We start from the raw sequence: 57,671 nt of genomic DNA on the forward strand, positions 1-57,671 counted from the left end.
TAAGCGCTGAAAGCATCTAAGCGTGAAGCCCCCCTCAAGATGAGATTTCCCAGTATGTAAGACCCCTTGAAGACGACGAGGTTGATAGGTTCGAGGTGGAAGCGCGGCAACGTGTGGAGCTGACGAATACTAATCGGTCGAGGGCTTATCCTAAAAGTACCCCACAAAGTGAAGCGTAGGCTTCGAGGAGTATTCCGAAACCTTTGCGGGGGCCCCGAAACCATTCGGGAAATTAGCTAGAGCAAGCAGCATTACTTTCGTATCCAGTTTTCAAGGCGCAAAGCTTTGTTATCCATGATGGACAAGCTTCATCTGGAGACGGATTTGCACATGACATATGGCTATGTCATTACTTGACCTTGCGAGTGACCCCGAGCGCCGCAAGAGACAAAATCGGGGACATGTGGCGGTGTAGCTCAGCTGGCTAGAGCGTACGGTTCATACCCGTGAGGTCGGGGGTTCGATCCCCTTCGCCGCTACCATATGGAGGATTAGCTCAGCTGGGAGAGCATCTGCCTTACAAGCAGAGGGTCGGCGGTTCGATCCCGTCATCCTCCACCATCAATACAACTCGGAGCTGTGGTGTAGAGGCCTAACATGCCTGCCTGTCACGCAGGAGACCGCGGGTTCGAATCCCGTCAGCTCCGCCATATTTTCCCCATAAGTGAAGAAGTCCTTAAAAAGCATTTCCGAATCATTTCGGTTAACCCGCTTGCAGGACAACACAGCTAGGCTCGGTAGCTCAGTCGGTAGAGCAGAGGACTGAAAATCCTCGTGTCGGCGGTTCGATTCCGTCCCGAGCCACCATTGATTTCTTCATTCAGGACAATGAAGAAACGATTATGGAGGATTAGCGAAGTGGCCAAACGCGGGAGACTGTAAATCTCTTCCTTCGGGTTCGGTGGTTCAAATCCATCATCCTCCACCACTTATTTCTTTAAGAGCCATTAGCTCAGTTGGTAGAGCACCTGACTTTTAATCAGGGTGTCGAAGGTTCGAGTCCTTCATGGCTCACCAGTTTTTTATCTGAATCGACCAAGAGAGGCAAAGCCTCTCTTTTTTGTTATAGTATTTATAAAATTTCGATGGGAATGCTTGCGACTGTAACAGAGATTTTCGAGGCCCTCTAGCTGGTTTTAAAGGACATCCGCGACCGTTACGCGACGATATCCACGATTTTCAGAATGTAAGGGTCGCATTTGACCGTTAGCGTTAGAAATTAGGGTTGAAACCCCTCAATTACTCTTTTTAACGGTCATCCGCGATCGTTAAAATACCCGTTAGGCGTGATTATGGCTTCTTACGGTCAATTGTGACCGTTACGCTACACGCCTTGGTCAAATGGCCACGCGCTCATGGATCCACAATGAATCGGCAGCCTCCAAAAATTCCATTAGTATAGGTTGCTGCATTCAAGGACGCGTAAGGCGTCTTTCTCCATTGTTATTTCATTTTGTTGTTCATTCAATAATTTCGTAGAATTAGCGGAATCAACCCCTGATTCTTAACTCATCTTCAAGCTCCTCGATTGCGGAAAGCATACGGTTCTGGAGCTCTTCCTGAATTTCGAATTGCGTTTCGCTTGAACCGTCTTGCATGCGAATAACTTGATCATCTGTTGCATAAATGCTCCGCACATAGTGTCTTGCGCCCATGGAGGATAAGACGGGTTTGAGCGAGTAATCGATGGATAACAGATGGGCAAGGGTGCCGCCGATAAAGAGGGGCATTATGAATTTGCCCTCGAATCCTTTTTGAGGAAGCAAGTCGATGTATGCTTTCAGTACTCCCGTGAAAGAGGCTTTATAAACCGGACTTGCGATAATGACGCCTACTGCTTCCTCTACTAGCTTATTAGCAGCGACGATCGACGCGCTTCCGAAACGAGAATGAATCAAATCCTCTGCCGGCAAACTAACGATTGTTATCGTTTTTGTGGAAAGTCCCCGTTTCTCCAAATCCTTGCGTACAAAATCAATCATGCCATTCAAGCGGGATGTCGCATTAGGACTTCCTGATATAATTACAATTTTAGACATGAACATTACCCCCTTAAAAATGCAAATGAATTTACAAGCCCTGTGAATTATGGATTTAGCAATCTTTGGAGTAGCGTACCATGTACAGCATACCAGGTCAAATTGCTGAATTAAGCCGGATTGTATGGTACAATGTCCACAAAAATGCTTTTTCATGGAGAGTGGAGACGACAGATGAGCAAGACAGATTGGTTAAAGCCGCTTGAGCAAATTTTGAATTATCCGACGCGAATTAGCATTATTCATGAAGAGGAATGGATACAAAGTATTAGCGAAGCTGAAATGAGATCCGTCGCTAACGTCGGAGGCGATAAGCCTAAGCCAGGTGAAAGAGTTGAGGGCAGCGAAGGAACATGGTTTGTTGCAGAAACGAACGAAGAGGAACTGACTATATTATATGTGGAACAGAAGCAGCTAAGCGAATTGGAAAAAGAGCTCATCAGTTGGACTCTGAAAAATTTCGATCATAATAAGGAAGAAAAACGAGAAGAAAACCAAACGGAATCGGAGAAATTCGCTCAAAAGCTAAGTGTATGGATTCAAAAACAGCTGGAGGCGGACGAGCCGAATTATTCATTGCCGGATTCCTTGGCTGTGGGCAGCCGATTATATCACGAGATGATTCCATTCTTGCTCGTAACCGAGCAATCCGGATCGAAGAAAGCGGCATATACAGAACTGGAGAAGCTGCTTCGATCCTTCCTTTCGGATGATATTCTGCTCATTCCGCTTAAGAGCCAGGAATGGCTAATATGGGGGCCATTGTCCCTGCTTAAGGATGAAGAATTGGATGGATATGATTACTCCGAGGAAGAATCGTTGGAGGAGAGCCTGGCCTCGATTGCTTCCGGTCTTCACGAGATGTTGACAAGCGAATGGATTGGAGAATGCCATCTTGCTGTCACCCACCCGGTATCTCCTTCTCAAAGTATGATAGAGACGCTCATTACGCTTCGCGAAACGGTTAGTTTGGGACGGAAGTTCCATATCGGCACGAATATTCATTTGCCTTGGCTTATGCAACTGGAGCGTCTGCTGAATGCAATACCGGAGACGCAGAGAGCGAAATATTTGGAGCAATCCTTAAAAAGGACGGATCTTTTTGTCGAGCCGGAAATGCTGGCGACACTCGAAACATTCTTTTCATTGGACTGCAATGTAAGCGAAACCGCGAAAAAACTTTATATCCACCGAAATACGCTGCTGTATCGACTCGATAAACTGAAGCAGGAAACGGGACTTGACGTAAGACTGTTCCGGGATGCCGTGCTTATGAAGATCATATTGCTATTGTACAAAGTTACGAAAAGAAATTAGTTTTTTTGTAAAGTATGTGCATAGTCATACATCTCGAGGTGGGATAAGATAGATGCATAACGAAATTTCTTTTCTAGGGGGAAAATATTATGGCAGGCGTACGCTTGGAAGGCATTTACAAGAAGTATCCAGGATCTGAAAAAGCATCGGTAACAGACGTTAACTTAGATATTAAGGATAAAGAGTTTCTGGTGTTGGTTGGTCCTTCCGGTTGCGGAAAATCAACGACTCTTCGTATGATCGCAGGTCTTGAAGAAATTACCGACGGTAAATTGTTCATTGGCGATCGTCTTGTTAATGATGTTGCTCCTAAAGATCGCGATATCGCGATGGTATTCCAATCCTACGCTTTGTATCCGCATATGAACGTGTATCAGAACATGGCGTTTGGACTTAAACTTCGTAAATTCAAAAAAGCAGACATCGACAAGCGTGTTCGCGAGGCTGCTAAAATTCTAGATATCGAGCATTTGCTTGACCGTAAGCCAAAAGCACTTTCCGGCGGTCAACGTCAGCGTGTTGCCTTGGGCCGCGCGATTGTACGTGAACCGCAAGTATTCTTGATGGATGAGCCGCTTTCCAACCTTGATGCCAAGCTTCGCGGTCAGATGCGTGCGGAAATCAGCAAACTGACCAAGCGTCTTGAAACAACAACGATCTATGTAACGCATGACCAAATCGAGGCTATGACAATGGGCGATCGCATCGTTGTTATGAAGGATGGTTTCATTCAGCAAACAGCTTCGCCAGAAGAACTGTATAATCACCCGGTTAATATCTTCGTTGCAGGATTTATCGGCGCCCCATCGATGAACTTTATTTCCGGTTCGTTGTCTGAGCAAAACGGTGTTGTTCGTTTCAAAGCTTCCGGCGTAGACGTTCTAGTTCCTGACGGCAAAGCATCCACACTGCGCGCACAAGGCTATATCGGCAAAGAGGTTATCCTCGGCGTGCGTCCAGAGGACATTCATGAAGAGCCAGTATTCCTGGAAGCTTCTCCGCAAACAGCAGTTAACGCAAACGTTGACGTAGCTGAGAACCTGGGTCATGAAATGTACCTCTACCTGAACGGTATCGGTTCCGACACAGTCATCGCTCGCGTAGACGGACGTTCGACAATCCGTGACGGTTCGAGCGTGAAGCTTGCCCTTGACATGAACAAGGTTCACCTGTTCGACAAGGAAACTGAGCTTAACATCTTCGAAGCTTAATACTTTTAATATGATCAAGGGCTTCCGGATTTTCCGGGGGCTCTTTTTTCGTTTTTCAATTTTGAACTATACCGGGTTTTGAGAAAAGTCGAAAATGAGTAAAACCGTTTAAAGACTTGGGGCGTCTAATCCTTGATAAAGTACATGCAACAAGTTGGAGTGAGTGTTCGGGCTAGGAGGGAAGGGATGGATCAGGATGAAAGGAATAAACTGGAGAAGGACAAAGAGGAATGGACCAGAGCAGCGCTGAAAGGCGATGACGATGCGTTATTGAAGCGAATCGAATGCGATAAGAGCAAGATGTTCGGCATTGCGTTCTCTTACATGCGAAATGAAGAAGATGCTCTTGAAGCGATACAAGAGACGGTAAGCCGAGTTTGGCTGAAAAGAAAGTCGCTGCGGGATGCAAGGTTGTTTACAACCTGGATGATTCGTATTTTAATTCATATTTGTATGGATGAGCGAAAGAAGAGAAAAAAAGAGCTTCCTATGGCCGAAGTAGTGTGGAATAGCAATACAAGTGAACCGGATGTCGTCGCCTCCCTTCATATGAAAGATCAGGTTGCGAAGCTCGAGCCGAAATACCGAATGGTTATCGTGCTTAAATATTATCGGGATATGACCATCACGGAAATAGCGGAATTGCTTGAAAAGCCAAACGGGACGATTAGAACCTGGCTGCATCAAGGATTGAAAAGATTAAGAAAAGGGTTGGGTGCTGGAGAGGAGGCTGGAGGAAATGGACGAAAGGTTGAAGAGGGATGGCGAGAGCAATTGGACTGAGTGTAATGACGACGATAATAGGATAGCTGTTGACGAAGCGCTTAATGAGGTGATGCAAGCCCTGCAGTTCGATCGAAATGTTATGGAAAATGAAATGGCAGAACATGAAGAGTGGAAGACTGATCAAGCTTTGATAAACGGGGTGAGATCAGGACGCAAGCAAGCCGTCCGATACAGAAGGAAAAAGGCAGGTCTATGGACCGTTCTAGCAGCGGCAAGCGTGTTCGTTCTTCTTTCGGCATTTGTGCGAGTTTCTCCTTCCTTTGCCAGCTTTCTTGAAGATATTCCCGGTTTCAGCGGTTATGTGAAGCTGCTTGGTTATGATCAATCTCTCATGGCAGCCATCGACAACGAATATTTGATGCCATTAAATCTTTCAGACGAGAGAAATGGTTATAAATTGACGGTGAATGGCCTAATGGCGGATGCGCAAAGAGCGATTATTTTGTATAGTGCGGAAGGGCCGGGTATTCAACCAGGTGATAGCTTGACATATAAATTGACGGATGAAAATGGCGAGCGTCTTCAAGCGATGATTGGATCTAATCATAATTTTAGAGAAGTAAGTGTCGGGAAAGCAGAGAGTTATCAAGATTATATGGATATTATGATGGGGCAGGATGTGCCAATGCCGAATCAAATTCATTTCCAGTTAGAGCTTGGTGGAGAAACATTAGCTGTTGATGTGCCAATTGATCAAGAGCAATTTGCGGACAAGACGGAATATGTTTTGCTAAATAAGCAGATTGAGATTGGAGAACAGCACATTTTGATGAAAGATGTAACCATTACTCCTCTGCAAGTCAGTGTTACCTTCGAAGGTGATGAGGCTAATTCAAGAAGATTGAATGACTTTATAAATATGAAGATCGTGGATGACAAGGGTCGCGAGTATACGACTCCTAATGGAATGGGTGGACTCGATTCGGTCATCACAAGAAATTTCCAAAGCAGCTACTTTCAGAAACCAAGGCATCTTACCTTTGTGGCAGACGGCGCGCTCATATCGGATCGTGACAATAAGCTTGTGATAAACTCCGATACAGGAGATATCTTATCGGCGCCAGATTCGAAGATCAAGCTGAATCATGCCGAGAAGAAGTCGGATTATATTGAATTGGAGCTGACATTAGACCAAAGCGACGACCCGGGAATTGGGAAAAAAATATATACTCTCTTTCAGACTGATAGCACTTTTCATGACGCATCAGGCGAACAATTTGCATTTCTACGATTTGGCGGGACGCAGGCAGGATTTAGGGCAGGGAGCAGTGAAATCAATTATTTCTATCGGATTCCGAACAAGCCTTATCAACAACCTCTCACGTTTGAGATTGAGGAGTATCCTGGCTATGTTATGAAAGAGATTAAGGTGGAGATCAAGTAAAAGTTCAAGTAAGTAGATAGTTAATAATAATGTCGGAATAGACGTCGAGCGGCGGGAAACGTTGCGTTCGGCGTCTTTTTGCATTACGATGAAGACATTGGAGTTTTTGCTTACAATAACGAAATTAGCGATATCGCGATATAAGGAGGCCAACCCTTTGCCAAAGAAAGTTAAAGTATCAGAGCTCGTGCGGCATTTCCAATTGGAAATTCTGGCGGGAGAGGATGGACTGAAGCGCAATATTACGGTCGATGATCTTTATCGTCCTGGCCTCGAAATGGCAGGATACTTTCATTATCATCCTACAGAACGTGTACAGCTGCTTGGGAAGACGGAAATTTCATTCATAAGCATGCTCGACAGCGAAGAGCGCAGGAACAGAATGATAAGGCTGTGCAATGAGGAAACGCCGTGCATCATTCTGACGAGAGGCATGGATGCGCCCAAGGAGCTCTTGGAAGTAGCGAACGAGAATGAGGTTCCGGTATTGCGCAGCAATGTGGCGACGACGATTCTCTCCAGTCGAATCACGGATTTCCTCGAGCATAAGCTTGCGCCAACTGCCACGATTCACGGGGTGTTGGTGGATGTCTACGGCGTGGGCATTCTCATTACAGGCGGAAGCGGAATTGGCAAGAGCGAGACGGCGTTGGAGCTTGTGAAGCGATCGCATCGCCTGGTTGCGGATGACGCAGTGGAGATCCGCCAAACCTCCGATGGTCAACTGCATGGCACTGCTCCCGAGTTGATCCGACATCTCCTGGAGATTAGAGGCCTCGGCATTATTAATGTAATGACTTTGTTCGGTGCTGGAGCGGTTCGTACACAGAAGCGTATTGGTCTGGTTATCAAGCTGGAAATATGGCAGCAGGACAAGCAATACGACCGTCTGGGACTTGATGACGAGACGACGCGCATCATCGATACGGATGTGACACAGGTGACGATCCCGGTAAGACCGGGCCGCAACCTTGCAGTCATTATTGAAGTGGCCGCGATGAATTTCAGGCTGAAAAACATGGGCTACAACGCTGCGCTTCAGTTCACGAACAAGCTGACAGAAACGATTTCGGATGATGCGGATGACTATGATTGATTGCATAGATTATGACCAGAAGTTCAAATAAAGAGTTAAGGGGTAGGTCCATTTGATTCAATCGTTAGCGTTAAATCCAGTCGTATTCGAGCTTGGAAATCTGACGGTGCGCTGGTACGGTATCATACTTGGTTTAGGAGCTTTGATCGGATTGATGCTTGCTATTCAAGAAGGAAAGAGGTTTGGCATCAAGCCGGATTTCTTCATGGATTTGCTGCTGTTTGGAGCTCCAACGGCGATTATTTGCGCGCGGATTTATTATGTCGCGTTCAAGTGGGACGAGTATAAGGATCATCCCATCGACATGATCAAAATTTGGGAGGGCGGCATTGCGATCTATGGCGCGATTATCGGCGCGCTCCTATGCGGCTTCTTCTATGCAAGATACAAGGGCTACAGCTTCCTGCGCATCGTAGATATTTGCGTACCGGGCCTCTTGGCCGGTCAGATGATCGGGCGATGGGGCAATTTCATGAATCAGGAGGCATTCGGCGGCACGGTGAGCGAGAGCTTCCTGAGGCATACGCTGCATCTGCCATCTTTTATAGTGGATCAGATGTTTATTGATGACGCCTTCCGTCAGCCAACGTTCCTGTATGAATCGATATGGAGCTTGGCAGGCATCCTGATCTTGTTAATCATTAGGCGGCAGAAATTTCTGCGCGCCGGCGAGTTAACGGCCTGTTATTTCATCTGGTATTCGATTGGCCGGTTCTACATAGAAGCGCTTCGCACGGACAGTCTGGCCTTCATCGGACCGAAATGGCTGGCAAGCTTCATCAACGCGCTGTGGGCTCCGATGGACACGGTATTCGATCGAGGCTATTTGGATCCATCCTACGGCAATATCCGCATTTCGCAGGCATTGGCCGTGCTGCTCATTATTGGAGCCATTCTATTCATCGTGCTTCGCCGCGTCAACGGAAAAGCCAATGTCTACTATGCCGATCCGATCGTGACGACGAGGCCTGAGCGCAATGGCGAAGCAATCGCTGCTTCGCAAGAGGGACAAACCGCTCAGATAGCGGGCGCAGAAGCCTCTGTGGAGAAAACGCCAAGCGGAGAAGCGGCGGACTTGAATGAGGGAAAACGATAAGGGAATTCGGATTATAAGAAGAAAAAAGATAGCTCAGGGCAGCGGAAGGAAGGCGCGGCATGAACACGATTCGCACCATGTTATTCGATCTGGACGGCACAATACTCGACACGAATGAATTGATTATTCGTTCCTTTATGGAATCGCTCGAAGGCATTGTACCGGAGTCGTTCGAGCGGGAGCATATCATTCCGAGCATGGGACAGCCGTTGGAAAATCAACTGCGATTATTCTCTGGCCGGGAGGATGTAGCAGAGCTGGTAGCTGCCTATCGCGAGGTGAATTTAAGGCTCCATGACGAGTATGTGAAGCCGTTCGCTTATGTCGTTGAAGTGCTGGGACGATTGCGGGGAGAAGGCGTTCGTCTGGGGGTTGTTACAACGAAAATGAGGCTGACGACCGAGAAGGGGCTGCGGCTTGTCGGCATTTACGACTGCATGGATGCGCTTGTAACGATCGACGATGTTACACATGCGAAACCCGACCCGGAGCCTGTCGCGAAAGCGATGGAGCTGCTTCAGGCAGATCCGGCAACCACGATAATGGTCGGCGACAGCGTCGTAGATATGCAATCGGCGGTTGCGGCGGGCGTAATTCCCGTGGGCGTGGCATGGTCGCTCAAGGGCGGACGAATTTTGAAGGAGGCGGGGGCCGCCTATGTAATCGACGATATGCGTGAATTGTACGCTTTCGCCGGATTGGAGCGGGAGCCTCTTGCGAAGAGTTGATCGATTTCCCGTAGAAGGCCCCAATGCGCTATGGCAGGTCTATTCGACAGTCAGCAGGTGGAAGGCGGTCAAAAATTTCGTCTTCATACAAATAGCAAGATACTGTCCGTTCCTTTCCGTGAAAAATAGCATCTATCGCCGCCTGCTCGGCATGAAGGTCGGGGAGCATACGTCGTTCGCGCTGATGGTCATGGTGGATGTGTTCTTCCCTGAAAAAATCTCGGTTGGAAGAAATTCCATTATTGGCTATAACACCACGATTCTTACGCATGAATATCTGATCAAGGAATATCGTTTGGGGCAGGTCGTCATAGGAGACAGCGTTATGATCGGAGCGAATACGACGATTCTGCCAGGCGTCACGATTGGCGATCATGCGGTTGTCGCCGCAGGCTCTCTCGTTCACAAGGATGTGCCTGCGCATGCCTTCGTCGGAGGCAACCCGATGCGAATCATTGAGAGGAAAGGCGCTGACGGGCAAGAAGATGGGTAGGATTGCGGGGGAAACAGCAATTGCAATATGGAGCACAGCAAGCCGCAGTCATGACAGGATGTCTCTGGAAAGGGTCTTAGAATGCGCGGGCAAAGCGCTTAATCATGACCTGGCGCAGAGGGATCCTTTTTTCATGGCAATGGGGAGAAAAGATTGACGAAGCGTAAGGGATCATGCTAAGATAGCGACTAACTACTTTATTTTGTTAGTATGGTAATATGGTAGCACTTTAACGCATTAAATAGAATAAGGGGATTATAAAATGTCCAAACCAAAAATGTTCGAAAAACCGATTGGCGTGAAGGATTACTTGCCGGAAGCGGTTAAACGGCTGCGCCATATTGAACGCTCCACCTTGGCTTGCATGGAGAGCTGGGGCTATGAGCAGATTATTACGCCTACGATGGAATATTACGATACGGTCGGTGCGGCAAGCTCGACCTCGGATCAGAAATTATATAAGCTGCTCAATAATCGCGGGACGACGCTGGTGCTGCGCTCCGATATGACCGCTCCGATCGCGCGGGTAGTGTCTTCGCTGCTGAAGGAAGTGAAGTTCCCGCTGCGGCTGTCCTATCATTCGAATGTGTTTCGATCGATTGAAGAGGAGGCCGGGAGAGAGGCGGAATTTTTCCAAACCGGCGTGGAGCTCGTTGGCGATTCTTCCCCCGAAGCGGATGCGGAGGTAGTGGCTCTGGCGATTGCGTCGCTTAAGGCGGCCGGCGTGGAGCGGTTCAAAATCGCGATCGGGCATGTCGGCTTTCTGAACGGATTGTTCGAGGAAACGCTTAAGGGCAAGTCCGAGGAGCAGGAGTTGCTTAAAAGCTGCTTGCTTGGCCGGGATTATGTCGGCTATCGCGAACAACTGCGCGGACTCAGGCTTGAAGAACCCGTTCAACGAGAGCTGGAGGGCATTCTGCGCTTGCGCGGGGGGCAAGAGATCTGTGATCAAGCGATGCTTGTAAGCAAGGATGAACAGGCGAGGCAATCGATCTCGCATCTTTGCGAAATATGGGATGTGTTGAAAGCGTACGGGGTATGCGAGCATGTGCTGATCGATCTGACGATGATTGGGGATTTCTCTTATTATACGGGCATGACCTTTGAAGGTTATGCGGCGGATCTCGGCTTCCCGGTCGTTAGCGGAGGGCGTTATGACAATCTGTTGGCGCAGTTCGGCAGGCCGGCTCCGGCTACGGGCTTCGCTTTGAAGACGACACGAATTCTGGAACTGCTCGGAGCGGAGAAGAATACTTCAGCGGAGCGAACGCTCGTGGTCTATGATTCACAGAGCCGCATGGAGGCGATCGGGCTTGCGCAGCAGCTTCGCGGCGAAGGAAGGAATGTCGTAACGGAGCGGGTGGAATCGGCTGAGGCTGAGCAATTGGCGGAGCTGTCGAGCACGGCGGTCAACGGCGGTATAATACCGCATAATGGCTTGCCGTTCACCTCGGTGCATGTATTTGTGAATGGCGAGAAGAAGGGCGGTTCGGTATGATGGCGGAAGCGCAGAAGGATATTTTGAAGGTGGCAATGCCGAAGGGGCGAATCTATAAGCAGGCATCGAAGCTGTTCCGCGAGGCGGGACTCCCGATCCCGGTCGATTTCGACGATACGCGGAAGCTGATTATTGAACTTCCTGAAGCGAATATGGAATTTATTATGGCAAAGCCCGTAGATGTGCCGACTTACGTGGAATACGGCGTTGCGGATATCGGCATCGTCGGCAAGGATGTGCTGATGGAAGAGGATAAGGATGTGTACGAGTTGCTCGATCTTGGCATTGCGAAATGCCGGATGTCGGTCATCGCGCTGCCGGATTGGCAGCCGACGATTCAACCGCGAGTAGCGACAAAATATCCGAACGTAGCTTCCGCGTATTTCCGCGAGCGCGGCCAGCAGGTAGAGGTGATCAAGCTGAACGGCTCGATCGAGCTTGCGCCCTTGATCGGACTCGCGGATCGGATCGTGGATATGGTGGAGACGGGACAGACGCTCAAGGAGAACGGACTGGTGGAGATGGAATCGATCTTCGGCATTACGAGCAGGCTGATCGCGAACCGTGTCAGCTACCGGATGAAGAATGACAGCATTCAGAGCTTATGCGACAGACTGCAGGAGACGATTGCGGCGAAGGCTTAAGCTGCGAAGCGCATAGCAGCGACTCGGCTGAGAGAAGCATGCGGATCTCAGGGACCGTGCAGGAGATGGGCAAGAGATAGGTAGAAAACATGCGGCGCCGGATAATAAATGGAAAGAGGTGGGGAGCATGCGGATTATGCAGGCCGAGCAGTTTGGATTGAAACGCGAGGTGGAGTACGGAACGCCTGAGCAGAATGAGGCCGCCATGCGGATCGTCGGAGACGTGAAGGCGGAGGGCGATGCGGCATTGCTGCGATATACGGCGCAGCATGACGGGGTGAAGCTTGCGGCGGCGGAGCTGCGCGTGACGCCGCAGGAGATTGAAGCGGCGTACGGGCGCGTGGACGCCGCTTTCCTGACGGCGATCCGCGAGGCTGCCGTCAATATCAGGGCCTTCCACGAGAAGCAGAAGCGCGCTTCGTGGATGGATCTGCAGCCGGACGGGACGATGCTCGGGCAGATTATGCGCCCGCTGAAGCGCGTGGGCGTCTATGTGCCCGGCGGGAAAGCGGCGTATCCCTCGTCCGTGTTGATGAATGTGATTCCGGCCCAGGTGGCCGGCGTGCCGGAGATTGTAATGGTGACGCCGCCCGCGACCGGCGGCAAGGAGGGCATCGACCCGTATATTCTCGTTGCGGCCGCTGAGGCGGGCGTCAAGGAATTGTACCGGGTCGGCGGGGCTCAAGCGATTGCCGCGCTGGCGTACGGCACGGAGACGATTGCGCCGGTCGACAAGATCTGCGGACCGGGCAATATCTATGTCGCGCTGGCGAAGCGCGCGGTGTTCGGGGCGGTAGACATTGACAGCATCGCCGGGCCGAGCGAGATTGTGGTGTTGGCGGATGGGGACGCCGATGCTTCTTATATCGCGGCCGATCTGCTCTCCCAGGCGGAGCATGACGAGATGGCGTCTTCTATTCTCGTGACGCCGTCCAGAGAGCTGGCCGAGGCTGTCGCAGCCGAGGTGGAACGCCAGCTCTCGCAGCTGCCGCGGGAAGCGATTGCCCGCAGCTCCATCGACAACTATGGAGCGGTGCTGCTTGTGGATTCGATCGAAGCCGGTATTGCGGTCGTGAACCAGCTTGCTCCGGAGCATTTGGAGATTCTGACGAGCGATCCGATGAAGCTTCTTGGTTTTATCGAGAATGCCGGAGCGATCTTCCTCGGACCGTACAGCTCGGAGCCGGTTGGCGATTATTTCGCTGGCCCGAATCACATTATTCCGACGAACGGCACGGCAAGATTCTCGTCGCCGGTCAACGTGGATGATTTTATGAAGAAATCAAGCTTGATCTATTATAGCAAGGAAGCTCTGATGGCAAACGGCGAGAACATTATGACGCTGGCGAGACATGAGGGATTGGAAGGCCATGCGAGGGCGATTGAGATCCGCTTGGAGAAGGAACGGGACTAAAGACGGGAAGAATCTACTCCCGACAATAAGCATGAAGAAGGCAGGGGTTGGATATGGCAGAACAGACGGCGCGCACAGCTTCAGTGGCAAGAAAGACGAATGAAACGGATATCACATTAACCTTCGGGGTGGATGGAACGGGGCAGGCTAAGCTGGAGACCGACGTTCCATTCCTGAATCATATGCTTGATTTGTTCGCGAAGCACGGGCAATTCGATTTGTCGGTGGAAGCGACGGGCGATATCGACATTGATGATCATCACACGGTGGAAGACATCGGGATTTGCCTCGGTCAAACGCTGCGGGAAGCTCTGGGAGATAAACGCGGCATCAAGCGTTATGCAAGTGTATTTGTGCCGATGGACGAGGCGCTTGCCCAGGTTGTCATTGATGTAAGCAACCGACCGCATTTCGAATATCGGGCGGAATATCCTTCCGCTCAGGTGGGGAGCTTCTCTACGGAGCTCGTGCATGAGTTTCTATGGAAGCTGGCGTTGGAGGCGCGCATTACGCTGCATGTGATTGTCCATTACGGACAGAACACGCATCATATGATTGAAGCGGTATTCAAGGCGCTTGGACGCGCATTGGATGAGGCGACTGCAATCGATCCCCGCGTGACAGGAGTGCCTTCGACGAAGGGAGTGCTGTAGATGATTGCGATTATCGACTACGGGATGGGCAATCTTCACAGCGTCAGCAAGGCGGTCGAGCGACTCGGCTATGAAGCAGAAGTGACAGCGGATCCTCAGAGGATTATTGAGGCGGACGGCGCGATCCTGCCCGGCGTCGGCGCATTCGGCGACGCGATGCAAAATTTGCGCAACACGATGCTCGATGATGTGGCGAAATATTACGCAGGCTCCGGCAAGCCTATGCTCGGAATCTGTTTGGGCATGCAGCTGTTGTTCAGCGAAAGCTCGGAGTATGGAAGCAATAAGGGGCTCGATCTGCTGCCCGGTCAAGTGGTGCGCTTCAGCGGCGATTTCAAAATCCCGCATATGGGGTGGAACAAGCTGCAGTTCTCGCAGCCTCAGTCGCCTCTCTTCAAAGGTCTGTCCCAAGGGCATGTGTATTTCGTTCACTCCTTCCACGCGCTGCCTGAGCTGAAGTCGGATTTGCTTGCGACCACAGATTATTACGGGGATGTCACTGCGATCGTGGGACGCGACAACCTGTACGGCATGCAGTTCCATCCGGAGAAGAGCGGGGAGCTCGGCATGGCGCTGCTCGGCAATTTCCTGGCGTTAACGGGCGGAAGAGGTTAGTACAAGTACAGTCGCCAGGCTGAGGCTGGAAGCATGCTGTTCGGAAGCGGCGCAAGCGGCAGCGGAAAGAGGCTTGTTCGGCGGAAAGAGGCTTGGCAAGTTTGAATACGAAAAGGAGTGATGACCACGATGCTGGCGAAACGCATTATTCCCTGTCTGGACGTGAAGGATGGAAGGGTTGTTAAGGGCGTTAACTTCGTGAATCTCAGAGATGCAGGCGATCCCGTCGAGCTGGCCGCGATCTATGATCGGGAAGGCGCCGACGAGCTCGTCTTCCTGGATATATCGGCTTCGGTGGAAGGCAGGGCGACCATGATCGAGGTTGTGAAGCAGACGGCTGGCGAGATTACGATTCCTTTCACCGTGGGCGGGGGTATCTCTCATGTAGATGATATGAAACGGCTGCTGCGCGCGGGTGCGGACAAAATCGGAATCAATACGGCTGCGGTGAAAAATCCATCGCTCGTATCGGACGGAGCGCGCAAATTCGGCTCGCAGTGCATCGTTGTCGCGATAGACGCCAGGTTCAACGCCGAGTGGGGCGAGTGGGAGGTCTATACGCATGGCGGCAGACAATCGACGGGCATTCGCGCGCTGGAGTGGGTGCGCGAGGTGGAACGGCTGGGAGCAGGAGAGCTGCTGCTCACGTCGATGGACGCGGACGGCACGAAGGACGGCTTCGACATTAAGCTCACCAAGGCCGTATCCGAGTCGGTGGGCATTCCCGTTATCGCTTCCGGCGGAGCGGGTCGCATCGAGCATTTCTCGGAGGTGTTCGAGGCAGCGAACGCGGACGCAGCGCTGGCCGCAACGATATTTCATTATAAGGAAATGACGATTGAGCAAGTGAAGGCGGATTTGAGAGAGAAAGGAGTTGAGGTAAGGTGACGACTATGAAGGCTGCGGACAATTCGGAGCTTCGTTCCGTCTTGAAATGGGACGCGAACGGCCTTATTCCCGCTGTTGTGCAGGATGCGCAGAGCAAGGAGGTATTGATGCTCGCTTATATGAACGAGGAGTCGCTGAAGCTGTCGATCGAATCCGGCTCTACGTGGTTTTGGAGCCGTTCCAGAAATGAGCTATGGAATAAAGGCGCGACGAGCGGGCATACGCAGCGAATTGTGTCATTGTCGTATGATTGCGATGGAGACACGCTGCTCGTGCGGGTGCAGCAGCAAGGCCCGGCTTGCCATACAGGCAGCTACAGCTGCTTCTATAACGCGATCGAGCTTGAGGGGGATCATAAGGCGGGGGGAGCCGCGGAGCAGCATGCCGCTGAAGCGGACCGCTTCGAAATTTTGGGTCGCCTGGAGACGATCATCGCGCAGCGAGACGCGGAGCGTCCTGAGGGCACCTATACCAGCTATCTCTTCGATAAAGGCGTAGACAAAATTCTGAAGAAGGTCGGGGAAGAGTCGGCCGAGGTCATCATTGCGGCGAAGAATGAAGATAATGATGAGCTCAGGAGCGAAGCGAGCGATCTTGTGTTCCATTTGATGGTGCTGCTGCGCGAACGAGGCTTGCCTTTGGATGCTGTAATGACAGAACTTGCCGGCAGGCATGGCAAACCGACAACGAATAAGATGAGATAATGGCGGAAATTCATAACTTTGTCGAAAATTATATGCGTTCCATTTTTGAATTCTTGTAAATAAGCTGTATAATAGGACAAGTAAGAACGAAAATCGGAAAATGGAATAAATTTTTGGCTGGAAATGCTCAGGAGGGTATCATGTTAAGCGACAAGGTGCGAATTTTTTCGGGTTCATCTAATCCGGTATTGGCTCAGAAGATCAGCAATGAGTTAGGTTTGAATTTGGGCGCGATCAAGCTGTCACGATTCAAGAGTGGAGAAATCTATGTTCATTATGAAGAAACGATCAGGAACTGCGATGTTTTTCTTGTTCAATCCTTCTCGCATCCGATTAATGAATTTCTCGTTGAGCTGCTTGTCATGATCGATGCGGCGAAGCGAGCCTCCGCAAGAACGGTTAACATTATTATGCCGTATTACGGATACGCGAGACAGGAGCGCAAGGCGGCGCCAAGGGAACCGATCTCGGCCAAAATGCTGGCGGATGTCCTGACGACTGTTGGCGCAACTCGCGTGGTTACGATTGATCTTCACGCTCCGGCGATTCAAGGCTTCTTCAATATTCCGGTGGATCATATGACGGCGCTGGACTTGATCAGCGATTATTTGAAGTCGAAGAACATTAAGAACCCGGTTGTCGTCTCGCCAGATGCAGGGCGTGCGTCGACAGCTGAGAAGCTTGCTAACTACTTGGACACTTCCTTCGCCATTATGATTAAGAAACGTCATGCGCATAATGAATCATCGATCACTCATGTTATCGGCGACGTAGAAGGCCAGACGCCTATTATTATCGAGGATTTGATTGATACCGGAACAACGATCGTCAATGTCGTGGAAAGCTTGAAGGAACGCGGCGCGGAGGATGTCTATGTCTGCGCGACCCATCCTTTGTTCTCGGGCGACGCGATTAACAGACTGGATCATTCATCGATCAAGGAAGTCATCGTGACGGACACCATTCTGCTGCCGGAATCAACGCCTCCGAGATTCAAGGTGCTGTCGGTTGCTCCGCTGCTTGCGGAAGCGACGCGCATCATTTTGGACGGCGGCTCCATCAGCACCTTGTTCAAGAACAAGGGCGTATAACACATAGCGATTCGCGAAAAATCGCGGGCGGCACTCAGGCTGCTCGCGATTTTTCTTGCCACATTTTCTTGCGTGTTCGATTCGGCAGGCTATGGTATAATCTAAAAACAGAATGGGATTACATCTTAAGGAGGTGCCTTGCGAATGAAAGAGAACAAACGTATAGCGGTCAATGGAAGGGAGAAAGTGATACCCATTCAATGGGATGCTACGTTTTTCTTCGAGCGGGCCGTGCGTTCGCTGGATCGTTACCATTATGACAAGGCACTCAAATACTTTCGCAGAGCGGTAGAATACGAACCGGACAATCCGGTTAATCATTGCAATATGGCAGGGATTATGTCCGAGATGGGCAACTACGAAAGCTCGAATGATGTGCTGAAATGGATTGTGAACGAGCTCGATCCGACCATGACGGAGTGTTATTTCTACATGGCGAATAATTACGCCAACATGGATCAATTCGAAGATGCGGAATCCTCGCTTGTTCATTATCTGCAGGAAGACCATGACGGACAATACCTGGACGAGGCGGAGGAAATGCTCGATTTGCTTCATTACGAGCTCGAGCGTCCAACAAAGCTGAAGACTATAAAATCAAGAGAAGGCATGATCGAGCATGATCAGGCAAGGACTCTTCTGGAGGAAGGCAAGTTCACCGAGGCCGTGCGCATTCTTGAGGATATTGTAGAGAAGCAACCCGAATTTCTGGCTGCCCGCAATAATCTGGCGCTGGCTTATTATTATATGGGATTGTTCGACAAGGCGATGGAATCTATCGGAAATGTGTTGGCGATCGAGCAAGGGAATCTCCATGCGTTATGCAATTTGGCGATCTTCTATCAGCATGAGGGAGACACTTCAAACCTGATTGAGCTGACCGCGCAATTGAAGCGTATGGTTCCGTTCCATCAGGAACACGTGTTCAAGCTGGCGACGACAATGGGCATACTAAGCGAGCATGGAGAGGCATATCGGCATTTCACCCGGCTCTTGAAGGATGCGGAGGTTCCGCAGGATCCCTGTCTCTATCATTACGCAGCCGTCGCCGCTTGTCATACCGGCAGATTGCAGGAAGCGGAGAGATTGTGGCGGCAGGCGCTTAAGCTGGATGGAGAGTCGGGCATTCCGCAATACTATATGGAGCAGTTAGCTGTCATGAAGAGCGGAGGCGAGACTTCGTCCATCAGCTATCATTATCATCTTCCTTTCGAGGAGCAGTTCAAGCTGTGGGGAAAGTCCTCCGAGGGCATACCTGATCATCTGAAGCGGGATCCGCTTGTGCGCTCTTCTTTCTTCTGGGCGCTGCGCCACGGCGATCAGCACACGAAGCTTCAAGTGATTCAAGCGTTCGGCATGATTGCCGACAATGAAGTGAAGGATGTGCTTCGCGCTTTTTTGCTGGAACTGGATGAAGATGATTATTTGAAGAAAATCGCCCTGTTCGTATTGCGCACAATTGGCGTGCAGGAGTCGCTTCCCGTCGTTCTGGAAGGGAAGAAGACGTGGGTTGAACCGAAGCAGATGCCTTCGCGGCTTCCGGAATGGGATGAGAAGTGGGAAGCGGTGGCGCAGTCGGCCATCAGCCGCATGGCGAAGCAATATGATTTGGTGCAGCAGCATGATATGATGACATTATGGGTAGAGTTCCTGACAAGGGTCTATCCGAATGTGCCCAAGCTGGCGAAGCCCGACGGCTGGGCGGCAGCGCTTGAATATTTGACGGCCAAGATGCACCGTAGAACAATCTCCTATCACGAGGTTGCGCTGCGGTATGACACGTCGATCACGACGGTCAGCAAGCATGTGAAGCTAATAGATGAAGTATGCGGCATCAAAGAGAAGATGAAGTCGATCAACAATGTGTTCTTCGGAGAGGATCCGAAGAGAGATTAATTCGTACGAGGTGAAGGGAAATGTACAAATCGATTATTATTGGAACGGGTCCTGCCGGACTTACTGCCGCGATTTATCTGGCGAGAGCGAATATGAGTCCGCTTATTATCGAAGGGCCGGAGCCGGGAGGGCAGCTCACAACGACGACCGAAGTCGAGAATTTTCCAGGATTCCCGGAAGGCATTATGGGGCCTCAGCTTATGGAGAACATGCGCAAGCAAGCCGAGCGGTTCGGCGCTACCTTCATGACGGGCTGGGTGAACAGCGTGGATATGTCCGAGCGACCCTTCAAGCTTCAAGTGGAAGGCAAGGGCGAAATTGTCGGCGAGAGCCTGATCATTTCGACAGGCGCCTCGGCTCGTTACCTGGGCATACCGGGCGAGAAGGATAATGTCGGCAAAGGCGTCAGCACCTGCGCAACTTGCGACGGCTTCTTCTTCCGGGGTAAAAAAATCATCGTTGTGGGCGGCGGCGATTCGGCCATGGAGGAAGCAAGCTTCTTGACGAAGTTCGCTACGAACGTCGAGCTCGTTCATCGCAGAGACGAGCTGCGTGCATCGAAGATTATGCAAGACCGAGCGAAGGAGAACGAGAAAATCAGCTGGAGCTTGAACATGACGCCTCTTGAAGTGGTGGCGACGGGAATGGGCGTGACCGGCCTTAAGGTGCGCGACAATGAGTCGGGCGAGGAGAAGGTTATCGAAACGAACGGGATCTTCATTGCCATCGGACATACGCCGAACACGAAATTCCTGGAGGGTCAAATCGACAGGGATGAGAATGGGTACATAAAAGTGAAGCCGGGCACCTCCGAGACCAATGTACCGGGCGTATTCGCTTGCGGCGATGTACAGGACAGCAAATATCGCCAAGCCATTACTGCCGCGGGCAGCGGATGCATGGCAGCTCTCGATTGCGAGAGATATTTGGAGGGAAGCATGGTTCACGATTGGAGCCAATCGATCTGATTCTGTGCTGATTTGCTTGAGGACTGCATCTGAAGCGCCGACGGCCTTTAGCTCGCAGTCCTCCATTATTTTCTCTTGGGAAAGAGCGGTTCGAGGCTCCCTCGCTGCGGCACCAGACAGCCGCAGGCTTACGCCTTGACCGAAGCGTGTGCAACGCTTATAGTGGGTACAGAGAATGTTAACTTTAACGATAAGGTGGCTTTGTCAATGTCTGAACAGATTTATGTTGGAGTCGATGTCGGCGGAACGACAATTAAAGTAGGAATTTGCGATGCGGAGGGCAATCTGCTGCATACGTACGAAGGACCGACCGAAACAAGCAAGGGAACTCCTGCCATCCTGCAAAATATTGCAAAGTACGCAAGATTGATTGTTGAAGAATCTTCTTATGACTGGGATCAGGTTGGCGGCGTCGGCGTCGGTATCGCCGGATTTCTCGACATCCCGACCGGTTATGTGAAATTTTCCGCTAATTTGAATATAGTCGACACCGATTTGAAGGGTTATCTGGAGCAGGAGCTGCAGAAGACGATTAAAATAAACAATGACGCGAATGTCGCAGCGCTTGGCGAAGCATGGGCGGGCGCGGGCAGAGGCGTTCCGAACTGCGTATGCTATACGCTCGGAACTGGCGTGGGCGGCGGCATCATCATCGATGGGAAGATTGTTGAAGGGTTCGCAAGCATGGCCGGCGAGCTCGGTCATATCTCGATCGTTCCCGATCTCGAGGCGATTCAGTGCGGCTGCGGCAAGCTGGGGTGTCTGGAGACGGTTTCCTCCGCTACGGGCATTATTCGCATGGCCAAGGATGCCGTGGAGCGTTCCGATCGGACTTCTCTCGCGCAGGTGGACAATATAATGGCGAAGGATGTCATCGACGCCGCGAAAGCCGGGGATGAAGTCGCGGCGCGTATTGTGAGCCGGGCAGCATTCTATCTCGGCAAGTCGCTGGCCATGATGGCGGTTGTGCTTAATCCGCAATATTTCATTATTGGCGGCGGCGTGTCGAAGGCGGGGGACTTTCTGTTCGATCAAATTCGTGAGGTATTCGACAAATATACGCAGGATGCGGCGAAGGAAGGCGTGCATATTGTTCCGGCCACGCTGGGCAATAACGCAGGAGTCGTAGGCGCTGCGGGACTAATACTAAGAGGATAGTAGGTGTTTGCTCATGGATACGGCAGCGACACTGGCAAAGCTTGTCATTATTACCGGGATGTCGGGCGCCGGCAAGACCATTGCCGTTCAAAGCCTGGAGGACCTCGGTTTCTTCTGCGTCGATAACTTGCCGCCCGTACTCATACCGAAGTTCGCGGAATTAATCGAACAATCCAATGGCAAGATCGGAAAGGTTGCGCTCGTGATCGATTTGCGCGGGAGAGAATTTTTCACTGCGCTCTCGGAATCCCTAGCCTATATCAAGGATCATCATACGATAAGCTGCGAGATTCTATTCCTTGACGCGACGGACGAGGTGCTGGTTCAACGCTATAAGGAAAGCAGACGCAGACATCCGCTTGCGCCGCAGGGCATGCCGCTTGAAGGCATTCATTATGAACGCAGAATGCTTGAGGATCTGAAGGGCTCGGCTTCTCAAGTCATCGATACCTCCAGCTTGAAGCCGCTTCAGCTCAAAGAGCGAATCATTACGCATTTCACGAATGTCGAGCAGAACAATTTGTCGATTAACGTCACTTCCTTCGGCTTCAAATACGGCGTGCCCATCGATGCCGATCTCATCTTCGATGTCCGTTTTTTGCCGAACCCCCACTATGTGGAGGCTTTAAGGCCGAATACCGGACAAAATCCGGATGTCTACGATTATGTGATGAAATGGCCGGAGACTCAGCAATTTTTGAGCAAACTGCTGGATATGCTTCAATTTCTCATCCCCCTCTACCGCAAGGAAGGGAAGAGCCAGGTGGTCATCGGTATCGGCTGTACCGGAGGCAAGCATCGCTCGGTGGCGATAGCCGAATATTTGGGAAGAATGCTGGGGAGCAGTGATACGGAAAAGGTGCGTGTCACCCATCGTGACTCCGAACGAGATAAGCATTGACGGGGTGAGAGGATGCAGACGATTCAGAAGATTGTAAGACGGCCCAAGATTGTTGTTATCGGCGGCGGGACGGGGCTGTCTGTCATGCTTCGAGGTCTGAAGGAGAAGCCGCTCGATATTACGGCGATTGTAACGGTGGCGGATGACGGCGGAAGCTCAGGCATTCTTCGCAGCGAATTGCAAATTCCGCCGCCTGGCGACATTCGGAATGTGCTGATTGCTTTGGCAGACGCGGAGCCCTTGCTGCGAGATGTATTGAAGTATCGCTTTAATACAGGCACCGCTCTCGCTGGACATAGCTTGGGTAATTTGATGCTTGCCGCGATGACGGATATCTCCGGTGATTTCGTCAGCGGCATCAGGCAGCTTAGCCAAGTGCTTGCCGTCAGGGGAAGGGTGCTGCCTGCCGCGAATCGCGCGATTGTGCTGCATGCCGAACTGGAGGACGGCAGCATCGTGACGGGCGAATCCATGATTCCGAAGGCAGGCAAAGCGATTAAGCGTGTATTTCTTGATCCGGTCGACGTGGAGCCGCTTGCGGAAGCGGTCGAGGCGCTGGAGCAGGCGGATGCGATACTGATCGGTCCGGGAAGTCTATATACGAGCATTATGCCGAATTTGCTGGTTCCCAAGCTGGCGCAAGCGATTGTGGCATCCGAAGCGGTCAAGTTATTCGTGTGCAATGTCATGACGCAGCCTGGCGAAACGGATAATTATTCGGTCGGCGATCATCTGGAAGCGATCTATGCTCATATCGGTCATCATTTATTCGATTATGTTATCGTGAACGACGGCGAAATTCCTCCGCAGGTGGAAGCGCAGTACGCCGAGCTTGGTTCGAAAGCGGTGCATCTGGATTTGGATGTGCTGACCCAGAAAGGGTACAAGGTCATTGCGGACCGGCTGGTGCTGTTTCGCAAATTTTTAAGGCATGACGCCGAGCGGTTAAGTCATCATATCTATAAGCTTGTTGAGAATTGGATGTTACGAAAGAGGTGAGGAACAATGTCTTTTGCGGCGCAAACGAAGAAGGAACTGACGTTAATCGAAACGGATAGCTGTTGTGAGCGCGCCGAGTTGTCTGCGCTTATTCGGATGAACGGATCGGTCAGTCTGTCCAGCCGCAAGGTTGTTCTGGACATCTCTACGGAGAATGCCGCGATCGCAAGAAGAATTTACTCTCTCATGAAACGTCATTTCGATGTTCATATTGAACTGCTTGTGCGCAAGAAAATGCGACTTAAGAAGAATAATGTATATATCGTGCGCATGCCAAGCCAGGTGCAAGAGGTGTTGAAAGAGCTTTGCATTGTATCCGAAGGCTTTAACTTCAACCTTGGCATCGATAAAGAGATTATCCGCAAGCCTTGCTGCAAGCGTTCGTATCTTCGAGGCGCGTTCCTGGCTGGCGGCTCTGTGAACAACCCCGAAGGCTCCTCGTACCATCTGGAGATCGCTTCGATGTACGAGGAGCATTGCGTCTCGCTCGTCGACCTGGCGAATAAGTTCGACTTGAATGCAAGATGCATTGAACGCAAGAAGGGCTTTATCTTCTACTTGAAGGAAGGCGAGAAGATTATCGAGCTTCTCAGTATTATCGGCGCGCATCAGGCGCTCTTCAAATTCGAGGATGTGCGGATTATGCGCGATATGCGCAATTCGGTGAATCGAATCGTGAACTGCGAAACGGCGAATTTGAACAAGACGATCGGGGCGGCGGTACGTCAGATCGACAATATTAAGCTCCTGCAGAAGGAAGTCGGTCTCGAAAGCCTGCCGGATAAGCTGCGGGAGGTTGCGGAGATAAGGCTTCAGCATCCCGATTTGAACCTTACCGAGGTCGGCGAGCTGCTGAAAAGCAAGGTCAGCAAATCGGGAGTTAATCACCGACTTCGCAAAATCGACGAATTAGCGGAAAAAATACGGGGCGGAACAACTTTTGCCTAGTGCAACAGCTTGTATAATGATATAATGTGTTGTAATTGGCTTTTATTTTTCAATCGCATGTTCGTGCTTTAGTAAAATATAGGGGGTATGATTTCCATGACAAGGCTACCGGTTGTCGTTCGGCTCAAGACGGGGCTTCATGCGAGACCTGCGGCATTATTCGTTCAAGAAGCGAACAAATTCTCCTCCGAGGTGTTTGTAGAGAAGAACGATAAGAAGGTAAACGCAAAATCAATAATGGGTATTATGAGCCTTGCCATTAGCTCGGGCACTGAAATTTCCATTAGTGCAGAAGGTTCGGACGCTGAACAGGCTGTAAACGCTTTAGTCGCATTGGTCAGCAAAGAAGAACTTGAAAACCAATAAGGATATGCGAAGGACAGCAATCGTCCTATAATGAGCAAAGCAAAGGGGTCTTTTGTGTGGTTTTTTCGAACGCACAGAAGGCTCTTGTTTGCGTTTCCAGCAGGTTAAAGAGCAATTCTGTCTCTTGAAAACGTCTCGACTTTGGCAAGAACGATGTGCTTGCTTCATTTTGGAGGATTAGATTGGCGAATATAAGGGAAAGTCATAACTAAGAGACCTGGAGCTTCATGGGGAGCTTTCCAGGTCTCTATTCTTTGAAATAAGCTTTGTTGAATCGGGTTGCGGCGAGAGGGAAGTCTTGACTCTATGACAGCTGTAAGGTAGAAATGAGCCCTTTCAGTTTATCAGCGGATTTGTGCAGCAGAACGCGTTCATCCTCCGTAATCGGAATGTCTATGGGGCTTCTGACGCCATTGCGATCCACAATGCAGGGAACGCCGAGATAAACATCGGATACGCCGTGATAGTCATGAAGTAGTGTCGAGAGGTGCAGGATGGCTCCCTCGTCCTTAAGAATGGCAGCGCAAATTCGATCCAGTGCGAGTGCGATGGCGTAGTAGGTCGCGCCCTTGGCTTCGATAATCTGATACGCAGCATCGCGCGTATTCATGAAAACCTCTTCTCGATCCGCTTCGGTTAGTTGCAGCGTCGAGCCGGCGACATTGGCAAGACTCCACAGCGGCAGCTCCGAATCACCATGCTCGCCAATAATATGGGCGTGAACACTGCGAGGATCGATGTTCAGCTTCTGCCCGATCAGGTAGCGGAAGCGTGCGCTGTCTAGCAATGTGCCAGAGCCGATTACGCGTTCAACAGGAAGCTTCGCTTTCTTGTATGCCATATAGCTCATAATATCAACAGGATTGGAAGCGATAAGCAAAATAGCGTCTTTGTTGTATGGAAGTATCCCTTCAATAATGCTGTCGAAAATGGCGACGTTGCGCTTCAGCAGTTCAGTCCGCGGCTCGCCTGGCTTCTGTGCAGCGCCTGCGGTGATGATAATGATATCAGCGCCTGAACAATCCTCGTATGTTCCCGCCCAAACATCGGTATGATCGAGGAAGGGCATGCCATGATTCATGTCAAGCACGTCTCCGATTGCTTTGTTTTGGTTAGCGTCGATAAGAACGAGTTCATCTACTCGATTTCGGAGAAGAAGGGTGTATGCGGTTGTTGCGCCGACGGCGCCTGCTCCAATAATGACTATTTTCGATTTTTTCATCTTTCATCTCGCTCCTTTTTAGGCTTCATTTTCATAGAAGGGTTTGTTGACGTAATGATACATCATGCCCATTAGCACTCCGCCGCCAATAAGATTGCCTGCAGTGACAGGGATGATATTGTGAAATCCGCCAGCGTAAGAGAAGTTTGCAGGATCAATGACAAAGGCGATGGCGAATGTGCAGAGATTGGCAATGCTGTGCTCGTAGCCTGATATGAAGAAGCAGAAGACGAACAGCATCATGGCGAACATTTTTGCCCCGTCGTTTTTCATCGACATGGGAACGAAGAAGGCGAGACAGACAAGCCAGTTACAAAGAATGGCCCGGAAGAACAGCTCGGTTACGGGAGCATTCATTTTCTTGTCGACAACCTCCAAGAGAAAGGTATTGACGTCGGGGCTTGCGAATAAGCCGGTTGTCCAGATGAGCAGAGCGAACGCAGCAGCTCCCAAAATATTTCCGATATAACTCAGCATCCATAATCGTACTGTGTCTGACCATCGTATACGCTTGCGCAAGGAGGCGTAACTGTAATAGAAGGTGTTGCCCGTGAACAAATCGCCTCCCCCATAGCTTATCAGAATGATGGCGGCTCCGAACGTTATGGCAGCCATGGGATAAGTCATCGGCGAATGTTGGGAGTAGAAGAAGCTGCCTGTCTTGAAGGCGACGATGACGCCGAAGCCGATGAACATGCTGGCTAACATAGAACGGGAGAGATACCTCCACGCGCTGTTCTGATAAATACGAAGCTTCTTCAGAGCGAGCTGTTCAACCTTCTGTAATGCTTCGATTTCCAAGTGGAATCACCTCCTGATAAGAAATGCTGGAACAGATGAGTGGGCTCCTTCTGTTGCTGTAATGATACTCTCCAGCGAATCGCTATGGTGTGACGAATATCACAATCGGTTGCGAACATAAAAAAAGAAGCAGATGAAGGTTCATCTGCTTCTTAGGTGATTGTCTCAGTTAGATTCGCTCGATAACCTTGTCGACAAGTCCGTATTCCTGCGCTTCAGCGGCGCTCATGAAGTAGTCGCGGTCCGTATCCTTCTCGATGCGGTCAAGCGGCTGTCCCGAGCGTTCTGCCAAAATGTGGTTCAGCTTGTCGCGCATCTTCAGAATGCGGCGGGCGCGAATCTCGATGTCGCTGGCTTGACCTTCGGCTCCGCCCAGCGGTTGATGAATCATAACCTCGCTGTTCGGCAGCGCGTAACGCTTGCCCTTGGCGCCTGCGGTTAGCAGGAATGCGCCCATGGAAGCGGCCATGCCGACGCAAATCGTTGACACATCCGGCTTGATATATTGCATGGTGTCGTAGATCGCCATGCCGGCCGTGATGGAGCCGCCGGGGCTGTTAATGTATAAGGAAATATCCTTCTCCGGATCATCCGCCGTAAGGAATAGCATCTGAGCGATGATGGAATTGGCTACTACGTCGTTCACGCCTGAACCCAGGAAGATAATGCGGTCCTTCAGCAGGCGGGAGTAGATATCATAGGAACGTTCCCCTCGATTGCTTTGCTCGATAACCATAGGTACAAAATTCATCTCTAACCAATCCTCCCTCTTCTAAGTAATCCTATAATAACGGATTGAAATTGAAAAGTCAAAGATAGTCAGACGACAAAAAATGCGGAAAATCCTTAGAAGCTTTTTTCGCACCCACCCAAACCCTCCCTGCCTAGGGAGGGCCCCAAGGGACTGCGTCCCTCTGGACACCCGCCGGAAGAACGATAACTGGTGCAGAGAGGGGGAGTGCTGCTTTCGTTCGAGGCTCGCTCCCGTTCCTGCGGAACACGCTCTCAAGCGAGAAAACACCGCGCCCCTGCGAGACGCGCAAGATCCCTGCACCTGCGGTACAAGCAAGATACGTGCCCCTGCGAGGCACGCAAGACCCGCGCCCCTGCGAGACGCGCAAGATCCTTGCACCTGCGGTGCAAGCAAGATACGTGCCCCTGAGGGACACGCAAGATTCTTGCACCTGCGATGCAAGCAAGATTTCGTGCACCTGCGGTGCACCGCAAGATTCATGCACCTGCGGTGCATGAGAAATAAATAAACCGCCCGGCGTATGCCAGGCGGCTTGTTAGATGCATAATAGATGATGGTTGTTGGCGCGCCCGCTAGGAATCGAACCTAGATCTCAGGCTCCGGAGGCCTACGTCATATCCATTGGACCACGGGCGCATGTTTCATTTCAAAAAACAGTAGCAAAAATGATTATATGATATAGGAGCCTTGAAAGCAAGAAGGTTTTTGCGAAATCGAGTCTTTTCATTAAATTTGTATAAATTTTGACGGAAATCGTTTTCATTTTGTTCACACCTCTTGCATGCCTGCTCTATATTCGGTATGATGAATGTGGGACTTAAATCGAATGCGCGGGACGTTAGGCGTCCAGCATGGGGACAGAGTCCGCGAATCTTAGTGAAGGGCCGAAGGGCTCTGACAGATGGAGTGAAGGATAAGAGATGCGTCAGCTCATTGAACTGCAGCAGCAGCTTGTGCCGGAACTTCTGGATGTCATGAGGAAACGGTATTTGATTCTGCATCAAGTGATGTTATCGGATACGATCGGCCGAAGGTCGCTCGCGGCGAATCTTGCGATGACGGAGAGGATGCTGCGCGCGGAAACGGATTTTCTCAAGGACCAAGGCTTGCTTGACATTCATGCCTCCGGCATGAGCATCAGCGAGCTTGGCAGGAAGCTGCTTGAGCAGCTTGAACCATACTATAACTCCATGTTCGGTTTGTCTCAGCTTGAAGAGCGAATTCGAACGTATTTCGGCCTGACGAGGGTAATTATCGTTCCGGGCGACAGCGCGGAATCGCCGCAGACGAAACGCGAGCTTGGGAGAGTCGGCAGCCAGGTGCTGCGACAAGCCTTGAAGCCCGATGATGTTATCGCCGTAACGGGCGGGACGACGATCGCGCAGGTTGCGAATCAACTGACAACCTCAGCGCCGATGGGCAGCATTTGCTTCGTACCGGGACGCGGGGGACTTGGTCAAAGTCTGGATTACCAGGCGAACACGCTGGCCTCGACGATGGCGAAGCGAACCGGAGGCAAATACAGACTGCTGCATGTGCCTGATCATCTGGGGACGGAAGCTTTTTCTTCCTTAATGCAGGAGCCCAACATTCGAGAAATTGTGGATGTGATCCGAAGCGCCCGTATCGTGGTGCATGGCATCGGAGATGCGATGGTGATGGCGAGACGGAGAAATCTCGATCGCGATTTGATCGAATCGATGGAATCGGAAGGCGCGCTGGCAGAGGCGTTTGGTTTCTATTTCGACCGTGACGGCGCCGTCGTTCACAAAATGCAAACGGTAGGGTTACGCCTCGAGGATATTGTGAAGACTGAAGTTGTTATAGGCATTGCAGGCGGAAGCGGTAAAGGCGAAGCGATCGCGGCGGTCATGAGGTTCGGCCACAACGATGTGCTTGTAACCGATGAAGCGGCGGCGAAGGAAGTTATCGCGCTGATTGAGCAGCAAGCGTGAGGCCAGGATGCGTGACAACCGGAAACGAGCGGGCAAGAGTATATTTTTTTGCGAAACACGGTTGTTCATCTCCCAAAGGTTTCAATAGAGGGTTTCTTAACCGAATTCAGGATATGAGGCATCACGACGAAGAACAGCGGCAGCAAGGAGCGCGGCTGGGAACGTCTTGAAATATATTTGCTTTTAAAAACGCTTAGGAGGCTACTACTCATGACAGTAAAAGTTGGTATTAATGGATTTGGTCGTATTGGACGCTTGGCTTTCCGCCGCATTCAAAACGTGGAAGGAATCGAAGTTGTTGCAATCAATGACTTGACGGACTCGAAAATGCTGGCGCACCTGCTGAAATATGATACTACGCAAGGCCGCTTCAACGGCGATGTTGAAGTGCATGACGGCTTCTTCAAAGTAAACGGCAAAGAAGTGAAGGTTCTGGCGAACCGTAACCCTGAAGAGCTTCCTTGGGGCGATCTTGGCGTTGACATCGTTCTGGAGTGCACAGGCTTCTTCACAACCAAAGAAGCTGCTGAAAAGCATCTTAAAGGCGGCGCCAAGCGCGTTGTTATCTCGGCTCCTGCTACAGGCGACATGAAAACAATCGTTTACAACGTTAACCATGATATTCTTGACGGTTCGGAAACTGTTATCTCCGGCGCTTCTTGCACAACGAACTGCCTGGCTCCAATGGCCAAAACGCTGAATGATAAATTCGGCATCGTGCAAGGTCTGATGACAACGATCCATGCTTACACTGGCGATCAAAATACGCTGGACGCTCCGCATCCGAAAGGCGACTTCCGTCGCGCTCGCGCAGCGGCTGAAAACATCATTCCTAACACTACGGGCGCTGCGAAAGCAATCGGCCTCGTTATCCCTGATCTGCAAGGCAAGCTCGACGGCGCGGCTCAACGCGTACCGACTCCAACCGGCTCCCTGACTGAGCTGGTAGTCGTTCTGAACGAGAAAGTAACAGCTGAGCAAGTGAACGCGGCTATGAAGGAAGCTTCCGATCCGCAAACGTTCGGCTACACAGAAGACGAAATCGTTTCTTCCGACGTAATCGGCATCACTTACGGCTCCCTGTTCGACGCAACGCAAACAAAGGTGCTGACAGTAGGCGACCAACAGTTGGTGAAAACAGTAGCATGGTATGACAACGAAATGTCCTACACATCCCAGTTGATTCGTACGCTTGAGCATTTCGCGAAACTGTCCCACTAATACCAGCCCCACAGCGTACAGCATAGAGCGGAAACTTGTTTCCGCTCTTTATCTATGAGTAAGCCATCCTTTCCTATATTTTTAAAAATACGAGTTGCGGAGGAACCTACATGAACAAGAAAAGCATTCGTGATGTAGCAGAATTGGCAGGCAAGCGCGTATTCGTACGCGTCGATTTCAATGTGCCGATCGAAGATGGCAAGATTACCGACGACAAGCGCATCAGGGAGACCCTTCCTACCATTAATTATTTAATCGAAAAAGGCGCAAAGGTAATTCTTGCAAGTCATCTTGGCCGTCCGAAGGGGCAGGTTGTCGAAGAGTTGCGCCATACGGCATCGGCTGTTCGCCTGTCCGAATTGCTGGCTCGTCCTGTGAAGAAGGCTGACGAAGCGATTGGCGAAGCGGTTGAGAAGCAAGTTGCGGAAATGAACAATGGCGATGTGCTGCTGCTCGAGAATGTTCGCTTCTATCCGGGCGAGGAATCCAATGATCCTGAGCTCGCGAAAGCATTCGCGAAGCTGGCCGATCTGTTCGTGAATGACGCATTCGGCGCCGCTCACCGCGCTCACGCTTCGACAGAAGGCATCGCACATATCCTTCCGGCCGTATCCGGCCTGTTGATGGAGAGAGAGCTTGAGGTTCTAGGCAAAGCGCTTAACAATCCTGAGCGTCCGTTCACAGCTATCGTCGGAGGTTCGAAGGTGAAGGACAAAATCGCAGTTATCGACAAAATGCTTGAAATCGCGGACAACATCCTGATTGGCGGCGGTCTATCGTATACGTTCTTCAAGGCGCAAGGCCATGAAATCGGCCAATCGCTCGTTGACAACAGCAAGCTGGATCTGGCGCTTGAATTCATCGAGAAAGCGAAGAAGCTGGGCAAGAACTTCCTGATCCCTGTCGATATCGTCGTATCGGATGATTTCAGCGCAACAGCCAATACGAAAATTGTTGACGTCGACGGAATCCCTGCTGACTGGGAAGGCATCGACATCGGACCGAAAACTCGCGAGTTGTATGCGAATGTGATCAAGGATTCCAAGCTGGTCGTATGGAACGGACCGATGGGCGTATTCGAAATCGAGCCGTTCTCGCACGGAACTCGCGCTGTCGCTCAAGCTTGCGCGGACACTAGCGCATATACGGTAATCGGCGGCGGCGATTCTGCTGCGGCGGCTGAGAAGTTCGGCCTGGCGGATGGAATGGATTTCATCTCCACGGGCGGAGGCGCTTCCCTTGAATTCATGGAAGGCAAAGTATTGCCGGGCGTAGTGGCTCTTAACGATAAATAAACTTTTTTTCGAGAATAAAGGAGGAATTACGAATGAGCAGAACACCGATTATTGCAGGCAACTGGAAGATGTTCAAAACGGTTTCCGAAGCGCAATCCTTCTTCGCCGAAGTAAAGGGAAAAGCGGAGGTAGCGGGCGTGGAGAGCGTGATTTGCGCGCCATTCACGAATTTGCCGGCGCTTGTTGAGGCGGCTAAGGGAACAACGATTGCCATTGGAGCGCAGAACATGCATTTCGAGGACAATGGCGCTTATACCGGCGAAATCAGCGGAGGCATGCTGAAGGAGCTTGGTGTGAAGTACGTGATCCTCGGCCATTCCGAGCGCCGCGCTTACTTCGCGGAAACGGATGAAATTGTGAACAAGAAGACTCAAGCAGCGTTCAAGCATGGTCTGACGCCAATCGTGTGCGTGGGCGAGAAGCTGGAAGAGCGCGAAGCGGGTCAGACAAAGGACGTATGCAAAGTGCAGACAGAAGCGGCTTTCGCCGGATTGTCTGCGGAGCAGGCTTCCGAGGTTGTTGTCGCTTACGAACCGATCTGGGCGATCGGTACGGGCAAATCCTCGACTTCCGAGGACGCGCAGGATGTTATCGGTTATATTCGCGGCATTATCGCGAATCTCTATGACAGCTCTGTAGCGAATGCGGTCCGCATTCAATACGGTGGCAGCGTGAAGCCGAACAATGTGGCGGAATATATGGGTCAAGCGGATATCGACGGCGCTTTGGTCGGCGGCGCAAGCCTGGAGCCTGCCTCCTATATCGCGCTTATCGAGGGGGCCAAGTAATATGGCCTCTCGCAAACCGGTAGCGTTAATTATTATGGACGGCTTCGGCCTTCGGAACGATGTAACTGGCAACGCCGTTGCACAAGCGAAGAAGCCGAACTATGATCGATACTTAAGCGTTTATCCGAACACGACATTAACCGCTTGCGGCGAAGCTGTCGGCTTGCCGGAAGGGCAAATGGGCAACTCCGAGGTTGGCCATCTCAACATCGGCGCGGGCCGCATCGTGTATCAGGATTTGACTCGTATCAGCAAGTCGATTCGGGACGGCGAATTTTTTGATAACGAAACGCTGCTTGGCGCGGTGCGTCATGCGAAGAATAACGGCAAGAAGCTTCATCTGTACGGCTTGCTGTCGGACGGCGGCGTGCACAGCCATATCGCTCATCTCTTCGCCCTGCTGGAGCTTGCGAAGAAGGAGGAGTTGGAGGAAGTATATATTCACGGCTTTCTTGACGGGCGCGATGTTTCTCCTGACAGCGCGAAAGGCTATATTGAACAGCTTCTCGCGAAGATTGACGAAGTCGGCGTAGGAAAGATCGCAACGCTGCAAGGCCGCTACTATGCCATGGACCGCGACAAGCGCTGGGAGCGTACGGAGAAGTCCTATCGAGCGATGGTATACGGCGATGGTCCTAAATATACGGATCCGCTGCAAGCGGTAGTTGAATCCTACGAAAAATCGGTATATGATGAATTCGTTATGCCTACCGTTATCGTGGGCGAGGACGGCAAGCCGGCAGGTCTTGTGGAGTCCGAGGATGCGGTTATCTTCTTCAACTTCCGTCCAGATCGCGCGATTCAGCTGTCCCAGGTATTCACGAACGCGGATTTCCGCGGCTTCGACCGCGGAGAGAAATGTCCGAAAAATCTCTATTACGTCTGCTTGACCTTGTTCAGCGAATCCGTCGAGGGCTATGTGGCTTATGCGCCTAAGAATCTGGACAACACGCTTGGAGAGGTGCTTGCCCAGAATGGGAAGACGCAGCTGCGCACGGCTGAAACGGAGAAATATCCGCATGTGACCTTCTTCTTCAGCGGAGGCCGCGATGAGGAGCTTCCAGGCGAGACGCGCGTGCTGATTCCTTCGCCGAAGGTTGCGACGTATGATCTTCAGCCGGAGATGAGCGCTTATGAGCTTGCCGCATCGACGGTGAAGGAGATTGAAGCGGATAAGCATGACGCGATCATTCTCAATTTCGCCAACCCGGACATGGTCGGACATTCGGGCATGCTGGAGCCGACGATCAAAGCGGTGGAAGCGACGGACGAGTGTGTGGGCAAGGTTGTCGAGGCGGTGCTCGCCAAAGGCGGCGTCTGCATCATTACGGCGGATCACGGCAATGCCGACATGGTCTTCGACGAGAATGGCCGGCCTTATACGGCACACACCACCAATCCGGTTCCGCTTATCGTCACCAAAGAGGGCGTAACGCTGCGCGAGGGCGGCATTCTGGCGGATATCGCGCCGACGATGCTGGATCTGCTTCAGCTCCAGAAGCCTGCAGAGATGACGGGTACAAGCTTGATCAAATCTTAAGCTTCTCTTAGAATGATTTTCTGTATTAATAATGCAGCAAGTAAATAATGAATGAACTAAAGGAGTGTAATAACCATGTCAATTATCGTTGATGTCTACGCACGCGAAGTGCTTGATTCCCGCGGGAATCCGACAGTTGAAGTAGAAGTAGCTCTAGAATCCGGCGGCAAAGGCCGCGCAATCGTGCCATCCGGCGCATCCACCGGCGCTTATGAGGCGGTTGAGCTTCGCGACGGCGACAAATCCCGTTACCTGGGCAAAGGCGTTGTGAAAGCAGTAGACAACGTGAATACTATCATCGCGCCAGAGATTATCGGTCTTGACGCTCTTGATCAAGTCGCGATCGATCGCAAAATGATCCAGCTTGACGGAACGCCGAACAAAGCGAAGCTGGGCGCAAACGCGATCCTGGCCGTATCGATGGCTGTAGCTCGCGCTGCCGCTGACGCTCTGGATGTGCCTCTATACACGTACCTTGGCGGCTTCAACGCGAAAACATTGCCGGTTCCAATGATGAATATCATCAACGGCGGCGAGCATGCCGACAATAATATCGACGTGCAAGAGTTCATGGTGCTGCCTGTCGGCGCATCCGATTTCAAAGAAGCGCTTCGCATCGGCGCGGAAATCTTCCACAACCTGAAGGCTGTTCTTCATGACAAAGGCCTGAACACAGCGGTTGGCGACGAAGGCGGCTTTGCTCCTAACCTGGGCTCCAACGAAGAAGCGATCACTACGATCATCTCCGCAATCGAGCGCGCCGGCTACAAGCCAGGCGAGGATGTATTCCTGGGCATGGACGTGGCTTCTACTGAATTCTTCAAAGACGGCAAATACGTGCTTGCGGGCGAAGGCAAATCGTTCACTTCCGCGGAGTTCGTAGATCTGCTTGCTTCATGGGTTGACAAATATCCGATCCTTACCATCGAAGACGGCTGCTCCGAGGATGATTGGGATGGCTGGAAGCTGCTTACCGACAAGCTTGGCGGCAAGGTGCAGCTCGTGGGCGACGATCTGTTCGTAACGAACACCGAGCGTCTTGCCGACGGCATCGAGAAAGGTGTGGGCAACTCCATCCTGGTTAAAGTAAACCAAATCGGTACGCTGACCGAAACATTCGACGCGATTGAAATGGCGAAGCGCGCCGGCTACACGGCCGTTATCTCTCATCGTTCCGGCGAAAGCGAAGACAGCACAATCGCTGACATCGCGGTTGCTACCAATGCCGGACAGATCAAAACAGGCGCGCCGTCCCGTACGGATCGCGTTGCGAAATACAATCAATTGCTTCGCATTGAGGATCAACTGGGCTCCACTTCCCAATATGGCGGCAAATCGGCGTTTTACAACTTGAAAAACTTTAAATAATAAAGCTGTCGCGTGATTAGCGAATGTGCATGGAAGAAGAAGCATGTCTTGATTTTCGGGGCATGCTTCTTTTTTTGAAGGGAATCATCTTAGTGAGGAGCCGATGCGATGATAGTAGAAGTAATCGCCATTCGCGCAGAGGATGTTGTCGCTGCCGAGGCGGCGGGGGCGGACCGGATAGAGCTCGTTACAGGCATGGCGGAAGGAGGTCTTACGCCAAGCGCGGGAATGATTGAAGCTGCGGTGAAGGCGTCGAAGCTGCCGATCTATGTGATGATCAGGCCTCATGATCAATCCTTCTGCTACAGCGAGGCCGATCAAGCTGCCATGATGAAGGATATCTTAATTTGCCGCGAGCTTGGCGCTGCGGGGATCGTCCTCGGCATGCTGGATGAATCGGGAGAGATTGATACGATAGGGCTTGAACGTATGCTTGCGGCCGCGGAGGGTCTGGATGTAACGTTTCACCGCGCAATCGATGAGGTGAAGGATCAACTGGCTGCGCTTCACGTGCTGGCAAGGTATCCGCAAATCAGCCGTGTACTGACGTCCGGCGGCTCTCGGACTTCAACGGAATCAACGGGTCAACTGCGTAGGCTTCAGGAAGAAGCGCAGGCTCTTGGTATCCGTATTATTGTCGGCAAAGGACTGACGCCGGATAATGTGGCTATGGTGGTGAGAGAGACAGGCGTGAGCGAGGTTCATTTCGGGGCAGGGGTTCGGAAGAATAAAAGCTTTCAGGATGGAATTGATCCGGAGGAAATCGGGAGTATTCGCGACAAGCTGCCCGGTTAGACTCGTTGCCGCTCTTTTGAGTTGTATAAATTTTTCGCCTATGGTACAATCAATGTATATGTTTTTTCGTGGAGCGGCCACGCTGGAGGTGTATGGAATGGAAATCGCTTTGAAGATTGTGCTGGTTATCTTTTCGCTTGGCTTGATTGCTGTCGTATTGCTGCAGAAGGGTAAGAGCGCTGGTTTGTCCGGTGCAATCAGCGGCGGCGCCGAGCATTTGTTCGGCAAGCAGAAAGCCCGTGGATTGGACCTGTTTTTACAGCGTTTGACTGTCGTCCTGGCAGCCGGATTTTTCATCTTTGCTTTGGTTGTATCTTACTTTGTAGAGAATTAATCGGAAGAATTAGGAAGGCGAGGGAGCATCCCTCGTCTTTTTTGCTTTTTTTGGAGAAATGCGATTGTAAGTTATGGCATTCGTGTATACTACATGATATACGCCATTCTAGCACCCGCATGCCCAATAATCGGCTGCGGAACTTATAAGGAGATTATATATACATGATGGAACGCGAGCAAGAATTGCTTGATTTTATGAGAGAAACGGCTTATAGGCCGATGACGTATCAAGAGCTGGAGCAGCATTTCGGCATCGAGGGAGCTGCGGAATTCAAGGCATTTCTTCAGCTTCTCAATAAGCTGGAGGATGAGGGCAAGGTGCTGCGGACCCGCACGGAGCGATACGGAGTGCCAGAGCGCATGAATCTGCTGCGGGGCAAGGTGCAGGCGCATGCGAAGGGCTTTGCCTTTCTGTTGCCGGACGAGAAGGATCACGGCGATGTTTATTTGCATGCGAATGATCTGAAGAGCGCGATGAACGGGGATACGGTGCTCGTGCGGATAACCTCGAAGAGCGAAAGCGGAGGACGCATAGAAGGCGAGGTCGTGCGGGTCGTGCAGCGCGCCATAACACAGATTGTCGGCGTGTTCGAGGATCATGAAGCGTACGGCTTCGTTATACCGGATGACAAGCGGATTAATCGCGATATCTTTATCCCCAGGGACGGCTTTCAAGGTGCGGTGACCGGGCAGAAGGTAGTTGTGCGAATTGTTTCGTATCCGGAAGGACGATCGGCTGCGGAAGGCGAAATTTTGGAGATTCTTGGTCATAAGAATGATCCCGGCGTCGACATCCTGTCCATTATCCGCAAGCATCAGCTGCCGGAGGGCTTTCCTGAGGATGTGATGGCGGAGGCGGAAGCGGCGCCTAATGTAATAACTGAGGCCGAAATTAGGGAGCAAGGAAGACGGGATCTACGCGAAGAGGTTATTGTGACAATTGACGGCGAGGATGCGAAGGATCTCGACGACGCGGTCCATGTGAAGCGGCTGGACAACGGCAATTTCGTGCTGGGCGTACATATCGCGGATGTAGGTTATTACGTAACCGAGAATTCGGCGCTCGATCAAGAAGCCTTCCGCAGAGGCTGCAGTGTATACTTGGTCGATCGGGTCATTCCGATGCTTCCGCATCGACTGTCCAATGGCATTTGTTCGCTCAATCCTCAGGTAGACCGGCTTACGCTTTCTTGCGAGATGGAGTTCGATGCGAAAACCTTGAAGCGGGTGAAGCATGACATCTTCACCAGCGTGATTCGGACGAAGGAGAGAATGACGTATACCAACGTTCGCCGCATCCTGAACGCCAACGAGGAAGAGCCCGAAACAGCGCTTAAGGAGCGTTATTCGGAGCTGCTGGGCATGTTCGGCTTGATGGAGCAGCTCGCGATGCGTTTGCGCGCCAAGCGAATGAAGCGCGGCGCGATCGACTTCGATTTCGTAGAGTCGAAGGTCGTTGTTGACGATTCGGGCAAGGCCGTCGATATCGTGAAGCGTGAGCGGTCTGTCGCGGAGCAGATTATCGAGGAATTCATGCTCGTGGCGAATGAAACCGTCGCGGAGCATTTCCACTGGCTTCGCGTGCCGTTCCTGTACCGAATCCACGAGGATCCGAACCAGGAGAAGCTGCTTGCCTTCATGCAGTTCGCCTCCAATTTCGGCTATGTGGTGAAGGGCAACGGCAATTCGGTGCATCCACGCGCTTTGCAAACCTTGCTCGAAGAAATTCAAGGCACGAAGGAAGCGACCGTCATCTCCACGATGATGCTCAGATCGATGAAGCAGGCAAAGTACGATGCGGAGAGTCTCGGCCATTTCGGCCTGGCCGCGGAATTCTATTCGCATTTCACCTCGCCGATCAGACGCTATCCCGATCTTGTTATTCACCGGATCATTCGCGAGGTCATAGAAGGCGGAGGCATGCTCTCGGAAGCGAGGCTAGAAGCGCTAACCGCGCGCATGCCGGATATTGCGCAGCATTCCTCCGAGCGCGAACGGGTCGCGGTCGACGCCGAACGAGATACGGAGAAGCTGAAGAAATGCGAATTCATGCTGGATAAGGTCGGCGAGGAATTCGACGGCATTATTAGCAGCGTCACCTCCTTTGGCATGTTCATTGAACTGGACAATACGGTGGAGGGACTCATTCGATTAAGCGACCTCAATGACGACTACTACCATTTCCATGAGCTGCATATGGTGCTTATCGGCGAGCGCACGTCGAAGGTGTACCGGATCGGCGATGAAGTCAAGATTCGCGTCGCCCGGGTGGATATGATCGAGCATAACATCGATTTCGAAATGGTAGATACGAAGCCGCGCGGCAGCTATAAAGGTATTGCAGGCGGCGGCAACGATGGCGGCGGCCGCAAGCGCGGCGGAGTATATGGCAGCCGCGGAGACGCGCGTTCCGGCGGCAAGGGACGACAAAGAGCCGGGGAAGGCTCAAGTGGCCGAACAGGCGGCTTCAAGCAGGGAAAAGGCGGAGGCGTAGGCACTGATAAAGGCTACCGTAAAAAGGGAGGACTTGGCGCAGACGGTGGGGCAGACTCGAAACGGACTGTCGGAAGCGGCAATCCATGGCTTGAAGGCGGAGCGGCGGAGCTGGATTTGGCGGAACCGGCCAGCGAAGGCAAGGCTCCACTCAAGGATATGTGGGGGCTGCCGATTCGGGAAAGCGGTCAAGGAAAAGCCAAGAACGGCGGTTATGGCAAGCAAGGCGCCGAATCTGGCGGAAGCAAGGGTGGCAAGCGAAAAAGCGAAGGCTCTGGCAAAAAAGGCAAGAACAAAGGTAAACGCAAAAATGCGACAACAAGCGGGATATTCAATGCGGATGCTGCCTCTGTCAAGCAACACGGTACTGTTGACGGGAATGAAGCGAAGCGCAAGAAAAAACGCAAGAAAAAAGGCGGTACGAATAATGCCACTGCGGCATTCGTACGCAAAAAGAAGTAACAGGGGAGGCGCTGCATGCTGGCCAAGCAGTTGGTTGAGGTCCTGGCTTCACCAGCTGTTCGTTTGGAGAAGACTCCTTTGATGCGTTAACATTCTTCCAATAGGAATAAGAACGACTGTATTTGGACAGACTGAGAAAAGATATTTAAGCAGGTGACTTGCTTTTTATCGACGGGTGTAGTAAACTCAAGGCAATAGATGATATGAACCTGAATTCACGTATTGAAAAGGGTGTCATTCGAGTCATGAAACCCTTTCCAATGTGTGAATTTTTTGTTTAATAACGAAACAGGCGCATATTAATAAATTTTTTTGGAGGTTTTACACATGCAACAAGGTACAGTGAAATGGTTTAACGCAGAGAAAGGTTTCGGCTTCATCGAAGTTGAAGGCGGAAACGACGTATTCGTACATTTCTCCGCAATCGTTGGCGAAGGCTTCAAAACTCTTGAAGAAGGCCAACGCGTTGAGTTCAACGTTGTTGAAGGCAACCGCGGACCACAAGCAGAAAACGTAGTTAAGCTGTAATAGCTTAATTCACGCGAATATGCAATTACGAGAACCGTCCTTGACCGCGAGTCGAGGGCGGTTTTCTTTTCGAAGACAAGCAGATGATTTCGGGACAAAGCGCAGAATGCTTATAAACAAAACTGTACCGCTCAATCCGATTGATTTTCAAAAGTAAAGTTGTTACAATGAAATCCGGCAGTATCGAAAGATGCATGATTGGCATACCGACTGAAGACGAGGTGATTAGCATGGGTGCAAAAAAGAATACAGAAACCAAACCGTTAGCGCAGAATAAGAAAGCTTCCCATGACTATTTCATCGAGGAAACCTTCGAAGCAGGCATGGTGCTGATGGGGACGGAGATCAAGTCGCTGCGAGGCGGTAGAGCGAACATTAATGACGCTTTCGCCACCATTCGGAACGGTGAAATCTTCATCAACAACATGCATATCAGCCCATTCGAGCAAGGCAATATGCATAATCCGGCCGATCCGACCAGGGCGCGCAAGCTGCTCATGAAGAAGGAGCAGATTCGCAAGCTGTACGGTCAGGCGAAGCAAGAGGGCTACTCCATCGTGCCGTTGAAGATTTATATTCGCAACGGCTACGCGAAGCTGTTGATTGGACTCGGCAAGGGCAAGAAGCAGTTCGACAAGCGAGCTACAGCCGCGAAGCGGGATGCGCAACGCGACATTCAGCGCGTGCTGCGCGAGAAGCAGAAGGTTGCCCGTTAAGAGCAGGATTTAGCTCGGACTTCCATGGATGAATTCATCCAGAGCTGCCAGCATTAAATGCGAGTTATGGAAGCCGGAATATGTTATACTAGTTCTACAGCAAGCATTAACATTGCTTTCAGCCGATTCGGCTTGATTGCTCAAGATGAATTGACCTTCGCGGTCATGCCATCCTTAATCCGGAGTTCCCGGTCAGTGCTAGACGTTGAAGGATATGAGCAGCGTTTATGCCAAAACGGGGGCGTTTATGGATTCGACGGGGATTGGACGAGCGCGGGTTGCGGGTAGCAGGGAGTCGTCTGCTTCATCAACGCTAAAGCCTATTAAATGGCAAACAATCAACAAACTACGCTGTAGCAGCTTAATAACCTGCACGCGTGCTCTCGCTCTGTATCGCCCATGTACCGGGATGAGGGCCCAACTTTAGTGGGATACGCTGTCACATCTCCGCCTGGGGTGTGCTGAAGAAGACAATCAGGCTGACCCGAAGAGAATGCGGTAACAGGTAGTCTCTAGGGTGACATCAAAGCTGTTACTACACCCGTAGAAGCCTGTGTGGCGTGGTCTTCGGACAGGGGTTCAAATCCCCTCGCCTCCACCATGAAAAGCCCGACCTCATGAGGTCGGGCTTTTGTTATGTTAACCAATTGTAGACCAATTGTAGACAAAGTGAATATTCAAGTGATGTGTGCTATAAAGGTTGTAGACGAGTTGTCTACATAAAGAAGCTGGGATTGTACATAATCGGTTTTATGGATTACTTGAAGCAACATTATGAGACTTTCTATGTCCGAAAGCAGTGCATATTATACGGGATTAATATACTTTTAACAAGCGCAATAATGATTAAGAGAAGAAAAGGTGAACATTTTTGATCTTAGAATCATGTCTCATGGGCAGGACAGTTCCATCCTTTCTCGAATACATTACTATATCGGAATTTGCTATTTATACAAAAATAAAAAAGGGGTATTAATGCAATGACAATATGGGAAGTTGAACTTTTCCTTTATGGAATGATTAAAGTAAAAGAATCAATGAGTTTAAGACAACAAAAAGGAAGAGAGGAGCTTAACCCCTTTTTTAGTGATATTGAAATCAAAAATTTTAATGATGGGGTAGTAATTAAGTCAACTGCTTATGCGCCGAATAGAAGTTTGGCTAATAGCGCTGCTTTAATATTTATAGGACAAATGGTTGATTGTTTAGTTGTTGAAATAAATGAGCCGATATCAATAAGTAATGATGGGAGAAGGTACTTTTCAAGAAATAATAACGTAAAGAGATACATAGAGCTACAAGAATTTATAAGCGCTTTTGAAGAAGCACTATTTCTTAACCAGCACCATCCTACTTTTTTGAAAGCCTATGGGTGGTATAGAAAAGGGATTACTTCTGAAGATGCATTTGATTCATTTCTTGCTTTGTGGAATTCAATAGAAATAGTAACTTCAAAGTATCACCCTAGAACTGAAAGAACTGTAAACGGTTCGAAATCACAGATTTGGGAATCATTTAAATCAGTTTGGGGCGAATGTCAAGATTGGCCATTAATGATTAATGGTAATGATCAGTGGATAGATCAAAATTACTTGGTTAGAAATAATATTGCTCATGGATTAGCTAACGTTAACGTTGAGGAAATTGATGATGTTATTTCAAGACTCGTAATAATAAAAATGGTATCAATAATGTTCTTAAAAGTATGGAAACACAAATTAGTTTAATCTGAATATATATGCTTGGACTATTGGAACTTTGTTAAGGGAGATAACATGTATTGCTAACGGAAGACTATAGCTCAATAATTAGGAATAGAAACCATTCTATTAGGTGGAAGGGTTTCTTTTCGCTTTATGAAAGTACTAAACTGGTTAATTGAGCTTGAAATGTTCTTGGGATGAAATGAAATCACTGTATTAATTGCTCCTTAAACATCTTCTTCATGTCGATCAATTTGTCATTTTTCATTTCGACTGACTGTGACTAATTTTTTAACCAATGGACACAATTTAATTACAAATAGATATTGAGTTCGAGTAAATATATCTAAAGTTCTTGATTTCTGACGACACCATTTCTCTATTATTGGAGAATAGTGTCGATTCACCAGTTTGAATCCAATTAATCCATTGATATCCCAAATAGCGGATGCTATGATTTATAGTGTTAAGGTGGTAATACGCAAATCAGCAACGAAATAATAAAAACCGTTCTTAACGAGCTGAATATCCCATAAAAGAAACAGAGTCGTGATTCGATTATAAGTTCTACAACTCGCCGATGGGAGTAGAGTCAAAAGTGTTCCAGCCCCACAGTCCTAAATGCTGCTAACAAATATTGCAACATAAAAGGTATTCCGATGAATAATGGACCGATGGAAACACACTTAAATATTGAAAGTAACCCCAAAGGAGCACGCATTTAATGAGTATAAATATTTCTAAGCAGAAACGTGAAGAGTTGACAACAAAAATAGAAGCTATTCGTTCATTTTTGTTGAAAACCTCACAGAACGAGAATAACGAGAGTCTTCTTACATTTCTTGGTCAGATTGAAAAAGAGGTTAAGGGTAAAAAATATGGTTTGGTATTTGAGGAGCATCGGGAAGCGATTGACGAAGTGCTGGATTCTCATATCCCTATACTATCTGAAGAGCAAAGTCTGTTTATTGATAATGATGAGTATATTAATTTTCTATTAGAAGGAGATAATTTAGCTGCGCTACGATTGCTGGAAAAGACACATCGTAGAAAGATAGATTTAATCTATATTGATCCACCGTATAACACAGGAAATAAGGATTTTATTTATGATGATTCTTTCGTAGATAAGACAGATGGTTATATTCATAGCAAATGGCTTTCATTTATGGAACGTCGTTTGAAAATTGCAAAGAACTTGCTTTCTGAGAATGGATCGATTTTTATTTCTATTGATGAACATGAGTATGCCAATCTTAGACTCTTGTGCAATCAAATTATGGGAGAAGAAAGACATGTCGCAACTATAGCATGGCAAAAAAGATATTCTCGTGAGAATCGTGAAGCGATAGGCGATTCACATGAATATATTGTGATTTACGCATATAATGTTGAAAAATTCAAAAAGTTTCGAAATAGACTACCACTAACAGATAAACAAAATAAATTGTACAAAAATCCGGATAAGGATCCACGTGGTCCATGGCAATCTGTATCCTTACTAGCGCAAGGATACAGGACGAATCAAATGTATAAAATAGTCGCTCCAAATGGTACTGAACATTTCCCACCACAAGGTCGGTGCTGGAGCACAATTGAAAGTGAGTTTTTAAAAGCTTTTAACGATGGACGTATATATTTCGGACCTAAAGGTGATGGTGTACCACGTAGAAAGCAGTTTTTACATGAAGCGAAGGGTCTTGTTCCGTGGAGTTGGTGGCCACATGAAGAAGTAGGGCATACAGATGAAGCGAAAAAAGAAACAGGGGCAATCCTCGAAAATATGGTAGCATTTTCAACTCCTAAACCTATTCGTTTAATTGATCGTATTATTACCATTGCTTCTGGTCCAAATAGTACTATACTGGACTTTTTTGCAGGTAGCGGTACTACTGGTCATGCTGTGTTGGCACATAATGCAGAGCATGATGAGAGCAAACGCAAATTTATTCTCTGTACTAATAATGAAAATCAAATTTGTCGTAAGGTCACATATGAACGAATAAAGCGTGTAATTGCTAATGAAGGATATAAAGCCAGCTTGAAATACTATAAGATAGATTATGTTTCAATTAGTGAAAGAATGTACTATGAGTATGCAGATGAACTTCTACTTCATATTCGAGAATTGGTAGAGCTTGAGAATGGAGTTAACTTCACGCATAATGCCGAGCTAGCCATTGTGCTGACAGATGATGAGATGGATGAGTTTGTCGAAACATCGGAGGTATTTGAAAAATGTAGCCGAATTTATAAAGGTCATGACGTTCTGCTCACTAGCGAGCAAGAAGAGTTACTCAAAGAACGAGGCGTAGAGATCATAACGTTACCCAATTATTTTTACAAAGAACTGGAGGGTTAAAGAATGGGCATACCAGCAGATTTTCAACTGCGGGCAATCGCTGACCTTATGGATGCTATGAATGGAAACAAGCGTGAGATCATTCTTAAAAGCTGCACAGGTAGCGGAAAGACTATCATTCTCACATTTTTTATGGATGAGTACTTAAAGTGTTTTGAAAAGACCGTCTTCATCTGGCTTACACCAGGAAAGGGGGAACTTGAACTTCAGAGCAAGGGGAAGATGGATAAATATATTCATGGAGCACAGACAAAGACCCTTGCTGATGTTATGACGACAGGATTTGAAGCAAACGACATTTGCTTTATCAATTGGGAAACACTCAATAAGAAAAACAACAACGCCTTGAAAGAAGGCGAATATGCTAACTTTATTGAACATATTGAGAAGGCGTTTAATAACGGCTTATCATTCAAAATTATCGTTGACGAAAGCCATGAAGGGGATACGATTAAAGGCAAAGAGATTATTCAATATTTTCAGACTGAAAAAATTATCCGTGCCTCTGCCACCCCGAAAAACTATACCGACGCGACATGGATCATCGTTCCAGAAGCCGAAGTAATCGCTGCCGAATTGATAAAGAAAGTCCTAATTATAAATGAGAGTGTAAAGCAGGGTGATGAAGTTGTAGACCAGATTGATTATCTGCTAACTAAGGCTCTTGAAAAACAACGGAGCCTTTATGCCTCGTACGTTTCTCGTGGGGCATTGGTAAACCCTTTAATTGTCGTTCAATTGCCAAATAAAAACGATGTTCTTTTGGATGGCGTGGAGAGATGGTTTGCCTCCAAAGAGATTACCTATGAAAACGGACTACTTGCTGTTCGCCTTGCTGAACGTCATGAGAATATCATAGGTATTGAAGAACCAACAGCTAAGCCCATTGCTATCATTATCAAACAAGCAATCGCTACTGGATGGGATTGCCCGAGAGCGCATATTCTTGTCAAGCTCCGCGACCATATGAGCGAGACTTTCGAGATTCAGACGATTGGACGAATTCGCCGTATGCCGGAGGGAAAGCATTATAATGAGCCGCATCTCGACAGTTGTTATCTATATACATTGGACGAGAAATTTACCGAAAGCGTTAAGTTGAGTCTAGGGAAAGGTGCATTGGAGGCAGCCAACTTGCAGCTGAAGGAATCACTTAAGGCAGTTAAACTAGTTTGCGAACAGGTGTCTGGGATTTCGTTTTCACGTGATCAACGGCAAATACTTCAAACAATATATACTTACTTCAAAAAACACTATAAAATTGATGCAAGAACAGTCGAGAACAAAAAGCGACTTGAAGCTAACGGTTTTCTCATTTCTAACTATGTTCGCCAATATGTAACAGAAGAAAACCGTGTTATTTCGGCTGGGGATAGAAGCAGCTATAAAAACCTTAAAATGACTTATATTCAGGCTCCTATTAATACAACCATTCATGGTAGAGAATATCATCATATTGTAGGGGAAATATCCCTGCGCGTTGGATTGAAATATGAACATTTAAACGCTATTTTCCGTCGTTTATTCGTTAGAAATACTGGGAAAAAGCCAAGTATCAATCAAATTCTCCTGCTCGAAAACCGAGAGTTTTATGCATTTGTGCTTAATAATCGCGAATTGCTCAAAAACGCAGTAAGAAATGCTGCTTCTGAAATAACTGATCAAATGCAACTTGAATTTAACGCATTGTCAGATAAAACAACGATAAAAGATTTCTGGTTTCCTCGCGAATGTCTTTTTACTTATGATGCAACTGAAAAGTCACAGAAGCTTTTTTCGAAAAACGTATATGAAGGATACTTTTCATCTGCTGCACCAAGGTCTTCCTCCGAAAAGAAATTTGAAAAATATTGTGAAACGGCGACGAGCGTCGAGTGGGTTTATAAGAACGGAGATAAGGGAGCTGAATTTTTTTCTATTGTTTACGAGGATGCATACGGCAAAGCTCGAGTGTTTTTTCCGGACTACGTTATCAGCATCAATGGAGAGATTTGGATTATTGAAACGAAGGGAGGATTTGATAAGTACGGTAACAGTGAAGACATCGATAAATTCTCCCAGCGCAAATTCACTGTGCTCAAATCATACATCGATAAAAACAAGTTAAAGGGTGGCTTCATACGCCAGGATAAAAAAAGTGATGAACTTTGTATCTGTATGGAGGAATACAGCGATGATGTGTCAAGTGCATCATGGTTGCTGCTTAATGATGTTATAACTTAGGGGGGCTGGAGTTGAAGGTTATTGAATGCAAACCCATACAATATACAGGTAACTGCAGTATTACCTTCATACGTATTGATCCAGAAAATCTGCAGGATACGCTTTCCGTAATCATTAAGGCTCTGATAGATTTATCGTGGCTTAGCCGTTTCGATCAAGATTATATGAAAGAAAGCTTTAGACAACGTGCTAATGAAACAATTACCGATATTCAGAGAAAAATTGCTGATTGCTCGGATGACAAAGTAACCAAAGAAGCAGGAGAGTATGTGGTATCTGAATTAGCTAGAGGATCACTTATTAGAAATATGAACTATCTAGATATTCCCCTTTCCGAGTTGCTCGGCATGAAAGTATCGGGTAATCCCGGATTTGATTTTCATAGTCAGAATAATGACACACACACAGTCATATTCGGTGAAGCAAAATATAATTCTAGGCAAAGTGCATACGATTCAGCTATTAAGCAAGTAAATCAGTTTATAATTGATAAAAAAGACATTAAGCAAATTGCTGACTTACAGCCTTTCTGTACTCATAAAGCTCTATCCAGAGCGAACAGCGGGTTAAAAGGTTTTGCAATTGCTTTCTCAGCGAAATCCACATCAAGTGATGTCTTGATAGCTAACATAAAAGAGCATACTAAATTCACTGAGCTATCCAAGTACGTGGAGATAGTAATAGTGGCGGTGAATCTTTAATGGCTAAAGAATCGAAAAACCGGATATCTGAGATACGTGACGGAATAAATCTGGATAAGCATTTTTCCTATGCAAGAGAACGTCTATTCAAAGAGGGGTCTGTCAATATCTCTGTGCTTGAGATTCTTTCTTACTTGAAACTGTTTCAGCCGAGGTTCTTTGCAGAGCATGAGGATGAAGTTGTTGAGATGATGGGCTTGTTTTTTAAGAAGCCTAAAGTTGAATCATTTAATAGTCTTATTTTTGCAGATTACGGGAAATACATACAAGAAGAATATGGAGAAGAATATACACCAGTGCAGGCAGATATCCTGAAAAAAATCCACAGAATGCAGATCTTCAGTTTCTCGGCACCAACAAGTACGGGGAAATCATTCGTATTTAGAAATTTAATCAAAGCTGCCGATTATGACGTTGCTGTTATCGTACCTTCAAGAGCTTTGATAAATGAGTATTATGACAGAGTTCGAGAAATAATTGAAGATAAGGCAGTTAACATACTTTCCTTCGTGGATATTATTAATATAAAACACGCCAAGAGAAATGTATTTATTCTCACTCCCGAACGTGCAAGAGAGTTGTTCAAGCTAAAAGACAAGCTCAACATAGGACTTGTTTTGTTCGACGAAGCCCAGTTGAGCGACGAAGAATCTGTACGCGGCCTTTATTTTGACAGCATCGTTAGACGTGTTCAGAAAGCGTTCCCCTCTGCAAAATGCATTTTTGCTCATCCATTTATATCCAATCCTGAAGCCCAACTCAAAAAAAATCATGTCGATATTGATGAGAATGCAGCAGCCTTGCAGTATGAGCAGAAAAATGTTGGACAGATATTTTACACTCATGACCCCTTAACTGGTGAATTCCATCACTTTGGCATCGAAAAGGGCGTAATGGGTGAAAGAAAGACTAGGGCACATTTCGACCCAATGGAGAAAGCAATCAAAGATGGCGGGAGTATACTTATTTATGTTCCAAAACAACACATTTATAACGAACAAGTGTATTCTGGATTTAAAAAGTACATTGACCTTTGTCAGCCGATCTTAGATCCAGCGGGACTTGAACTTGTTTTGAAATTACGGGATTATGTAGGGGCATCAAATGACAAGAACGAAAATTACATTTCAAAAACGCTCGAATACCTGAAACGTGGTATCGTCGTGCATCATGGTTCCATTCCTCTTCGCGCAAGACTCATATTAGAACACTTTACTCAGCAAGGTTTTTGCCGTATTTGCTTTGCGACATCAACATTGGAGCAAGGGATTAATATGCCTTTTGATGTTGTATATCTCGATAGGTTTGAAAGAAGCAAACCACTTTCCGTTAAAAATTTGATTGGAAGAGCTGGGCGGTCAACACCGGATGATGTGTTCGATTATGGAGTAGCTATAGTCAAGAAGGGTAATTTAAGTCCGTTTCGCTTCGTATTACAGAAGCCGGAGCATATTTCAGAAAAATCACATCTTGATAAAGAAAATGAGGGATTAGACCTAAAATATGAGGAGTTCAAGGAAGCGATAAAGACTGACAAGTTCAATGATGAGTACAACTTGACAAATCATGATGTAGAAAAATTGGCAAGCGATGATATTACAGAAGTAATTCCAACCTTGCTTGACATCATGTTTAACGAGGATGGCTCTTTAATTTATCCACGGTGGGACAACGAAGAAGTCAACGACAGGAAAGCTATGTACCAGGACTTTTATTCATTGTACCAAATGTATTTAGGTAGGGAGCTAATTGCAGCAGAAAAAAGTATTCTGAATCAAGCAATTAAAATAATGCTCTGGAGAGCCTACAAGAAAACTTTTAGCCTTATCTGCCAATATCGCTATGACTATGCTTCAAGGAAGAGGGATAGAATCTTTTTGGATAGGCAGGGGAACGAAGAGGAGAAAAGCAAACTAAAGTCGCAGTTTCTTCGCGGATATGCTGATATACCTGATATGAAGCTTCATAACTACTCATTATTTGGTGACATGACTGCCGAAAAGGTGGATTATGACCGTATAGTTTATGATACCTATGATTATTTAGATAAACTGATTGGATTTAAGTTAACAGATATCTTTTATGCTATATTCCATCAATATCATGAAATGTCGAATGACCCTCGGGCTTTACGTTTGGCAAAATATATTCGCTATGGAACGGATGTAGAACGTGAAATCTGGATGCTTAGATATGGTTTAACATTTGAGGATATTGAATGGGCGGCACCTTGTATAGAATTGATTAATGAACAAGAAATTGTCTTCAATGAAAAATATGACGGACTAACCGAAGAACAATTGGCTGTGTTGGAGAGGTTCTATTACTGAGCTGTCAACATTCAGCAGATTCATAGAATCAAGTGCATGATTAGGGGGTATTTTGAGAGACAAAGTTATGTCTTCGCATCGTCAAACTCCTTCGCAGTTTTCGTCGATAAACTCTTAGCTGGTCTATACCAATTTCATATTAATACTGTTATTTACTTGTTTTATACCTTCATTTATGCCAGTCTATACCGGTTCATTACAGCCAAGTCGATTTTATTAACAATCGTGGCTAAATAACAAAGTTTATCGCAAATCTCAGATGCAGACATTAAATGTTTTTCGTTTAAGTCAAACTGTCCAATAAAATATTGAAGAAATTTTTCATCAACTATACCATTTCTATGCAAGTATAGGTGCTTTATCTGGAGAGCTTTTTCAATTTCTTCTTGAGCTTCTTCATTCAGTTGACTTATTTGCTTATATCAGCAATGAAGCCTTTTTCACTCCTTTTTGGATTTTTCCTATTTTTTTCTTGGCCAAGTATTCGATAAATTCTTGAATTTCAGAACATTTCAGAACCTCTTCTACAGTAACTTACTCTGTTTAAATTTTAAGACCTCTGGTTTTGCGAGAAAAATCTCATAAAGTAAATCAGACAAATATACTTCAAAATTTTCAACAAATGATGAAAATAATATTCTTAACAATACGTTACCTTCTCACTTGTCAGTAGATATTTCTGCTCCATGAGGATATAAAGTTTCACTTAGGTCATCGAGTTGCCTATGATTAAGCGTGGCGTGTTACATATACCGTTAACTTCTCTAAAAAAATGATTAGAGATACTAGATAGTATTTACTTTTTTTGATAAAAGAGTTTGAAAGCGCAACGGATTATTAAATTTGAGTGTTATTTAATAAAATATTACATGAAGGATGATATGCAAATATGAAGTTTTTTAGACGTACTTTTTCTCGGAATTTCACTATACCTGATATCGTAGACGAATTTCCCTCCGTAGTACTAATGACTGATACTTGGAATGACTTTGGATACGTAACTTATTTTCACATGTACTATATATCTAAGCCTGATACATATTTATTTATTGGCGCAGTGAAGATAGGTAGTTTAAAGAATAGAAACACTGATAATGTATTGGAATATCCGTTTGAAAGATTGGATGAGGATTTTTGTTCACTAGGTCAATCCATTGCTTATTATGAAAACTTAGGCAAACTTGATGAAGGAATAGCTAGGGAAATACTAACTGCTCTTAAAGATGTAGCTACAAATGAAGTGGTTTATTCGAAAGTTGAAAATGAAGGTGTATTTAAAGAATCATTATTAAGGTTTAGTGAAGCTGGAAAGGCACTTAAAGAAGCTGGGCTCTATTTCGGATATAATGCTGTCGTAACAGAGAGTAATTTGGATTTTCAATTTGAATATCAAATACCAGGAGCAACATTTCCTCATGTAGTTAATTTAAGTTTTGCTAAAAGTGACTTACCTTATAGAATTAATTGTTTTGTTGGTAAGAATGCAACTGGTAAGACTAGAGTCTTATCGGAAATAGCGAGCAGATTAAGTGGTGCGAAAAAGAGTGGTACTGCAAAGTTTATTCCTGATAGACCTTCTTTTAGTAAAGTAATCGCAATTTCGTATAGTGCATTTGATGAATTATATAAGCCATTTGAGAAAGAGGCTCAGGAACAGTTAAATGATGATAGTCATTTTGACTCTAAACGAGAAAACTCTACAATACTAGGAAGCTATATATATTGTGGGCTACGAAACAGTCAGGGTCTTTTAACTTTGAGTGAGATCGAAGATCATTTTTTCAATTCTTATTTATTAGTTAGAGAAAGAAATAGAGAAGAAGAATGGCTTGAGATAATGCAGAACATTTTAGAACCAGAGCATATTAAAACAATTGAATCAATCACTAAAATAAAAAAAGATAAACATGGAAACTTATTAAGTTCAATACTTAGCTCAGGCCAAAATATTATGTTATCAACTATGACAGAAGTGATAGCCAATATTGAAAACGATTCATTATTACTTTTTGATGAACCTGAGTTACATTTGCATCCTAATGCGATTGCGAACTTTATGAGGATGTTTTATAAATTATTATCATCTTTTAATTCTTATGCAATAATCTCGACGCATTCCCCACTTATTACTCAAGAGGTTCCTTCTAAATATATTCAGGTATTTTACAGATCAGCCAATACACCAATAGTTGAATATCCCGTAAGTGAGTGCTTTGGTGAGAATATTAGTGTTTTAACTAATGATCTATTTGAACTAAGAGAGCATGAAAATAACTATAAGTCTTGGTTCAAGAAACTGCGTGATGAGGGTAAGACTTATGATGAAATTGTAGGATTCTTTGGAGAAGATACACTAAGTTACAATTCAATGACATACCTCAACTCATTATTCATAGAAAAGAGGGGGAGTTAGAAAAATGAAAAATTTGAACCCTCCAGAACTTGATCCAATTGACTTATATAGTTCATTATTGAAGAATGCTCGTTCAGAAGAAAAAAAAATAAGGATGATAGAACTTCAACCCTATTTAGTTAGAAGATATGATTTTTATAAAGAGATTTCATCAAATCTAGAGAACATGACGATCAGTGAAATTACTGACACAAACGACATTTCAATTTTGCATAGTTGTTATAATCGAAATAGAAAAGGACACCTTGAGGGAGAGATAGTTGCGAAAATAATAAATATCCAATCGATTCAACACAAAAATAAATGTCCATATTGTGGTATAGATAGACCACGAACTATTGATCATTACTTGCCTAAAAGTGATTTCCCTGAATTTTCAGTGTTCCCTTTAAATTTAGTTCCTTGTTGTCAATACTGTAATGGAAAAAAGGGTGATAGGTGGATAAATGAAAGTGGTAAACGAATCTTCTTAAATCTATATTATGATAAGATACCTGAAATAAAATATTTATATACGAGAATTCATTTGGACCAGGCTGGATTACCAATAATAAAATTTGAGTTAGTGTATACCGAAGAGATTGAGTGCTTTGACATTATTAAGGAACACTATGCAGCATTAGATTTATTAAATCAGTATTCTTTGAATGTGGAGGATGAAATATCAAGTATTCATGATTATTTGGTTCATGGTGAGATACCAATTGAGACGCACATAGAAGCTTTACAAGTTACCTTGGATTCAACTATTAGAAGGTATGGAATTAATTATTGGAAATCGTCCTTTTTAGATTCCTTACTCAGATGTAGTGAGTTTTTTGAAAAATACAGATCTCGTGTTACCACAATGTAAATATTTAATTGATGGTATAAAGAAACTTTAATTACTTGTCAAAATATAAGTATGTCAAATTCAAAAAAAACTGAGAAACCACATGTGGTAAGATGTCATCAGCCACTTAAATTGTCGGTGAATTCGGAACCACCAATGACGGTGGCTTTTTGCATTCGTTACCGACATGGATTTGTCGATCAGATTCAGCCTAACAGACTGACGGCAAAAGGAATAGACCTGCCATCGGCAGGTCAGTTCAGCAGCAAAACGAGGTATTTGGTTTTGGTATGGAGCTAGAATTTTACGCTCCCTAAGGCACGTACCACTCTGTATCAAGCTCTATATTGGCTGGCAAAAATACGTTGCCGAGCTCAAACATAATTGGATCCCCGCAATGCAAAGGATAGAGCAACCACATAGACACGCCATCGACGAGTTTCTTGGTGAAATCTCAGTTCGTACATAACGCTGCCCCTCACTGTTCTTTGAATTCGCTTAGGACTGTCTGAGGCTAGGTTTAGGACAGTCATTACGAGGTTGATCGCTATGAGGTTTGTTGATGTGAATAGTTCATCGAAGATTCATTCATTGTATATAAATAGATATGTGCAGATGCCATTAAAATATATTTGTGATTGATTAAGCTTAAATAGTAGGGAAGAAACAATCTTTATATTCTAAATTGACAGATGAGGGTAGTTTCTTTAAATTGTGATTGAGAGAGTTATTTGAAGGGAGGTAATTGTCGTAGGCGAATAAAATAATCTTATAATTATTGGAATGTTGGATTGATTGAGTTATTGAAATAACTAAAACAAAAGATCATAGGAGGATTATAAAATGGGATGGAATACAAGGCATTTGACTGGACAGCAACAAGCAATTATAAGGCAACGTGAGGAAGCAGATAAGAAAAGTAAGGTTGAGTATGAACAACAGGATTTGAAAAATATTAAGAACGGGACGAATGATAAAAAAAAGCGGGTAACATGATATGCTAACATAGATAACATCTAAACTCTAATTTTACTAAGTATACAATAGAATCAGTACACTTATGCTCTGGCAGGTGTCTTAATGCCCTGATTGAGTATATTTGATTATCTGTATATTAAGTATAGTTATCAATAAAAATAATCGCAGAGATGCCTTCCCATATAATATTTTCAGCAGATTATTTCAAATCTAATTTTAGAGATTTCTCTGCTTGGTACAAAGGATTCTCCGACCGAATTATATATTTTGATAAAATCCCCCTCTTGTTTATCATCCACTCCTTCTAATTGTCCTTGATATTTGCTTCCATCAGTAAGTGTAACAACAGTGTTCATAACTAAATATCCGTTTTTCATAATATCACCTCCCGATAATAACAGAGTAATCGACATAATACCGCAAAGTAAATATCGGAAAATACTGATTATTTTTTCGTTGTATCCTTTGACCTAGAGACTACTATATACTCATGAAGTCAATTAATGAAAATATAGGAGGAAGAACACAGTTTTTACTACAGGGTCGAACCACCAAAAAGTACTTCGTATTTCTGTCCAATCGCATTATTATTCAGTATGGGAGGGCTCTAAACTCTCTAAACCCAACTTTCATGACCAGGTTGCGGCCATATGGGCATGGATGTTTTTACAGAATAAGAAGCGTATTTCTTAGAGGATCAATTCTATATTATATTTATGATTATCTATAGCATCAGTGATAATTTCTCCTCACAAGAGCCGGACATATTTAATATGTCCGGCTCTTCCTGTTTCTGCAAAGAAGAAATCACTGAAGCTTTATCTATCAAAAATTTAGGAGATGATTAAATGCCATCAAATGTCGAAAGTATGTTTTACGTAAGAGAAGCCCCTTGGCACGGCCTCGGTAATCGTGTTGAAGGTGCACTCAGCTCGGAGGAAGCTTTAATTGAAGCGGGACTGGATTGGACAGTTATTCAAAAGTCCATTCAAACTGAGGATTATTCTGAAATTCTAGGCTACAAAGCAAATATTCGAGAAACTGATCAACGCATACTCGGGGTTGTTACCGATCGGTATAAGATCGTTCAAAACCAAGAAGCATTTGCTTTTGTAGATGATATGTTGGGGGAAGGAGTCAAGTTTGAAACGGCTGGCAGCCTACAAAACGGTAAAAGGGTTTGGTTACTTGCCAAGTTGCCAAAGGATTATGTTATTACTGGTGATCAATTTTGCCCGTATATGCTATTTTCGAATAGTCATGATGGAACCGGCAGTATCAAAGTTGCTATGACCCCAATCCGAATTGTTTGTCAAAATACTCTTAATCTCGCTTTAGCCAATGCAAGTCGTATATGGAGTACTGTTCATAAAGGGAATATTCAATCGAAGCTGGATAAGGCCAAGGAGACTCTGTTGAATGCAGAAAATTATATGGATAGGTTGAACAAAGAGGCAGAGCAGCTTCATCGAATTAAAATACCCGACCACAAAGTCCAGGAATATATTAAACTCTTGCTTCCTGTATCCGAAAACGCGACGAAGCTACGAATAAAAAACATTCAACAATTACGCGAAGATTTGCATGCAAGGTACTTTGAAGCACCTGATTTGAAAGAAATCGGTTCAAACGGATATCGTTTTATTAATGCAGTCTCGGACTTTGCTACTCATGCTAAACCATTACGTGAAACAGCTACATTTCAAGAAAATTTATTTATGCGAACAATTGATGGTAATCCACTTATCGATAAAGCGTATGAGCTAATTTTAGATATTGCCTAATCAATTCGAATTAATGGGAATGTAGAAGTAATAAATGGAGGCTCTGATAGCATGGATAACAATCATAACGAAATAAAATCTCTACTCACCAGCTCTCTTCGAGAAAAGACAGGTAGTTATATTATTGAGGAAATATTAAGTCGTTTTCCTACGACAGAGGATTTAATTGATGTGACTGAGCAGGAATTGGTTACTATCAAGGGAATTGGTCAAACAAAGGCTCAACAAATAGTCTCTGCATTGAAACTTGCTCGTATACTTATTGCTCCAGCTCCTCCAAATTATAAAATTAAGAAGCCAGAGGATGTATATAAATTGGTAGAGCCAGAGCTCCGATTTTTGAAGAAAGAGCATTTCATCTGTTTGTTTCTAAATACGAAGAGTGGACTTATCGCAAAAGAGACTATTTCAATTGGATGCCTCAATGCCAGCATTGTTCATCCTAGAGAAGTATTTCGTCCAGCAATTAAGCGGAGTAGTGCATCAATTATATGTGTACACAATCATCCAAGCGGCAATCCTGATCCAAGCCCAGAGGATGTAGCAATCACCAAACGTTTAGTAGAGGCAGGCAGTATTATTGGAATTGATGTCCTTGATCATGTTGTGACTGGACATTATAGATTCGTAAGCTTAAAGGAGAGAGGGTTAATGTGATAAACGCATTAACTCTCATTTTTATTTGGAAGTAAATTGTTCAAACATATTGAGATTGAACGATCAATTAGATGCAATTTTGTCTAAGTGAGTAAGCATTAATTCGAGCATTTCAAATGCCATTTGTTGTTCATTTAAGGTACGGTTCATAAGTATTTGGTTGATTTTGTTTATGTAATGGTTATTGCTGAATTCGATGGAATCTTGTAGCAGGTCGTCAATTGTAACTTCAAGCACTTTTGCCAGACGAACCAAAGTATCTAAAGTAACAGAGCGTTCTGCTCGCTCGATTTGTCCAATATAAGCATGCGAAACATCAACCTTTTCGGCTAGCTTCTCTTGCGTTAGATTTAATCGCTGTCGCTCCTGACGTAATCGAGCACCTAATAAAGCGTAATCCATCTCTGATCCCTCCCATTTAACAGTAGTTGAAATGGAAGGATCAATTAATAAACTATTAGTTTCAAAGTGTTTACCAATAGTTTCAATTGGGATATAATTTGAAAATAGTTCCTAATACA

Annotated in this window: 51 protein-coding genes, 7 tRNA genes, 1 rRNA gene and 1 other RNA gene; 52 read left to right on the top strand and 8 right to left on the bottom strand. The window is 47.1% G+C overall.

What is annotated here, in order from left to right; translation table 11 throughout:
• From HFP08_RS00005 to HFP08_RS00035, 7 genes are all read left to right on the top strand, one after another.
• A 23S ribosomal RNA gene (locus tag HFP08_RS00005) occupies positions 1 to 153 on the top strand; the annotation flags it as partial.
• A gap of 252 nt (positions 154 to 405) precedes the next feature.
• Positions 406 to 482: transfer RNA gene (locus HFP08_RS00010), tRNA-Met, on the top strand.
• A gap of 3 nt (positions 483 to 485) precedes the next feature.
• Positions 486 to 561 (top strand) — tRNA-Val (locus HFP08_RS00015).
• Between the two features lie 12 nt (positions 562 to 573).
• Positions 574 to 650, top strand: a tRNA-Asp gene (locus HFP08_RS00020).
• Positions 651 to 731: 81 nt separating this feature from the next.
• Positions 732 to 807: transfer RNA gene (locus HFP08_RS00025), tRNA-Phe, on the top strand.
• A 37-nt stretch (positions 808 to 844) separates the two neighbouring features.
• Positions 845 to 928, top strand: a tRNA-Tyr gene (locus HFP08_RS00030).
• Positions 929 to 941: 13 nt separating this feature from the next.
• Positions 942 to 1,017: transfer RNA gene (locus HFP08_RS00035), tRNA-Lys, on the top strand.
• A 473-nt stretch (positions 1,018 to 1,490) separates the two neighbouring features.
• Here HFP08_RS00035 and ssuE read toward each other — a convergent pair.
• Positions 1,491 to 2,039: an NADPH-dependent FMN reductase gene (gene ssuE / locus HFP08_RS00040; RefSeq protein ID WP_168118477.1), complete on the bottom strand. Its 549-nt coding sequence runs from the start codon at positions 2,037 to 2,039 to the stop codon at positions 1,491 to 1,493.
• 174 nt (positions 2,040 to 2,213) lie between these two features.
• On the opposite strand from ssuE, the gene HFP08_RS00045 reads away from it, so the two are divergent.
• From HFP08_RS00045 to HFP08_RS00155, 23 genes are all read left to right on the top strand, one after another.
• The gene (locus HFP08_RS00045; protein WP_168118478.1) at positions 2,214 to 3,356 is read left to right on the top strand and encodes a PucR family transcriptional regulator; all 1,143 of its coding nucleotides are present in this window, start codon (positions 2,214 to 2,216) and stop codon (positions 3,354 to 3,356) included.
• An 89-nt stretch (positions 3,357 to 3,445) separates the two neighbouring features.
• Positions 3,446 to 4,567 (top strand): ABC transporter ATP-binding protein, encoded by a 1,122-nt coding sequence (locus HFP08_RS00050; protein WP_168118479.1) that lies wholly within the window; start codon positions 3,446 to 3,448, stop codon positions 4,565 to 4,567.
• 186 nt (positions 4,568 to 4,753) lie between these two features.
• Positions 4,754 to 5,350, top strand: coding sequence for a sigma-70 family RNA polymerase sigma factor (locus HFP08_RS00055; RefSeq protein ID WP_168118480.1), 597 nt, complete (start codon positions 4,754 to 4,756; stop codon positions 5,348 to 5,350).
• Positions 5,307 to 6,737: a DUF4179 domain-containing protein gene (locus HFP08_RS00060; RefSeq protein WP_168118481.1), complete on the top strand. Its 1,431-nt coding sequence runs from the start codon at positions 5,307 to 5,309 to the stop codon at positions 6,735 to 6,737. The genes HFP08_RS00055 and HFP08_RS00060 overlap by 44 nt, the downstream gene beginning before the upstream one ends.
• Positions 6,738 to 6,894: 157 nt before the next feature.
• Positions 6,895 to 7,833 (top strand): HPr(Ser) kinase/phosphatase, encoded by a 939-nt coding sequence (gene hprK, locus HFP08_RS00065; protein WP_168118482.1) that lies wholly within the window; start codon positions 6,895 to 6,897, stop codon positions 7,831 to 7,833.
• A gap of 52 nt (positions 7,834 to 7,885) precedes the next feature.
• Positions 7,886 to 8,929 carry a prolipoprotein diacylglyceryl transferase gene (lgt, locus tag HFP08_RS00070; RefSeq protein WP_481856525.1) on the top strand — a complete coding sequence of 348 codons (1,044 nt, stop codon included), beginning with the start codon at positions 7,886 to 7,888 and terminating at the stop codon, positions 8,927 to 8,929.
• 59 nt (positions 8,930 to 8,988) lie between these two features.
• On the top strand, positions 8,989 to 9,657 hold the full coding sequence (gene ppaX / locus HFP08_RS00075) for a pyrophosphatase PpaX (protein ID WP_168118483.1): 669 nt from the start codon (positions 8,989 to 8,991) through the stop codon (positions 9,655 to 9,657).
• Positions 9,644 to 10,150: an acyltransferase gene (locus HFP08_RS00080; RefSeq protein ID WP_168118484.1), complete on the top strand. Its 507-nt coding sequence runs from the start codon at positions 9,644 to 9,646 to the stop codon at positions 10,148 to 10,150. The genes ppaX and HFP08_RS00080 overlap by 14 nt, the downstream gene beginning before the upstream one ends.
• Positions 10,151 to 10,412: 262 nt before the next feature.
• Positions 10,413 to 11,648 carry an ATP phosphoribosyltransferase regulatory subunit gene (locus HFP08_RS00085; RefSeq protein ID WP_168118485.1) on the top strand — a complete coding sequence of 412 codons (1,236 nt, stop codon included), beginning with the start codon at positions 10,413 to 10,415 and terminating at the stop codon, positions 11,646 to 11,648.
• On the top strand, positions 11,648 to 12,292 hold the full coding sequence (hisG, locus tag HFP08_RS00090; RefSeq protein WP_168118878.1) for an ATP phosphoribosyltransferase: 645 nt from the start codon (positions 11,648 to 11,650) through the stop codon (positions 12,290 to 12,292). Before HFP08_RS00085 ends, hisG begins: the two co-directional genes overlap by 1 nt.
• Before the next feature lie 127 nt (positions 12,293 to 12,419).
• A complete protein-coding gene (gene hisD / locus HFP08_RS00095) occupies positions 12,420 to 13,706 on the top strand; it encodes a histidinol dehydrogenase (protein WP_168118486.1) in 1,287 nt (428 codons plus the stop codon).
• Positions 13,707 to 13,759: 53 nt separating this feature from the next.
• A complete protein-coding gene (gene hisB / locus HFP08_RS00100; RefSeq protein ID WP_168118487.1) occupies positions 13,760 to 14,359 on the top strand; it encodes an imidazoleglycerol-phosphate dehydratase HisB in 600 nt (199 codons plus the stop codon).
• The gene (gene hisH / locus HFP08_RS00105) at positions 14,360 to 14,974 is read left to right on the top strand and encodes an imidazole glycerol phosphate synthase subunit HisH (RefSeq protein WP_168118488.1); all 615 of its coding nucleotides are present in this window, start codon (positions 14,360 to 14,362) and stop codon (positions 14,972 to 14,974) included.
• 129 nt (positions 14,975 to 15,103) lie between these two features.
• Positions 15,104 to 15,862, top strand: coding sequence for an imidazole glycerol phosphate synthase subunit HisF (gene hisF / locus HFP08_RS00110; protein WP_168118489.1), 759 nt, complete (start codon positions 15,104 to 15,106; stop codon positions 15,860 to 15,862).
• A gap of 5 nt (positions 15,863 to 15,867) precedes the next feature.
• Positions 15,868 to 16,566, top strand: a complete 699-nt coding sequence (gene hisIE, locus HFP08_RS00115; RefSeq protein ID WP_168118879.1) for a bifunctional phosphoribosyl-AMP cyclohydrolase/phosphoribosyl-ATP diphosphatase HisIE — start codon at positions 15,868 to 15,870, stop codon at positions 16,564 to 16,566.
• Between the two features lie 140 nt (positions 16,567 to 16,706).
• The gene (locus tag HFP08_RS00120; RefSeq protein WP_168118490.1) at positions 16,707 to 17,657 is read left to right on the top strand and encodes a ribose-phosphate diphosphokinase; all 951 of its coding nucleotides are present in this window, start codon (positions 16,707 to 16,709) and stop codon (positions 17,655 to 17,657) included.
• 144 nt (positions 17,658 to 17,801) lie between these two features.
• Positions 17,802 to 19,553, top strand: coding sequence for a tetratricopeptide repeat protein (locus HFP08_RS00125; protein ID WP_168118491.1), 1,752 nt, complete (start codon positions 17,802 to 17,804; stop codon positions 19,551 to 19,553).
• A gap of 20 nt (positions 19,554 to 19,573) precedes the next feature.
• On the top strand, positions 19,574 to 20,521 hold the full coding sequence (gene trxB, locus HFP08_RS00130; RefSeq protein WP_168118492.1) for a thioredoxin-disulfide reductase: 948 nt from the start codon (positions 19,574 to 19,576) through the stop codon (positions 20,519 to 20,521).
• Between the two features lie 207 nt (positions 20,522 to 20,728).
• On the top strand, positions 20,729 to 21,679 hold the full coding sequence (locus tag HFP08_RS00135) for an ROK family glucokinase (protein WP_168118493.1): 951 nt from the start codon (positions 20,729 to 20,731) through the stop codon (positions 21,677 to 21,679).
• A 13-nt stretch (positions 21,680 to 21,692) separates the two neighbouring features.
• The gene (gene rapZ, locus HFP08_RS00140) at positions 21,693 to 22,580 is read left to right on the top strand and encodes an RNase adapter RapZ (RefSeq protein ID WP_168118494.1); all 888 of its coding nucleotides are present in this window, start codon (positions 21,693 to 21,695) and stop codon (positions 22,578 to 22,580) included.
• A gap of 12 nt (positions 22,581 to 22,592) precedes the next feature.
• Complete coding sequence (locus HFP08_RS00145) at positions 22,593 to 23,579, top strand: gluconeogenesis factor YvcK family protein (protein WP_168118495.1); 987 nt, start codon at positions 22,593 to 22,595, stop codon at positions 23,577 to 23,579.
• A 6-nt stretch (positions 23,580 to 23,585) separates the two neighbouring features.
• Positions 23,586 to 24,527, top strand: coding sequence for a DNA-binding protein WhiA (whiA, locus tag HFP08_RS00150; protein WP_168118496.1), 942 nt, complete (start codon positions 23,586 to 23,588; stop codon positions 24,525 to 24,527).
• A 96-nt stretch (positions 24,528 to 24,623) separates the two neighbouring features.
• On the top strand, positions 24,624 to 24,893 hold the full coding sequence (locus tag HFP08_RS00155) for an HPr family phosphocarrier protein (protein WP_168118880.1): 270 nt from the start codon (positions 24,624 to 24,626) through the stop codon (positions 24,891 to 24,893).
• Between the two features lie 304 nt (positions 24,894 to 25,197).
• On the opposite strand, the gene HFP08_RS00160 is transcribed toward HFP08_RS00155, so the two are convergent.
• From HFP08_RS00160 to HFP08_RS00175, 4 genes are all read right to left on the bottom strand, one after another.
• Positions 25,198 to 26,115: an L-lactate dehydrogenase gene (locus tag HFP08_RS00160; protein ID WP_168118497.1), complete on the bottom strand. Its 918-nt coding sequence runs from the start codon at positions 26,113 to 26,115 to the stop codon at positions 25,198 to 25,200.
• Between the two features lie 18 nt (positions 26,116 to 26,133).
• Positions 26,134 to 26,916, bottom strand: a complete 783-nt coding sequence (locus tag HFP08_RS00165; protein ID WP_168118498.1) for a formate/nitrite transporter family protein — start codon at positions 26,914 to 26,916, stop codon at positions 26,134 to 26,136.
• 169 nt (positions 26,917 to 27,085) lie between these two features.
• Positions 27,086 to 27,667: an ATP-dependent Clp endopeptidase proteolytic subunit ClpP gene (gene clpP, locus HFP08_RS00170; RefSeq protein WP_168118499.1), complete on the bottom strand. Its 582-nt coding sequence runs from the start codon at positions 27,665 to 27,667 to the stop codon at positions 27,086 to 27,088.
• A gap of 564 nt (positions 27,668 to 28,231) precedes the next feature.
• Positions 28,232 to 28,306, bottom strand: a tRNA-Arg gene (locus HFP08_RS00175).
• A 284-nt stretch (positions 28,307 to 28,590) separates the two neighbouring features.
• Between HFP08_RS00175 and HFP08_RS00180 the strand changes: the two genes are divergently transcribed.
• From HFP08_RS00180 to HFP08_RS00270, 19 genes are all read left to right on the top strand, one after another.
• Positions 28,591 to 29,625 (top strand): sugar-binding transcriptional regulator, encoded by a 1,035-nt coding sequence (locus tag HFP08_RS00180; protein ID WP_168118500.1) that lies wholly within the window; start codon positions 28,591 to 28,593, stop codon positions 29,623 to 29,625.
• A 210-nt stretch (positions 29,626 to 29,835) separates the two neighbouring features.
• Positions 29,836 to 30,846 carry a type I glyceraldehyde-3-phosphate dehydrogenase gene (gene gap, locus HFP08_RS00185; RefSeq protein WP_168118501.1) on the top strand — a complete coding sequence of 337 codons (1,011 nt, stop codon included), beginning with the start codon at positions 29,836 to 29,838 and terminating at the stop codon, positions 30,844 to 30,846.
• A gap of 110 nt (positions 30,847 to 30,956) precedes the next feature.
• On the top strand, positions 30,957 to 32,141 hold the full coding sequence (locus HFP08_RS00190; RefSeq protein WP_168118502.1) for a phosphoglycerate kinase: 1,185 nt from the start codon (positions 30,957 to 30,959) through the stop codon (positions 32,139 to 32,141).
• A gap of 32 nt (positions 32,142 to 32,173) precedes the next feature.
• Positions 32,174 to 32,929: a triose-phosphate isomerase gene (tpiA, locus tag HFP08_RS00195; RefSeq protein ID WP_168118503.1), complete on the top strand. Its 756-nt coding sequence runs from the start codon at positions 32,174 to 32,176 to the stop codon at positions 32,927 to 32,929.
• A gap of 1 nt (position 32,930) precedes the next feature.
• The gene (gene gpmI / locus HFP08_RS00200; protein WP_168118504.1) at positions 32,931 to 34,469 is read left to right on the top strand and encodes a 2,3-bisphosphoglycerate-independent phosphoglycerate mutase; all 1,539 of its coding nucleotides are present in this window, start codon (positions 32,931 to 32,933) and stop codon (positions 34,467 to 34,469) included.
• A 75-nt stretch (positions 34,470 to 34,544) separates the two neighbouring features.
• Complete coding sequence (eno, locus tag HFP08_RS00205; RefSeq protein ID WP_168118505.1) at positions 34,545 to 35,837, top strand: phosphopyruvate hydratase; 1,293 nt, start codon at positions 34,545 to 34,547, stop codon at positions 35,835 to 35,837.
• Between the two features lie 108 nt (positions 35,838 to 35,945).
• The gene (locus HFP08_RS00210) at positions 35,946 to 36,632 is read left to right on the top strand and encodes a copper homeostasis protein CutC (RefSeq protein ID WP_168118506.1); all 687 of its coding nucleotides are present in this window, start codon (positions 35,946 to 35,948) and stop codon (positions 36,630 to 36,632) included.
• A gap of 97 nt (positions 36,633 to 36,729) precedes the next feature.
• Entirely contained in the window at positions 36,730 to 36,966 is a 237-nt protein-coding gene (gene secG, locus HFP08_RS00215; RefSeq protein ID WP_168118507.1) for a preprotein translocase subunit SecG, read from the top strand.
• A gap of 167 nt (positions 36,967 to 37,133) precedes the next feature.
• A complete protein-coding gene (gene rnr / locus HFP08_RS00220; protein WP_168118881.1) occupies positions 37,134 to 39,923 on the top strand; it encodes a ribonuclease R in 2,790 nt (929 codons plus the stop codon).
• A 327-nt stretch (positions 39,924 to 40,250) separates the two neighbouring features.
• A complete protein-coding gene (locus HFP08_RS00225) occupies positions 40,251 to 40,451 on the top strand; it encodes a cold-shock protein (RefSeq protein ID WP_068678946.1) in 201 nt (66 codons plus the stop codon).
• 230 nt (positions 40,452 to 40,681) lie between these two features.
• The gene (smpB, locus tag HFP08_RS00230; protein WP_168118508.1) at positions 40,682 to 41,167 is read left to right on the top strand and encodes an SsrA-binding protein SmpB; all 486 of its coding nucleotides are present in this window, start codon (positions 40,682 to 40,684) and stop codon (positions 41,165 to 41,167) included.
• Positions 41,168 to 41,404: 237 nt separating this feature from the next.
• Positions 41,405 to 41,768, top strand: a transfer-messenger RNA (tmRNA) gene (ssrA, locus tag HFP08_RS00235).
• A gap of 379 nt (positions 41,769 to 42,147) precedes the next feature.
• The gene (locus tag HFP08_RS00240; protein WP_168118509.1) at positions 42,148 to 42,894 is read left to right on the top strand and encodes a methylamine utilization protein MauJ; all 747 of its coding nucleotides are present in this window, start codon (positions 42,148 to 42,150) and stop codon (positions 42,892 to 42,894) included.
• A 700-nt stretch (positions 42,895 to 43,594) separates the two neighbouring features.
• The gene (locus HFP08_RS00245; protein WP_168118510.1) at positions 43,595 to 45,232 is read left to right on the top strand and encodes a site-specific DNA-methyltransferase; all 1,638 of its coding nucleotides are present in this window, start codon (positions 43,595 to 43,597) and stop codon (positions 45,230 to 45,232) included.
• Between the two features lie 3 nt (positions 45,233 to 45,235).
• A complete protein-coding gene (locus tag HFP08_RS00250; protein ID WP_168118511.1) occupies positions 45,236 to 47,455 on the top strand; it encodes a DEAD/DEAH box helicase in 2,220 nt (739 codons plus the stop codon).
• An 11-nt stretch (positions 47,456 to 47,466) separates the two neighbouring features.
• Entirely contained in the window at positions 47,467 to 48,156 is a 690-nt protein-coding gene (locus HFP08_RS00255) for a hypothetical protein (protein WP_168118512.1), read from the top strand.
• Positions 48,156 to 50,486: a DEAD/DEAH box helicase gene (locus tag HFP08_RS00260; protein ID WP_168118513.1), complete on the top strand. Its 2,331-nt coding sequence runs from the start codon at positions 48,156 to 48,158 to the stop codon at positions 50,484 to 50,486. Before HFP08_RS00255 ends, HFP08_RS00260 begins: the two co-directional genes overlap by 1 nt.
• Positions 50,487 to 51,375: 889 nt before the next feature.
• Positions 51,376 to 52,899 carry an AAA family ATPase gene (locus tag HFP08_RS00265; protein WP_168118514.1) on the top strand — a complete coding sequence of 508 codons (1,524 nt, stop codon included), beginning with the start codon at positions 51,376 to 51,378 and terminating at the stop codon, positions 52,897 to 52,899.
• Between the two features lie 4 nt (positions 52,900 to 52,903).
• Positions 52,904 to 53,752 (top strand): HNH endonuclease, encoded by an 849-nt coding sequence (locus tag HFP08_RS00270; RefSeq protein ID WP_168118515.1) that lies wholly within the window; start codon positions 52,904 to 52,906, stop codon positions 53,750 to 53,752.
• A 292-nt stretch (positions 53,753 to 54,044) separates the two neighbouring features.
• Here HFP08_RS00270 and HFP08_RS29640 read toward each other — a convergent pair whose 3' ends face one another.
• Positions 54,045 to 54,152: a DUF5348 domain-containing protein gene (locus HFP08_RS29640; protein WP_481856530.1), complete on the bottom strand. Its 108-nt coding sequence runs from the start codon at positions 54,150 to 54,152 to the stop codon at positions 54,045 to 54,047.
• Between the two features lie 422 nt (positions 54,153 to 54,574).
• Here HFP08_RS29640 and HFP08_RS00280 point away from each other — a divergent pair, with 422 nt between their 5' ends.
• Positions 54,575 to 54,727 carry a hypothetical protein gene (locus tag HFP08_RS00280; protein WP_168118517.1) on the top strand — a complete coding sequence of 51 codons (153 nt, stop codon included), beginning with the start codon at positions 54,575 to 54,577 and terminating at the stop codon, positions 54,725 to 54,727.
• A gap of 173 nt (positions 54,728 to 54,900) precedes the next feature.
• Here the strand turns inward: HFP08_RS00280 and HFP08_RS00285 are convergent, their stop codons facing one another.
• On the bottom strand, positions 54,901 to 55,086 hold the full coding sequence (locus HFP08_RS00285; protein WP_168118518.1) for a hypothetical protein: 186 nt from the start codon (positions 55,084 to 55,086) through the stop codon (positions 54,901 to 54,903).
• Between the two features lie 471 nt (positions 55,087 to 55,557).
• Between HFP08_RS00285 and HFP08_RS00290 the strand changes: the two genes are divergently transcribed.
• A complete protein-coding gene (locus HFP08_RS00290) occupies positions 55,558 to 56,493 on the top strand; it encodes a DUF932 domain-containing protein (protein WP_168118519.1) in 936 nt (311 codons plus the stop codon).
• Between the two features lie 51 nt (positions 56,494 to 56,544).
• Positions 56,545 to 57,150, top strand: coding sequence for a RadC family protein (radC, locus tag HFP08_RS00295; protein ID WP_168118520.1), 606 nt, complete (start codon positions 56,545 to 56,547; stop codon positions 57,148 to 57,150).
• A gap of 63 nt (positions 57,151 to 57,213) precedes the next feature.
• Here the strand turns inward: radC and HFP08_RS00300 are convergent, their stop codons facing one another.
• Positions 57,214 to 57,552, bottom strand: a complete 339-nt coding sequence (locus HFP08_RS00300; protein WP_168118521.1) for a helix-turn-helix domain-containing protein — start codon at positions 57,550 to 57,552, stop codon at positions 57,214 to 57,216.
• Positions 57,553 to 57,671: the final 119 nt, after the last annotated feature.

It is taken from the genome of Paenibacillus sp. HB172176 (assembly GCF_011947265.1).
In the GTDB taxonomy this organism is placed as follows: Bacteria; Bacillota; Bacilli; order Paenibacillales; family Paenibacillaceae; genus Pristimantibacillus.

What these genes read in the sequence shown, in the direction of transcription:
- HFP08_RS00180 (WP_168118500.1), top strand. Translation starts at nt 28,591, where the DNA reads ATGCGTCAGCTCATTGAACTGCAGCAGCAGCTTGTGCCGGAACTTCTG.
- hisIE (WP_168118879.1), top strand. Translation starts at nt 15,868, where the DNA reads ATGAAGGCTGCGGACAATTCGGAGCTTCGTTCCGTCTTGAAATGGGAC.
- HFP08_RS00060 (WP_168118481.1), top strand. Translation starts at nt 5,307, where the DNA reads ATGGACGAAAGGTTGAAGAGGGATGGCGAGAGCAATTGGACTGAGTGT.
- HFP08_RS00265 (WP_168118514.1), top strand. Translation starts at nt 51,376, where the DNA reads ATGAAGTTTTTTAGACGTACTTTTTCTCGGAATTTCACTATACCTGAT.
- gpmI (WP_168118504.1), top strand. Translation starts at nt 32,931, where the DNA reads ATGGCCTCTCGCAAACCGGTAGCGTTAATTATTATGGACGGCTTCGGC.
- hisG (WP_168118878.1), top strand. Translation starts at nt 11,648, where the DNA reads ATGGCGGAAGCGCAGAAGGATATTTTGAAGGTGGCAATGCCGAAGGGG.
- HFP08_RS00270 (WP_168118515.1), top strand. Translation starts at nt 52,904, where the DNA reads ATGAAAAATTTGAACCCTCCAGAACTTGATCCAATTGACTTATATAGT.
- HFP08_RS00050 (WP_168118479.1), top strand. Translation starts at nt 3,446, where the DNA reads ATGGCAGGCGTACGCTTGGAAGGCATTTACAAGAAGTATCCAGGATCT.
- HFP08_RS00125 (WP_168118491.1), top strand. Translation starts at nt 17,802, where the DNA reads ATGAAAGAGAACAAACGTATAGCGGTCAATGGAAGGGAGAAAGTGATA.
- smpB (WP_168118508.1), top strand. Translation starts at nt 40,682, where the DNA reads ATGGGTGCAAAAAAGAATACAGAAACCAAACCGTTAGCGCAGAATAAG.
- HFP08_RS00120 (WP_168118490.1), top strand. Translation starts at nt 16,707, where the DNA reads ATGTTAAGCGACAAGGTGCGAATTTTTTCGGGTTCATCTAATCCGGTA.
- hisF (WP_168118489.1), top strand. Translation starts at nt 15,104, where the DNA reads ATGCTGGCGAAACGCATTATTCCCTGTCTGGACGTGAAGGATGGAAGG.
- rnr (WP_168118881.1), top strand. Translation starts at nt 37,134, where the DNA reads ATGGAACGCGAGCAAGAATTGCTTGATTTTATGAGAGAAACGGCTTAT.
- hisH (WP_168118488.1), top strand. Translation starts at nt 14,360, where the DNA reads ATGATTGCGATTATCGACTACGGGATGGGCAATCTTCACAGCGTCAGC.
- HFP08_RS00190 (WP_168118502.1), top strand. Translation starts at nt 30,957, where the DNA reads ATGAACAAGAAAAGCATTCGTGATGTAGCAGAATTGGCAGGCAAGCGC.
- HFP08_RS00155 (WP_168118880.1), top strand. Translation starts at nt 24,624, where the DNA reads ATGACAAGGCTACCGGTTGTCGTTCGGCTCAAGACGGGGCTTCATGCG.
- HFP08_RS00240 (WP_168118509.1), top strand. Translation starts at nt 42,148, where the DNA reads ATGACAATATGGGAAGTTGAACTTTTCCTTTATGGAATGATTAAAGTA.
- eno (WP_168118505.1), top strand. Translation starts at nt 34,545, where the DNA reads ATGTCAATTATCGTTGATGTCTACGCACGCGAAGTGCTTGATTCCCGC.
- HFP08_RS00250 (WP_168118511.1), top strand. Translation starts at nt 45,236, where the DNA reads ATGGGCATACCAGCAGATTTTCAACTGCGGGCAATCGCTGACCTTATG.
- HFP08_RS00300 (WP_168118521.1), bottom strand. Translation starts at nt 57,552, where the DNA reads ATGGATTACGCTTTATTAGGTGCTCGATTACGTCAGGAGCGACAGCGA.
- rapZ (WP_168118494.1), top strand. Translation starts at nt 21,693, where the DNA reads ATGGATACGGCAGCGACACTGGCAAAGCTTGTCATTATTACCGGGATG.
- HFP08_RS00145 (WP_168118495.1), top strand. Translation starts at nt 22,593, where the DNA reads ATGCAGACGATTCAGAAGATTGTAAGACGGCCCAAGATTGTTGTTATC.
- ppaX (WP_168118483.1), top strand. Translation starts at nt 8,989, where the DNA reads ATGAACACGATTCGCACCATGTTATTCGATCTGGACGGCACAATACTC.
- clpP (WP_168118499.1), bottom strand. Translation starts at nt 27,667, where the DNA reads ATGAATTTTGTACCTATGGTTATCGAGCAAAGCAATCGAGGGGAACGT.
- HFP08_RS00280 (WP_168118517.1), top strand. Translation starts at nt 54,575, where the DNA reads ATGGGATGGAATACAAGGCATTTGACTGGACAGCAACAAGCAATTATA.
- ssuE (WP_168118477.1), bottom strand. Translation starts at nt 2,039, where the DNA reads ATGTCTAAAATTGTAATTATATCAGGAAGTCCTAATGCGACATCCCGC.
- secG (WP_168118507.1), top strand. Translation starts at nt 36,730, where the DNA reads ATGGAAATCGCTTTGAAGATTGTGCTGGTTATCTTTTCGCTTGGCTTG.
- HFP08_RS00055 (WP_168118480.1), top strand. Translation starts at nt 4,754, where the DNA reads ATGGATCAGGATGAAAGGAATAAACTGGAGAAGGACAAAGAGGAATGG.
- whiA (WP_168118496.1), top strand. Translation starts at nt 23,586, where the DNA reads ATGTCTTTTGCGGCGCAAACGAAGAAGGAACTGACGTTAATCGAAACG.
- HFP08_RS29640 (WP_481856530.1), bottom strand. Translation starts at nt 54,152, where the DNA reads ATGTGGTTGCTCTATCCTTTGCATTGCGGGGATCCAATTATGTTTGAG.
- gap (WP_168118501.1), top strand. Translation starts at nt 29,836, where the DNA reads ATGACAGTAAAAGTTGGTATTAATGGATTTGGTCGTATTGGACGCTTG.
- trxB (WP_168118492.1), top strand. Translation starts at nt 19,574, where the DNA reads ATGTACAAATCGATTATTATTGGAACGGGTCCTGCCGGACTTACTGCC.
- HFP08_RS00160 (WP_168118497.1), bottom strand. Translation starts at nt 26,115, where the DNA reads ATGAAAAAATCGAAAATAGTCATTATTGGAGCAGGCGCCGTCGGCGCA.
- HFP08_RS00290 (WP_168118519.1), top strand. Translation starts at nt 55,558, where the DNA reads ATGCCATCAAATGTCGAAAGTATGTTTTACGTAAGAGAAGCCCCTTGG.
- HFP08_RS00045 (WP_168118478.1), top strand. Translation starts at nt 2,214, where the DNA reads ATGAGCAAGACAGATTGGTTAAAGCCGCTTGAGCAAATTTTGAATTAT.
- HFP08_RS00285 (WP_168118518.1), bottom strand. Translation starts at nt 55,086, where the DNA reads ATGAAAAACGGATATTTAGTTATGAACACTGTTGTTACACTTACTGAT.
- hisD (WP_168118486.1), top strand. Translation starts at nt 12,420, where the DNA reads ATGCGGATTATGCAGGCCGAGCAGTTTGGATTGAAACGCGAGGTGGAG.
- HFP08_RS00135 (WP_168118493.1), top strand. Translation starts at nt 20,729, where the DNA reads ATGTCTGAACAGATTTATGTTGGAGTCGATGTCGGCGGAACGACAATT.
- HFP08_RS00260 (WP_168118513.1), top strand. Translation starts at nt 48,156, where the DNA reads ATGGCTAAAGAATCGAAAAACCGGATATCTGAGATACGTGACGGAATA.
- tpiA (WP_168118503.1), top strand. Translation starts at nt 32,174, where the DNA reads ATGAGCAGAACACCGATTATTGCAGGCAACTGGAAGATGTTCAAAACG.
- radC (WP_168118520.1), top strand. Translation starts at nt 56,545, where the DNA reads ATGGATAACAATCATAACGAAATAAAATCTCTACTCACCAGCTCTCTT.
- hisB (WP_168118487.1), top strand. Translation starts at nt 13,760, where the DNA reads ATGGCAGAACAGACGGCGCGCACAGCTTCAGTGGCAAGAAAGACGAAT.
- HFP08_RS00245 (WP_168118510.1), top strand. Translation starts at nt 43,595, where the DNA reads ATGAGTATAAATATTTCTAAGCAGAAACGTGAAGAGTTGACAACAAAA.
- HFP08_RS00085 (WP_168118485.1), top strand. Translation starts at nt 10,413, where the DNA reads ATGTCCAAACCAAAAATGTTCGAAAAACCGATTGGCGTGAAGGATTAC.
- HFP08_RS00225 (WP_068678946.1), top strand. Translation starts at nt 40,251, where the DNA reads ATGCAACAAGGTACAGTGAAATGGTTTAACGCAGAGAAAGGTTTCGGC.
- HFP08_RS00210 (WP_168118506.1), top strand. Translation starts at nt 35,946, where the DNA reads ATGATAGTAGAAGTAATCGCCATTCGCGCAGAGGATGTTGTCGCTGCC.